General features: G+C 58.6%; 59 protein-coding genes and 1 tRNA gene (2 of these 60 running past the window's edge). 39 read left to right on the plus strand and 21 right to left on the minus strand.

The features are described from left to right. Positions 1-25, minus strand: partial view of a murein hydrolase activator EnvC family protein gene (locus ACIQWS_RS14265; protein WP_403180300.1) — the beginning only. The gene continues 1,313 nt to the left of window position 1, outside the view; only the first 25 of its 1,338 coding nucleotides appear in the window; its start codon is at positions 23-25; its stop codon lies beyond the left edge, outside the window. 374 nt (positions 26-399) lie between these two features. On the opposite strand from ACIQWS_RS14265, the gene ACIQWS_RS14270 reads away from it, so the two are divergent. Beyond that, entirely contained in the window at positions 400-1,119 is a 720-nt protein-coding gene (locus ACIQWS_RS14270) for a glycosyltransferase family 2 protein (protein ID WP_346306296.1), read from the plus strand. Here ACIQWS_RS14270 and ACIQWS_RS14275 read toward each other — a convergent pair. The 3 genes from ACIQWS_RS14275 to ACIQWS_RS14285 all read right to left on the minus strand — a co-directional run bounded on the left by ACIQWS_RS14275 (position 1,061) and on the right by ACIQWS_RS14285 (position 3,744). Beyond that, complete coding sequence (locus ACIQWS_RS14275; RefSeq protein ID WP_403180307.1) at positions 1,061-2,506, minus strand: ArnT family glycosyltransferase; 1,446 nt, start codon at positions 2,504-2,506, stop codon at positions 1,061-1,063. The two genes, ACIQWS_RS14270 and ACIQWS_RS14275, sit on opposite strands and share 59 nt — an antisense overlap. A 191-nt stretch (positions 2,507-2,697) precedes the next feature. Then, a complete protein-coding gene (locus ACIQWS_RS14280) occupies positions 2,698-2,862 on the minus strand; it encodes a DUF1328 domain-containing protein (protein WP_346306316.1) in 165 nt (54 codons plus the stop codon). An 87-nt stretch (positions 2,863-2,949) separates the two neighbouring features. Next, a complete protein-coding gene (locus ACIQWS_RS14285) occupies positions 2,950-3,744 on the minus strand; it encodes a response regulator (protein WP_346306298.1) in 795 nt (264 codons plus the stop codon). 166 nt (positions 3,745-3,910) lie between these two features. Here ACIQWS_RS14285 and ACIQWS_RS14290 point away from each other — a divergent pair, with 166 nt between their 5' ends. Both ACIQWS_RS14290 and ACIQWS_RS14295 read left to right on the plus strand, forming a co-directional pair. Beyond that, positions 3,911-4,114: a NepR family anti-sigma factor gene (locus ACIQWS_RS14290; protein ID WP_223613786.1), complete on the plus strand. Its 204-nt coding sequence runs from the start codon at positions 3,911-3,913 to the stop codon at positions 4,112-4,114. Between the two features lie 11 nt (positions 4,115-4,125). Further along, complete coding sequence (locus ACIQWS_RS14295) at positions 4,126-4,677, plus strand: RNA polymerase sigma factor (RefSeq protein ID WP_223613785.1); 552 nt, start codon at positions 4,126-4,128, stop codon at positions 4,675-4,677. On the opposite strand, the gene ACIQWS_RS14300 is transcribed toward ACIQWS_RS14295, so the two are convergent. After that, positions 4,660-5,079: a hypothetical protein gene (locus tag ACIQWS_RS14300; protein WP_346306299.1), complete on the minus strand. Its 420-nt coding sequence runs from the start codon at positions 5,077-5,079 to the stop codon at positions 4,660-4,662. The two genes, ACIQWS_RS14295 and ACIQWS_RS14300, sit on opposite strands and share 18 nt — an antisense overlap. Before the next feature lie 141 nt (positions 5,080-5,220). On the opposite strand from ACIQWS_RS14300, the gene ACIQWS_RS14305 reads away from it, so the two are divergent. Both ACIQWS_RS14305 and ACIQWS_RS14310 read left to right on the plus strand, forming a co-directional pair. After that, the gene (locus tag ACIQWS_RS14305; protein ID WP_346306300.1) at positions 5,221-5,976 is read left to right on the plus strand and encodes a Crp/Fnr family transcriptional regulator; all 756 of its coding nucleotides are present in this window, start codon (positions 5,221-5,223) and stop codon (positions 5,974-5,976) included. Positions 5,977-6,085: 109 nt separating this feature from the next. Then, positions 6,086-7,447 carry a sensor histidine kinase gene (locus tag ACIQWS_RS14310; protein ID WP_403180315.1) on the plus strand — a complete coding sequence of 454 codons (1,362 nt, stop codon included), beginning with the start codon at positions 6,086-6,088 and terminating at the stop codon, positions 7,445-7,447. Positions 7,448-7,454: 7 nt separating this feature from the next. Here the strand turns inward: ACIQWS_RS14310 and ACIQWS_RS14315 are convergent, their stop codons facing one another. After that, positions 7,455-7,676 (minus strand): hypothetical protein, encoded by a 222-nt coding sequence (locus tag ACIQWS_RS14315; protein ID WP_346306302.1) that lies wholly within the window; start codon positions 7,674-7,676, stop codon positions 7,455-7,457. Positions 7,677-7,898: 222 nt separating this feature from the next. Between ACIQWS_RS14315 and ACIQWS_RS14320 the strand changes: the two genes are divergently transcribed. Beyond that, positions 7,899-9,542, plus strand: a complete 1,644-nt coding sequence (locus ACIQWS_RS14320) for a sensor histidine kinase (protein ID WP_403180319.1) — start codon at positions 7,899-7,901, stop codon at positions 9,540-9,542. Between the two features lie 231 nt (positions 9,543-9,773). Here ACIQWS_RS14320 and ACIQWS_RS14325 read toward each other — a convergent pair whose 3' ends face one another. The 3 genes from ACIQWS_RS14325 to ACIQWS_RS14335 all read right to left on the minus strand — a co-directional run bounded on the left by ACIQWS_RS14325 (position 9,774) and on the right by ACIQWS_RS14335 (position 11,494). Continuing rightward, entirely contained in the window at positions 9,774-10,112 is a 339-nt protein-coding gene (locus ACIQWS_RS14325) for a YqjD family protein (RefSeq protein WP_223613778.1), read from the minus strand. Between the two features lie 126 nt (positions 10,113-10,238). Continuing rightward, positions 10,239-11,111 (minus strand): PRC-barrel domain-containing protein, encoded by an 873-nt coding sequence (locus ACIQWS_RS14330; RefSeq protein ID WP_346306305.1) that lies wholly within the window; start codon positions 11,109-11,111, stop codon positions 10,239-10,241. A 224-nt stretch (positions 11,112-11,335) separates the two neighbouring features. Continuing rightward, complete coding sequence (locus ACIQWS_RS14335; RefSeq protein WP_346306306.1) at positions 11,336-11,494, minus strand: DUF3309 family protein; 159 nt, start codon at positions 11,492-11,494, stop codon at positions 11,336-11,338. A 326-nt stretch (positions 11,495-11,820) separates the two neighbouring features. Here ACIQWS_RS14335 and ACIQWS_RS14340 point away from each other — a divergent pair, with 326 nt between their 5' ends. The 4 genes from ACIQWS_RS14340 (at position 11,821) to ACIQWS_RS14355 (ending at position 15,364) form a co-directional block, all read left to right on the plus strand. After that, the gene (locus ACIQWS_RS14340) at positions 11,821-13,677 is read left to right on the plus strand and encodes an AI-2E family transporter (RefSeq protein ID WP_403180325.1); all 1,857 of its coding nucleotides are present in this window, start codon (positions 11,821-11,823) and stop codon (positions 13,675-13,677) included. Between the two features lie 253 nt (positions 13,678-13,930). Beyond that, entirely contained in the window at positions 13,931-14,122 is a 192-nt protein-coding gene (locus ACIQWS_RS14345; protein WP_223613774.1) for a CsbD family protein, read from the plus strand. Between the two features lie 125 nt (positions 14,123-14,247). Further along, positions 14,248-15,054: a transglutaminase family protein gene (locus tag ACIQWS_RS14350; protein ID WP_403180328.1), complete on the plus strand. Its 807-nt coding sequence runs from the start codon at positions 14,248-14,250 to the stop codon at positions 15,052-15,054. Positions 15,055-15,121: 67 nt separating this feature from the next. Continuing rightward, complete coding sequence (locus ACIQWS_RS14355) at positions 15,122-15,364, plus strand: hypothetical protein (protein ID WP_346306309.1); 243 nt, start codon at positions 15,122-15,124, stop codon at positions 15,362-15,364. Between the two features lie 8 nt (positions 15,365-15,372). Here the strand turns inward: ACIQWS_RS14355 and ACIQWS_RS14360 are convergent, their stop codons facing one another. From ACIQWS_RS14360 to ACIQWS_RS14375, 4 genes are all read right to left on the minus strand, one after another. Then, positions 15,373-18,624 (minus strand): error-prone DNA polymerase, encoded by a 3,252-nt coding sequence (locus ACIQWS_RS14360; RefSeq protein ID WP_403180332.1) that lies wholly within the window; start codon positions 18,622-18,624, stop codon positions 15,373-15,375. Next, a complete protein-coding gene (locus tag ACIQWS_RS14365; RefSeq protein ID WP_403180335.1) occupies positions 18,624-20,180 on the minus strand; it encodes a Y-family DNA polymerase in 1,557 nt (518 codons plus the stop codon). Before ACIQWS_RS14365 ends, ACIQWS_RS14360 begins: the two co-directional genes overlap by 1 nt. Then, positions 20,089-20,874, minus strand: a complete 786-nt coding sequence (locus ACIQWS_RS14370) for an ImuA family protein (protein WP_403180338.1) — start codon at positions 20,872-20,874, stop codon at positions 20,089-20,091. Before ACIQWS_RS14370 ends, ACIQWS_RS14365 begins: the two co-directional genes overlap by 92 nt. A 94-nt stretch (positions 20,875-20,968) precedes the next feature. Then, positions 20,969-21,397, minus strand: a complete 429-nt coding sequence (locus ACIQWS_RS14375) for an Lrp/AsnC family transcriptional regulator (protein ID WP_223613768.1) — start codon at positions 21,395-21,397, stop codon at positions 20,969-20,971. Positions 21,398-21,519: 122 nt separating this feature from the next. Here ACIQWS_RS14375 and ACIQWS_RS14380 point away from each other — a divergent pair, with 122 nt between their 5' ends. From ACIQWS_RS14380 to ACIQWS_RS14395, 4 genes are all read left to right on the plus strand, one after another. Next, positions 21,520-22,623: a saccharopine dehydrogenase family protein gene (locus ACIQWS_RS14380; protein WP_223613767.1), complete on the plus strand. Its 1,104-nt coding sequence runs from the start codon at positions 21,520-21,522 to the stop codon at positions 22,621-22,623. A gap of 211 nt (positions 22,624-22,834) precedes the next feature. Beyond that, positions 22,835-23,854, plus strand: coding sequence for an ABC transporter substrate-binding protein (locus tag ACIQWS_RS14385; protein WP_403180344.1), 1,020 nt, complete (start codon positions 22,835-22,837; stop codon positions 23,852-23,854). 13 nt (positions 23,855-23,867) lie between these two features. Continuing rightward, positions 23,868-24,719 carry an ABC transporter ATP-binding protein gene (locus tag ACIQWS_RS14390; RefSeq protein WP_403180348.1) on the plus strand — a complete coding sequence of 284 codons (852 nt, stop codon included), beginning with the start codon at positions 23,868-23,870 and terminating at the stop codon, positions 24,717-24,719. Next, a complete protein-coding gene (locus ACIQWS_RS14395) occupies positions 24,716-25,507 on the plus strand; it encodes an ABC transporter permease (protein WP_403180351.1) in 792 nt (263 codons plus the stop codon). Before ACIQWS_RS14390 ends, ACIQWS_RS14395 begins: the two co-directional genes overlap by 4 nt. A 35-nt stretch (positions 25,508-25,542) precedes the next feature. On the opposite strand, the gene ACIQWS_RS14400 is transcribed toward ACIQWS_RS14395, so the two are convergent. The 3 genes from ACIQWS_RS14400 to ACIQWS_RS14410 form a co-directional block, all read right to left on the minus strand. After that, positions 25,543-26,832: an MFS transporter gene (locus ACIQWS_RS14400; RefSeq protein WP_403180356.1), complete on the minus strand. Its 1,290-nt coding sequence runs from the start codon at positions 26,830-26,832 to the stop codon at positions 25,543-25,545. Between the two features lie 88 nt (positions 26,833-26,920). Beyond that, positions 26,921-28,171, minus strand: a complete 1,251-nt coding sequence (locus tag ACIQWS_RS14405) for an aminopeptidase (protein WP_403180359.1) — start codon at positions 28,169-28,171, stop codon at positions 26,921-26,923. An 80-nt stretch (positions 28,172-28,251) separates the two neighbouring features. After that, on the minus strand, positions 28,252-29,565 hold the full coding sequence (locus ACIQWS_RS14410) for an MFS transporter (protein WP_346307713.1): 1,314 nt from the start codon (positions 29,563-29,565) through the stop codon (positions 28,252-28,254). A 328-nt stretch (positions 29,566-29,893) separates the two neighbouring features. Here ACIQWS_RS14410 and ACIQWS_RS14415 point away from each other — a divergent pair, with 328 nt between their 5' ends. After that, complete coding sequence (locus ACIQWS_RS14415; protein WP_403180363.1) at positions 29,894-30,574, plus strand: superoxide dismutase; 681 nt, start codon at positions 29,894-29,896, stop codon at positions 30,572-30,574. Between the two features lie 34 nt (positions 30,575-30,608). Here the strand turns inward: ACIQWS_RS14415 and ACIQWS_RS14420 are convergent, their stop codons facing one another. Further along, positions 30,609-31,055 (minus strand): hypothetical protein, encoded by a 447-nt coding sequence (locus tag ACIQWS_RS14420; protein WP_403180366.1) that lies wholly within the window; start codon positions 31,053-31,055, stop codon positions 30,609-30,611. 276 nt (positions 31,056-31,331) lie between these two features. Between ACIQWS_RS14420 and ACIQWS_RS14425 the strand changes: the two genes are divergently transcribed. The 5 genes from ACIQWS_RS14425 (at position 31,332) to ACIQWS_RS14445 (ending at position 34,632) form a co-directional block, all read left to right on the plus strand. Continuing rightward, entirely contained in the window at positions 31,332-32,318 is a 987-nt protein-coding gene (locus ACIQWS_RS14425) for an MlaD family protein (protein ID WP_288192943.1), read from the plus strand. 90 nt (positions 32,319-32,408) lie between these two features. Beyond that, positions 32,409-32,780 (plus strand): hypothetical protein, encoded by a 372-nt coding sequence (locus tag ACIQWS_RS14430; RefSeq protein WP_403180370.1) that lies wholly within the window; start codon positions 32,409-32,411, stop codon positions 32,778-32,780. Between the two features lie 3 nt (positions 32,781-32,783). Continuing rightward, positions 32,784-32,936 carry a hypothetical protein gene (locus ACIQWS_RS14435; RefSeq protein ID WP_346307708.1) on the plus strand — a complete coding sequence of 51 codons (153 nt, stop codon included), beginning with the start codon at positions 32,784-32,786 and terminating at the stop codon, positions 32,934-32,936. A gap of 88 nt (positions 32,937-33,024) precedes the next feature. Further along, a complete protein-coding gene (locus ACIQWS_RS14440) occupies positions 33,025-33,816 on the plus strand; it encodes a head GIN domain-containing protein (protein ID WP_403180375.1) in 792 nt (263 codons plus the stop codon). Positions 33,817-34,377: 561 nt separating this feature from the next. After that, positions 34,378-34,632, plus strand: a complete 255-nt coding sequence (locus tag ACIQWS_RS14445) for a helix-turn-helix transcriptional regulator (RefSeq protein WP_346307706.1) — start codon at positions 34,378-34,380, stop codon at positions 34,630-34,632. A gap of 28 nt (positions 34,633-34,660) precedes the next feature. Here the strand turns inward: ACIQWS_RS14445 and ACIQWS_RS14450 are convergent. Continuing rightward, positions 34,661-34,750: transfer RNA gene (locus tag ACIQWS_RS14450), tRNA-Ser, on the minus strand. Between the two features lie 352 nt (positions 34,751-35,102). Between ACIQWS_RS14450 and rplU the strand changes: the two genes are divergently transcribed. The 9 genes from rplU to rlmH all read left to right on the plus strand — a co-directional run bounded on the left by rplU (position 35,103) and on the right by rlmH (position 42,050). Next, a complete protein-coding gene (gene rplU, locus ACIQWS_RS14455; RefSeq protein ID WP_223613754.1) occupies positions 35,103-35,582 on the plus strand; it encodes a 50S ribosomal protein L21 in 480 nt (159 codons plus the stop codon). 24 nt (positions 35,583-35,606) lie between these two features. Beyond that, complete coding sequence (gene rpmA, locus ACIQWS_RS14460; protein WP_223613753.1) at positions 35,607-35,879, plus strand: 50S ribosomal protein L27; 273 nt, start codon at positions 35,607-35,609, stop codon at positions 35,877-35,879. A gap of 119 nt (positions 35,880-35,998) precedes the next feature. Then, positions 35,999-36,622, plus strand: coding sequence for a GNAT family N-acetyltransferase (locus ACIQWS_RS14465; RefSeq protein WP_223613752.1), 624 nt, complete (start codon positions 35,999-36,001; stop codon positions 36,620-36,622). A gap of 95 nt (positions 36,623-36,717) precedes the next feature. Next, positions 36,718-37,752: a GTPase ObgE gene (gene obgE / locus ACIQWS_RS14470; RefSeq protein WP_223613751.1), complete on the plus strand. Its 1,035-nt coding sequence runs from the start codon at positions 36,718-36,720 to the stop codon at positions 37,750-37,752. Between the two features lie 7 nt (positions 37,753-37,759). Next, entirely contained in the window at positions 37,760-38,926 is a 1,167-nt protein-coding gene (gene proB / locus ACIQWS_RS14475) for a glutamate 5-kinase (protein WP_403180387.1), read from the plus strand. 3 nt (positions 38,927-38,929) lie between these two features. Further along, a complete protein-coding gene (locus ACIQWS_RS14480; protein ID WP_346307702.1) occupies positions 38,930-40,213 on the plus strand; it encodes a glutamate-5-semialdehyde dehydrogenase in 1,284 nt (427 codons plus the stop codon). Between the two features lie 56 nt (positions 40,214-40,269). Further along, positions 40,270-40,866 (plus strand): nicotinate-nucleotide adenylyltransferase, encoded by a 597-nt coding sequence (locus ACIQWS_RS14485; protein ID WP_403181016.1) that lies wholly within the window; start codon positions 40,270-40,272, stop codon positions 40,864-40,866. A gap of 149 nt (positions 40,867-41,015) precedes the next feature. Further along, the gene (gene rsfS / locus ACIQWS_RS14490; RefSeq protein WP_223613748.1) at positions 41,016-41,399 is read left to right on the plus strand and encodes a ribosome silencing factor; all 384 of its coding nucleotides are present in this window, start codon (positions 41,016-41,018) and stop codon (positions 41,397-41,399) included. A gap of 168 nt (positions 41,400-41,567) precedes the next feature. After that, positions 41,568-42,050: a 23S rRNA (pseudouridine(1915)-N(3))-methyltransferase RlmH gene (rlmH, locus tag ACIQWS_RS14495; protein ID WP_223613747.1), complete on the plus strand. Its 483-nt coding sequence runs from the start codon at positions 41,568-41,570 to the stop codon at positions 42,048-42,050. A gap of 54 nt (positions 42,051-42,104) precedes the next feature. On the opposite strand, the gene ACIQWS_RS14500 is transcribed toward rlmH, so the two are convergent. Continuing rightward, positions 42,105-42,527: a DUF3011 domain-containing protein gene (locus ACIQWS_RS14500; RefSeq protein ID WP_403181019.1), complete on the minus strand. Its 423-nt coding sequence runs from the start codon at positions 42,525-42,527 to the stop codon at positions 42,105-42,107. Between the two features lie 73 nt (positions 42,528-42,600). Further along, complete coding sequence (locus ACIQWS_RS14505) at positions 42,601-43,482, minus strand: LysR family transcriptional regulator (RefSeq protein WP_403180396.1); 882 nt, start codon at positions 43,480-43,482, stop codon at positions 42,601-42,603. Positions 43,483-43,614: 132 nt separating this feature from the next. Here ACIQWS_RS14505 and ACIQWS_RS14510 point away from each other — a divergent pair, with 132 nt between their 5' ends. Further along, the gene (locus tag ACIQWS_RS14510) at positions 43,615-45,111 is read left to right on the plus strand and encodes a CoA-acylating methylmalonate-semialdehyde dehydrogenase (protein WP_223613744.1); all 1,497 of its coding nucleotides are present in this window, start codon (positions 43,615-43,617) and stop codon (positions 45,109-45,111) included. A gap of 71 nt (positions 45,112-45,182) precedes the next feature. On the opposite strand, the gene ACIQWS_RS14515 is transcribed toward ACIQWS_RS14510, so the two are convergent. Beyond that, positions 45,183-45,836, minus strand: coding sequence for a GntR family transcriptional regulator (locus ACIQWS_RS14515; RefSeq protein WP_346307700.1), 654 nt, complete (start codon positions 45,834-45,836; stop codon positions 45,183-45,185). Positions 45,837-45,917: 81 nt separating this feature from the next. Here ACIQWS_RS14515 and ACIQWS_RS14520 point away from each other — a divergent pair, with 81 nt between their 5' ends. The 9 genes from ACIQWS_RS14520 to ACIQWS_RS14560 form a co-directional block, all read left to right on the plus strand. Next, entirely contained in the window at positions 45,918-46,811 is an 894-nt protein-coding gene (locus tag ACIQWS_RS14520; protein ID WP_346307699.1) for a dihydrodipicolinate synthase family protein, read from the plus strand. A gap of 9 nt (positions 46,812-46,820) precedes the next feature. Next, positions 46,821-48,074, plus strand: coding sequence for an NAD(P)/FAD-dependent oxidoreductase (locus ACIQWS_RS14525; RefSeq protein ID WP_403180403.1), 1,254 nt, complete (start codon positions 46,821-46,823; stop codon positions 48,072-48,074). 13 nt (positions 48,075-48,087) lie between these two features. Beyond that, the gene (locus ACIQWS_RS14530) at positions 48,088-49,089 is read left to right on the plus strand and encodes a 4-hydroxyproline epimerase (protein ID WP_403180406.1); all 1,002 of its coding nucleotides are present in this window, start codon (positions 48,088-48,090) and stop codon (positions 49,087-49,089) included. A 269-nt stretch (positions 49,090-49,358) separates the two neighbouring features. Further along, entirely contained in the window at positions 49,359-50,267 is a 909-nt protein-coding gene (locus tag ACIQWS_RS14535) for a branched-chain amino acid ABC transporter permease (protein WP_105734358.1), read from the plus strand. A gap of 4 nt (positions 50,268-50,271) precedes the next feature. Beyond that, positions 50,272-51,696 carry a high-affinity branched-chain amino acid ABC transporter permease LivM gene (gene livM, locus ACIQWS_RS14540; protein ID WP_346307696.1) on the plus strand — a complete coding sequence of 475 codons (1,425 nt, stop codon included), beginning with the start codon at positions 50,272-50,274 and terminating at the stop codon, positions 51,694-51,696. Then, positions 51,696-52,970 carry an ATP-binding cassette domain-containing protein gene (locus tag ACIQWS_RS14545; RefSeq protein WP_403180411.1) on the plus strand — a complete coding sequence of 425 codons (1,275 nt, stop codon included), beginning with the start codon at positions 51,696-51,698 and terminating at the stop codon, positions 52,968-52,970. Before livM ends, ACIQWS_RS14545 begins: the two co-directional genes overlap by 1 nt. Next, positions 52,970-53,719 (plus strand): ABC transporter ATP-binding protein, encoded by a 750-nt coding sequence (locus ACIQWS_RS14550; protein ID WP_223613737.1) that lies wholly within the window; start codon positions 52,970-52,972, stop codon positions 53,717-53,719. The genes ACIQWS_RS14545 and ACIQWS_RS14550 overlap by 1 nt, the downstream gene beginning before the upstream one ends. Positions 53,720-53,781: 62 nt before the next feature. Further along, positions 53,782-54,135, plus strand: coding sequence for a DUF6867 family protein (locus ACIQWS_RS14555; protein ID WP_346307694.1), 354 nt, complete (start codon positions 53,782-53,784; stop codon positions 54,133-54,135). A 127-nt stretch (positions 54,136-54,262) separates the two neighbouring features. After that, on the plus strand, positions 54,263-54,961 hold the 5' portion of the coding sequence (locus tag ACIQWS_RS14560; protein WP_223613735.1) for a branched-chain amino acid ABC transporter substrate-binding protein. Its footprint extends 417 nt past the window's final position; the window shows 699 of its 1,116 coding nt (coding positions 1-699); its start codon is at positions 54,263-54,265; the stop codon falls past the right edge of the window.

Consider the following 54,961-nt stretch of genomic DNA (forward strand, 5'->3'; position numbering starts at 1 on the left):
TTGCATCTGTAACCCGAAAATGCATATGCGGACCGAAATGAATTAAGATTAGAGCCCGACAATAGGAAGACTTCGATTAATGAACTATTAACCATAGAGCATCCACACGGGATATTAGCGTGATGCTAGCATTTTAGTGCTGATCGGGATGGCGGAATTACGACGTCAGCTTCACTCTTGCGTGAAACCGCGGCGGGATCAGCCGGTATAAGGGGACGCGGTTTCCGTTCGTCGCGAACATTTGTTTTGCTTTCTCCTTTTGAGTGCTATGGGAACGGGCAAAGAACGTATCGAACATCCTGACGCATTGCGCCGATGCAATGATCTTTCGAAGCCGACCGGCATGACCGGATTTTGATCGTAGTGCGGAAGGTTCACCTTGGTTTCTGGATTTTTCAAATGACCGATCTGTCAGTCGTAATTCCTGCCTATAATGAATCCGGAAACATCGGCGCCCTTGTCACCGAGATCAATCAGGCTCTTTCAGGTGTGGTCAGCTATGAGATATTGATCATCGATGACGGCTCGAATGACGGCTCGGCGGAGGAAGCGTTGAATGCGGGTCGCCACGTTCGCGTGCTGCGCCATAAAAACCGCACGGGCAAATCCAGGGCTCTTGTCAGCGGTTTTCAGGCCGCAAGGGGGCAATGGATCGCGACGCTGGACGGTGACGGGCAGAACAATCCGCTGGATCTGGCGCGCCTCTGGCCGCGCATTGCGCAATCGCAGCCTGCGCTGTTTGCCGGGGTCAGAAAACGCCGCAATGACGGGGTCGTGAAGTTGCTGACATCGAAATCCGCCAATTTCATCCGCAAGCGCCTTCTCAGGGACAACTGCAGGGATGCAGGGTGCGGATTCAAGGTCCTGCCGGCGTCCGTGGCAAGAGGGCTACCCTACTTCGACAACATGCACCGTTTTCTCCCGGCCCTCTCGATCCGGGCCGGGCTGACTGTCGTCGAAGTCGACGTGGAAGACCGTCCCCGGCTGGCCGGTGTCTCCAAATACGGGTTCTTCGATCGCGCTGCGGTTGCGTTTCTCGACACTGTGGGTGTCTTCTGGCTTATCCGCCGATACTCTGATCCGGCAGGGGTAAGTGAGATGAATAACGCTGAAAGCTGAACGTCCTGATCTGGCCGTTGAAGTTTCTCAATGGGCTGTCAACGCGGGTCATGGGTCCGGCCGCGGCCGCATCGGCGGGCAGGAGTTCGAGCGTTTCTTTATCCGGTGCATCGCCGCCCTCCCAGACAAGGACGATATCGTCGGCCTTGCAGCTTGCCGGCGGCCAATGGAGCTGCACGGCGATGTTGGCGGCGTCATCCTGCCGCTTGGCTGCTATCCGCGCCGGAGTTGAGTTTTGCACGTGAATGGCATTGGCAACCGCATCGAATGGTATCGACAGGCGATCGTCACCGAACAGCAGCACAATGGCGAAGGCAATAGGCGCCAATGCGTAGAAACCGCCGGATATGATCAGCAGGTTTCGCGCGCCATGCTTTTGCGGAAAGGACAGCGCCAGCAAAATGGCTGTGGGTGCCAGAATGGGTGCCATATAGCGCTCCGCGACGGAATGGTAGTCGGCAAAAAAGACGATCAAAGCAAAGGCCGTCAAACCGAGCACGACGGTACGGAACAGGACTTTCCTGACATCAGTGTCTCCGTCCGGAGCGGGTTTTGGATCGTCCCGCCAGCGGCCAATCAAAAAGATCACAAGCGCCGGGCCTGACCAGAGGAAGGTCGAGATGAAGAGACTGAGAAGCCCGTCCACCCCAAACCCAGGAAGATCAAAAGGCTGGAGCATCGGGATCAGGTGGTTGAGCTTGACCATTCGACCGGCCGTCGCAGCCAGGGGTGCATTCAAGGAGGCCAAGGCCACAGGGCCCATGGCAAGCAGGAAAATGCCAAGGGATATCAATGCGGGTCTGCAGAAAATCTGACGGCGAATGGTCCTGTTGAGCGCGCAGGCGATCAGAAAGCTGAACAGGAACATGAAGAAGTTGTATTTTGCCAGCCCGCCAATGGCGGCCCATAGACCAAGCCAGACATAGGCGCTGTATCCACGCCCCGACCGGATCAGAGCCAGAGCATGGATCGTGCCGATGGACGCAACGATCACCAGAAGCGTATGCGCCGTTGTCTGGATCGACATCCAGACAATCTGCGGCAGGAGGGCGGATGCCGCCAGGGCCAATACTCCGGCACGGTCGCCGCCCAATCGGCGTGCGGTATCGAATGAAAGCCAGTGATAGAGGCCAAGCAGGCAAAGACGGACCAGAACCGTCGCAACAACCCAGTTCCAACCGGTGAGCTCAAGCGCCACCCGCACAAGCCAATTGTAAAGCGGCGGGTGCGAATTGCCGTAAATCCAGGAAAAATCCACGGAACCGACGAACTGTGCTTCATCGATGTCGAGGAATGACGACAGTGCCAGCCTGAGTGCGATCAGGGCCGCTGTGTAGCATAGTATTACAAGGGGGATTCGCCGGGCGAGGTAGGTCCAGTTGATCATCGGGCCGTCCAGTTTCAACGCTGCATAGACTCAAGATTGGATGCAGCCTGACGTCATTTCACATGTGTCGTATCCCACTACAACCAAGTTTCCATTGCCGCAATGCTACAAATTTCCAATGGAGAACCGTGCCAATGAATAAGGCCGCCGGCTTGATGCCGACGGCCTTTCACGCATTCAAATTGTTGTGACTACGCCCTGCGGAGCAGGCCTGCGATCAACGAGACGAGCAGCAACGCCAGGAACACAAAGAAAACAATCTTGGCTATCCCGACCGAAGCCCCGGCTATTCCGCCAAAGCCAAGTGCACCGGCCACGAGGGCAATAATAAGAAACACAACCGCATAATATAACATTATCAACTCCCTATCCTGTTGCATGCACAACGATCTAAGGGGTGCCTTTGTTCCATGCGGCAGCAGGTGCGGATGCTTTGCCGGCTCCTATGCCTTTGCCTTGCTGCTTTCCTTGAAGAACAACGCCTGTGTAATCAGGGCTTTGACCATGTCAGGGTTGAAGGGCTTGGTGACAAGGAAGGTCGGTTCCGGCCTTTCGCCGGTCAGGAGCCGCTCAGGAAACGCTGTGATGAAGATCACGGGAACCGCGTCCTGGCTCAGGATGTTGTTGACCGCATCGATGCCTGAACTGCCGTCGGCGAGCTGAATGTCGGCAAGAATCATGCTCGGATGTGTTTCCGCATAGAGTTTCACGGCCTCGTCGCGGGTACGGGCGATACCGACAACCCGATGACCCAGACTTTCCACCATATGTTCGATGTCCATGGCGATCAGCGGTTCGTCCTCGATGATCATGATATCGGTGGCGATCTGCCTGGAGATGCCGACGGAAGCCTCGTCGAGGAGAGCATAAAGCTCCTGCTCATCTATATCGAGAATATCGAGGGTTTCAGCCTGGCTGAAGCCTTCAAGGCTGATGAGAAGGAAAGCCTGACGCGCGCGCGGGGCGATGGCCGTCAGGTTAGCTGCCGCGTGCTTTTCCCAGCCGAATTCCGATTGCAACTCGAGCGGGCGGACATTGACGGAATTGAAGTGCTTGATCAGCAGCTTGTAGAGGCTGACCCGGTCGGAGGTAGCTTCAGGAAAAAGGGAGACATCGCTGATGAGGATTTCGAGCGTCGCCGCTACATAAGCATCGCCTGACGATTGCGACCCGGTAATGGCGCGGGCGAAGCGGCGAAGATAGGGCAGATGTGGAGCGATCCGAGTGGACAATGACATTATGGTGATTTCCCGTTCCCGTTTGGGCATTGAAGACTAGTACGAACCAAAACACATTGGCGAAAAAAAAGTTCCCTGGCATGGAACTTTTCCTTCTCCAGGGGATTATCGACATTAATGTGCCTGCCAAAAGCTTTTGCGACGAACGACCAGCAAAGATAGTAGAATGAACGCCAACAAAAGTATCTCAGACGGCTCCGAAAAGGGTCGTGTCCGCCGCCGCGACGTCAGAAACGCGGAATCAGAAATCGGTTTGAAGCTGCGTGCGCTTTATGCCTCCGTACAGGAGGAGGAAATACCGGCGCGTTTCCTCGACCTTCTGGAAAAGCTCGACGAAGCTGAACGCAACCATGCTCAGTCGTCAAAATAGCAGGCGGTCGAATGGTACATGAATCCCCTGATTTCAAGAGAAATCTGATTGCGTCCCTGCCGAAGCTGCGCGCATTCGCAGTATCGCTGATCGGCAATCCCGACCGCGCGGATGATCTCGTCCAGGACACGATCATGAAAGCGTGGGCCAAGCAGGATTCGTTCGAGCCCGGCACCAACATAAAGGCCTGGCTGTTTACGATCCTGCGCAATGAATTTTATAGCCAGATGCGCAAGCGCGGGCGCGAAGTGCAGGACTCGGATGGCATTTTCACCGAACAGCTTTCGGTGCATCCCTCCCAATACGGCGCGCTTGATCTGCAGGATTTCCGCAAGGCTTTGGAAAAGCTGCCCGACGATCAACGCGAGGCAATCATTCTTGTCGGAGCGTCCGGCTTTTCCTATGAAGAGGCGGCGGATATCTGTGCATGCGCCGTTGGGACAATCAAGAGCCGCGTCAGCCGTGCAAGAACACGCTTGCAGGAACTTCTCGATGTCCAGGGAGAGGTTGACTACGGCCCAGACTCCATTTCCACGCAGGTAACATCAAACAAGTTCGCCTGACGCGCCGTCTTCTTTTGCCGGCAGTGCTCTTAGAGCCATTCGGGCAAAAGCGGTGGTGACGGCTTGCAGGATCTGGGTCTTGCCATAGGGCTTCAAAACCACGGGAACATCGGCAAAACCGGCAATGCCGCTCCTTTGCTGATCATAGGCGGTGGCAAAGACAACGGGAACGCCCCGTTGCAGCATGAGGCTTGCGGCGTCCAGAGAGGAGGTGCCCCGCGCCTTGACTTCGAGAATGGCGATGTCGCATGGCGGCTGGCTCTCAATCCAGAATAGAAGCTCTGCAACGGTCGAGACGACATGAACGGATTTCGCGCCACATTCCTCCGCAATGCGCTCCAACTCGAGTGCGATCAGATATTCGTCCTCCAGAACCAGAAGTCGCTTGCCGGTCAATTCCATATCAACTGCTCCTAAAAGCAGTGCTTATGCGCTGAACGGAATAGGGTGTCATTTAACTATGACATGTCGAACGCGAAGAATTATCGGTCATTTCAATGGCAGCATGTTAGCGTGCTCAACAACTCTCGATTGAGAAATCAAATGAAAACAGCAACAGCTTCAGCAGTACGGCAATTCCCCTGCGAAAAATGCCCCTTGCAGGATTTCCCGCATTTCCAACCGCACGACAAGGACGAACTGGAGTTCCTGTCGGGCTTCAAGACGGGCGAGCTTGTTGCCGACGCCGGGACGACATTTCTGGTTGAAGGTGCCAACAGCGCGCACCTTTTCACGGTTCTGTCCGGTTGGGCGTTTCGCTACAAAACCCTGGAAGACGGCCGTCGGCAAATCCTCAACTACGTGCTGCCCGGCGATCTCATCGGGCTGCAGGGATCCCTGATGAAGGAGATGCAGCACTCCATCGAAGCCATGTCGCCGGTGATTTTGTGTGTTTTCCAGCGTGACAAACTCCCCAACCTTTTTCGCACCTTTCCAAGCCTTGCCTACGATATTACCTGGCTGGCGTCCCGCGAAGAGCAGATGCTGGATGAAATCCTGCTCAGTGTCGGGCGTCGCACCGCATTGGAGCGCGCGGCCTATCTGTTTGCCTTCATTTTTCAGCGTGCCAAGTCGGTCGGCATGGTCAAGAACAACAAGTTGTTTGTGCCGCTGAAACAACAGCACGTTGCCGATACGCTCGGATTGTCCATCGTGCATACGAACAAGACGCTCAAGAAACTAGCGGCGCGCGGTGCATTGCGCTGGGTTGACCGGGGCTGTGAAGTCCTCAATGAAACGACCCTTCTGGATATATCGGGATGGCAAGGTTTGCCGAAGCTGCCAAGACCCTTTATCTAGTTCGTGTATATGGCGGGCCGAGCATACGAGGCCTGTTTTGGCAGGAGCAGTGCAGTTGGTGCAGTGGCGCAGAGTTTTGGCAGGCTTTTCGGAGAGACCCCGGCGCGGGTTGGCCATCATCATCTCGCTTGCCCTGATCATCACCGCTGCGACGTCGACCGTCATCCTGACCCGCGGCTTCAACAACCAGATGGACGACGTCATTGCCACCTACCGGGTCCGGGAGCAGGCGGATGGCGCACTCGCCCTCTTGAACGAAGCGCATACCAGTCAACGCGGTTATCTCCTGACCCAAAACCCCGCCTTCCTCGATCTCTATCGTGCGGCCGCGTCCCACCTTGCCGAATCGCTGAATACGCTGAACGAGATGACAAGAGGCAATCCCCGGCAACAGGCCATTGTCAGCCAAATTCAGGATCTGGCGAAGCAGAAGCAGCAAAAGGTCGAAGCGGCCATATCGATGTCTCTTGCGGGGAACAACAGCGAAGCTCTGGCTTCACTCGGCTCCGATTTCGGCATCGGCCAGATGGATGAAGTCAGGAAAACCATCAACAGTTTCCTGGGTGAAGAAGATCGTCGGCTGATTGCCCGCAACATAGCCATGGACAAGTTGCGCTTCTGGCTGACCATTGCCTCGATCCTGGCCCTCGCAGGTGCACTGATACTCGCCTATATCCTTGCCAGCCGCACCAAGCGCTATGTGCGCAAGCTGACCGAAGGTCAATCGACGCTGCTTTCTGAAAAATCGCAACTGGAAGAAATGGTTCAACTGCGCACCGCCGAGCTCGAAAAGGCCATGCTGATTGCCAAGCGGGAGCGCGCGCGCGTGGAAACGCTCCTGCAGGATTCCGATCATCGCATCGGCAATTCGCTGGCGACCGTGTCATCGCTTCTTGGCATCCAGATGCACGGCGTTTCGTCAGACGAAATCCGCGTGGCCCTCGGCGCGGCGCGTGATCGAATCCAGACGATTTCTTCGGCACACCGCCGGCTCCGGCTGGGAAAGGATCACGAAACCGTTCGGGCCGATGAGTATTTGCCGGAGATTATGGCCGACATCAGGGAAGCGCATTTTCACGACCGGGATATCCGGATCGAAGCCCATTTCGAACCGATTGATCTGAGCTCCCGGGATGCCACAACCCTCGGTATCATTATCGGTGAGCTGACGATGAACGCGATCAAACACGCATTTCCGCATAATCGCGCGGGGTTGATCGAAATCAGCCTGCAGCGTGATGCCCACGGCATTATAGCCCTCACCATTGCTGATGATGGCATCGGCATCCAGAAAAAACTCCACAAGCGGGCGACAGGTTTGGGCTCCGTGATCGTCGCACAGCTCTGCCAGCAATTTGGCGGTGCGGTGACCTATGGCGCCAAAGATGGTGGCGGCACGATCGTGACGGTCACGTTCCCCTCCCTTCGCAGTGCAGCTGCGCCGGAAAACGCGAAGGCGGAAGACGAATGAGTGGCAGTCAGAGGGTTGCCGCCCCGGTTTCCGGCATGTCGGCTTTCAGCTGTTCCAGCGCAAGTTCGATGTCGCGCAAGGTCCGGGTAGCGCCGTCCTCATTGTCCATTCCACCTTCCGTCGCTGCCCGCTGCAATCCTCTGGCTTCGCTGAGCAGTTCCCGCAGCTTTTCGATTTTCACGATCCTGTCCAGACTATTGTCCGATAGAATGTCCTTCGCTTCGCGCATAGATTTCTCCTTTGCATTCCTCACGCAACAGAAACGACGGGCGCTATTAAATGTTCCGGGCGGGGAACAAAGGGGTATGCGTTGCGTTGATAATCGAAGCTGTTTCAATGTTAAGAGTAAGGACGGCTCGATGAGGGGCGTCATGTGACTATGAAGTCAGACCAAATTTCAGAAAACATGTCAGGATTTCTGTCAGAGCCCGCTCGTCTGGACGCTGTTTCCATGCTGAGCGGCCTTGAATTTCAGCCTGAAAGCGAGCTTCACGGACTAGCCTCTCTGGCCTTGTCATTCTCGAATGCCGATGTTGCGCTGATCGTGGCGGTCGGTGAGACGCAAACCCGGATACTGGCGCAGGCCGGAAACGCGCCGGCGGGACGCACCGATTTCTGGGTGTTCGGCGCAAATGCGCTGGTCCTGCCAGAGGGAGAATCGCTGGTCGTTCCCGATGTGACGGCAGACAAGCGATTTTCCGGGGGTGTGGCGGGCTCAGCCGGCAATGATGTGCGGTTTGTTGCAGCAACGCCCGTCGAGGTTGGTGGCGCGCGGGTAGCTGCGCTTATCATCGCCTCGGCGCAGCCCGGACAAACGGCAACCACGCTGCTGCAATCCCAGTTGAAACAGGTGGCCAGGCTTGCCGGTTCCTTTCTCAAAATGAAGTGCGATGCACAAAGCAATGTCCGGTCCATCGAAACCCTGAACAGGGATGAACTGCGCCATGATATGGCACTGGAGGTTGGAAATGTCGGCAGCTGGGTTTGGGACCTGAAGACCGGAAAATTCACCGGCAACAAGATGGCGTATTCCATGCTCGGCCTTAGCGGCGACAAGCCGATAAGCGGCGAAGATGTTTTCCGCGCCATGCATCCGGATGATTTTCCATTGATGAAATCGGCGTTCACCCGCGCAATGGCACATAACCAGGATTACATCGGCGAATTTCGCGCCGCATCCTCCGGCCAGTGGCTGCTCGGACGCGGCCGTGTCTTTGAACGGGATGCCGCCGGCAGGCCGCTTGTAGCCGTTGGCGTTAATATCGATATCACCAGCACGCGAAATGCCGCCGAGAAAACCCGGCTGCTGTTGCGGGAATTGAATCACCGGGTCAAGAATACGCTGGCCATGCTGCAATCGCTGGCGCGGCAGACATTGAACCGGACCTCGGATCCGGCGGAATTCATGGAGGCTTTCTCCGGTCGGCTGCGGGCGATCTCCGAGGCACACACGCTTTTGTCGGATCGTGAATGGAGCGGCATCAGTCTCGTTGACCTCATCACCAAGCAGGTCGAACCCTATGCGATTTATGATCCGGCCCAGGTCGTGCTGGAAGGCGAGGACATGATTCTCCCGCCCGATCATGCCTTGGGACTTGGCATCGCGTTGCACGAACTTGCCACCAATGCGGCCAAGCATGGTGCTCTGTCCTCCGCACGGGGGAGGGTGCGTGTGTCATGGCAGACGGAAACCGGGCTCGATGAATCCAGGGTTGTGATTCACTGGGTCGAATCCGATGGGCCCCGTGTCATACCTCCTGCCGCCCGAGGACTTGGCGAGCGGCTGATTGAACGCAGCCTGGACAAAGTTCTGTCGAGCAGCGTCCGGTTGAGTTACCCCGAAACCGGCATGGAAGTTCTGATTTCGATGCCGATAAAGGAAGGATCAGCCGCTGTCGTTGGATGCTTCTTGGTGAGAAGCGAAAGTCCGGCAAAGGCGATGACCGGTACGGCGAGCATCAGCAGTCCCCGCGATTTCAAGATGGTTGGCGCGGCGGCAAGTGCAGCGACGGTCAGCAGGGTTGAGGTATCGACCTTTGACCGCTCGCGCTGCCGCTTGCGTGCAACCGTTTCAGCAACTTTCATGATGATGTAGGCCAGAAGCGCAAGGACGATCGCGCCGCCGGCCAGGATTAGGGCGGCGTACAAATCGCCGAAATGCCGAGAAAGCGCGATATAGCCCGCGACGAGCAGGAAGACGCCGGCAATCGCCAGCAGAATGCCGATCAGCGCGAGGAAGACCGCACGGCGCTTTGCCCGGCTCACAGCGGAACCGAGCTCTCCAGAAACCGCACTGGACAGAAGGGGGGCCAGCAGTTTCAGCATGTCAGCGGCGGGCGATCAGAGCCAGAAGAAATCCCACGCCCGCAGCGACGGCAACGGTTGTCAGGGGGTTCTCGCGCACAGTCTCTGTCAATTGATCCTCGAGCGCCTTGGCCTGAGACCGTATTTCATCCAGTGCGTCTTCGCCGCGTGCCCTGGCGTTCTCGAAGGTCGAGGATGCATTACTGCTCGCCTCTTTTGCGGAGGTCTTGCCAATTTTGGCGAGTGTTGCCGCAATGTTCGCGATGTCCTCTTTCAACGCGGCAACCTGAGCTTGCAGATCCGGGTTGGACTCCGTTGCATCGTCCACGGCTTTGCGAACTTTCGAAGAAACTGACGCCATTAAAGGAACTCCTTGAGAAATATAAGTTTCATGGGGATTGAAACGCCCCGCTTGCGGTTTGGTTCCATGCGGAAGCGGAGACCGCTGCTCATGCAGCGGTCTCCCTGCATTGGGCTGCAAACACTGTTATTCGGCGCTGCCGCGCAGCAGGATTTTCTCGCTGTCGGCCTTGTAGGCTTCCTCGCTATAGGCGGGATGGGCCTGTAGCTGCTGCTTCGTGAAGGGCGTGTAGACGGCGATCTTGCCGTCCTTGTCCGACAGTAGGTCGAGATTCTCGATGGAAATGGCGATGGGTTTCTTGCCCAGGCCAAGGAAACCGCCGACGTCCACGACGAAGGCTTCGACCTGACCGTCGGGGGTCATCAACGCGTCGCCCACGGAACCAAGCGTCTCATCATCCGAGCCATAGACGGTCGTGCCGATCAATTTTTCCGCGCTGACGGCGGTTGCCGGTACAGCTTTCAACCCGTCACGCGTCGCCATTGTGGCTTGCGGGGCCGGCTTGGCAGGCGCAAGAGACGGCTTCAGAACATCGGCCGCGGGGTGCCCGTCGAGCAAAGCCGCCTTGTCAAAGGCAGGCGCCTTTTCCAGCTCCTCCTTGCTGGTGGCGATGACGAGCCAACGCGTACCGTCCGCCCGGTCAGCCCAGGCCAGACCATCCAGTCCAACGGCCACATCCTTCTCGCCGATGCCGATAAATCCGCCAACGCCGATGATTGCCGCCTCAGCCGTGCCATTGGCGTCAAGCACCAGATCTTTGACCGCGCCGATCGAGACGGAATCATCCTTGGCGCCGTTATAGACTTTCTGCCCGATCAAGCCGGAAGCCAGGATTTGCCCGGCTGCAGATTCGACATAGCGCCCGGCATTTTGCGCAGGCTTGCTTTTGTCGTGGAAAATGCCGTGCGTTGCCGCTGAACCCGGTTCCTGGGCCTGGGCGAAACCGGATGTTGCCAGGACTGTGATCAAGGCAGTGGTCATCAAGAGACGTTTGGTCATGCGAATATGATTCCTGTATAATATCGTGATGTGAAGAAGCGCCGGGACAATGGCCGGCATGAAGGCAGCGCCGCGCAACGTTCCTACGAGAGATAGCCGAGGAACCAGAGAATAAGGATGATCGGTATTGGCAGGCCGATGAGCCAAAGTAAAACTCCACGCAGCATAGTGTGTCGATCCTTTCGTCAGGTCTGATCCGGGCAATCAGAGTTCAAACAGTTCCGTTAGATGCGGCCCAAAAGCAGCAGGATGAGCAGAATCACCAGGACAATCCCAAGCAAACCGGAAGGGCCGTAACCCCATGCCCGCGCGTGGGGCCAGCTTGGAAACACGCCGATCAGCGCCAGTATCAGAATGATGATCAGGATCGTTGTCACCGGCATTCTCTGCTTCTCTCCTTTGAGCGGCCCGATGCATTGAAAACTTCCGATATCGATTTTTGTTCCGGCCGCTGCAGCGTTTCGATGCTGCTCCATGCAGTGCGAAAGAACGGGTTGGTGTCGTTTTCGTAGGTCTTGGCGGGGGCCATGCAACCAAATTCAGCCGGCTTCGTTTCAGAGTGTTATCGAACGGAGAGGGATTTTCATGAATTCGGAGAAGCGGGCTGGCTATGCCGTCTGAGAATGTAAGGGAGGCGTCCCCGCGCGCCGTTGAGCGCGTCAGTCAAAGGTCAATTTATGCGCCTGCTCCTCCCGATGCCGACGGGCGAATGCAGTTCCCGCCCATCATTGTGGCCATTGCGGTGGTCGCTGCGCTGTATTTTGCCCGGGATATTTTTGTTCCGCTGGCGCTGGCGCTGCTCTTGACCTTTGCCTTGTCGCCGCTGGTCACTCAGCTTCACCGCTTCGGTGTGCCGAAGATTCTTTCGGTTATCGCCGTGGTGCTGACCGCGTTTATCGCCATATTCCTGTTTGCCACGATTGTGGTCGGGCAGCTCACGGTTCTGGCGCAAAATCTGCCAAGCTACCAGTACAACATTGAGGCAAAGATCAGGACCATCAAGGACGCGCAGTCCGGTAACGGTGTTTTTGACCGCGGTGCGCGCATGTTCAAACGGCTCAATGAAGAAATTGGCCGCTCCGATGAAGTGGAGCGGTTTCCCGCGCAAAACGGCGCAGGCACACAGGCACAACAACCTCCTGAGAATGTGACGCCGAACAATCAGGCAGAAAACAAGTCTCCCCTCGCAAAAGGTGATCCGGATAAACCCGTTCCGGTCGAAATCCGTTATCCGGCCCCGGATCCCCTGCAATTGCTGCAAACCGTCGCCGTGCCCTTGATTCAGCCGCTGGCAACGGTCGGCATTGTCGTGGTCTTTGTCATCTTCATGCTGCTGCGGCGGGAAGATTTGCGTGACCGCTTCATCCGGCTTGTGGGAGCCAGCGACATTCACCGCACGACCACGGCATTGCATGATGCGGGCAAGCGGGTCGGGCAATATCTCCTGATGCAGCTTGTGATCAATATCTGCTTTGGTGTCCCGATCGGCATCGGCCTCTGGCTGATTGGTATCCCCAATCCGATGCTGTGGGGCCTTCTCGCCATCGCCCTGCGTTTCGTGCCCTATATCGGACCATTCATTGCCGCATCTTTCCCGCTCATGCTTGCGTTGGCGGTCGATCCCGGCTGGATGCTCCTGTTGTGGACCGCCGCCTTGTTCATCGTTCTCGAGTTGATCAGCAACAATGTCATGGAGCCGGTGCTCTATGGTTCGAGGACCGGGCTCTCGCCGGTTGCCATCCTGCTTGCGGCGATTGTCTGGACATGGATATGGGGCCCGATCGGGCTCCTGCTTTCCACCCCGCTGACGGTCTGTCTCGTGGTGCTCGGGCGTCACGTGCCGCGCTTCGAGTTCCTGGATGTGCTGCTTGGCAACGAACCCGTATTGTCGCCGCCGCAACAGCTTTATCAGCGGTTGTTGTCCGGCGATCCCGACGAGGCGACGGAAAAAGCGGAAGACTATCTGCAGTCATCGGCGATTGCGGATTACTACGCATCCGTTGCTGTCCCTGCGCTGTTTCTCGCCGAGCATGACCGGGGACGGGGCGTGCTGGATGCTGCGCGCCGCAGTCGCGTGGCACAAAGCATGATACGCCTTGTGGAAAATCTCTCGGAACATCAGGACGTGCAAGGCGAGGACGATGAAGATCATGTCGAACCGGCCAAGAGCGGGCGCAGCAAGAGCGAAGAGCCAAGGACGATCATTTCAGCGGGTGGGCGAGGCGATCTCGACGACGCGGCAGCGGTGATCATTGGCGATATCCTGGAGCGGGGTGACTTCGAGGTTCGCGACATCACGCATGACGAGCTTGAAGCCGTGAATATCGGCAAGCTCGACCTTGCCGATGCGAGTGCGATCTATATCAGCTATCTCAACATGTCTTCGGTGGCCCATGCCCGTTATCTCGTCCGTCGTATTCGCAGGCGGAATGGGCGTATCAAAATCATTGTCGGCTTCTGGGCCGAGGATGCAGGCACTGTTGACGGTGACAAGATCGTTGGATCAAGCCGAAATTGCTATTTTGCCTCGAACATCGAAGCGGCAATCAAACAGGTTGCCGGGTGATATCCGGGATATTCGGGAAAGCCTTCCCGCGGATGGGAACCAAGATGACTCTGTGACGTTTCGCAGAAGCTGGTTACACGTTGACCGGCACGTTCAGAACCCGGTGCCTGTTCCCCCGTGGGCACCGGGTTTTTGCTTTGATCCGAAAAAATTATCCTTTAAATTCAATATTTTAAGTATTTTTGATTTCGCGGGAACCGGAAGCGCCACCGCCCGTTTACCTCTGGTGAGTGAACATTCAAGGAGTGTACCGATGGGTAGCACAGGTGACAAGATTTCCGGACTTGCCAACAAAGCCGCTGGCAACATCAAACAGGCAGCGGGCAAGGTAACAGGCTCCAAGAAGCTGCAGGCCGAAGGCAAGGCTCAGGAACTGAAGGGCGATGCCCAAGAGATGAAGGGCAAGGCCAAGGATGCCGTGAAGAAGGTCGTTGACCGCGCTTGACTGTTCCTATGGCTGAAGTTTGAACCGGCTCGCAATCGAGCCGGTTGCTTTTTGCGCAATAGTCTGTCGTGCTGAGCTGCGATTTTCAAAAAGCGATATTCTTACAGGTTGATGGGGATGTGTTCATGAGACTGAATGTCGGGTGTGAATTGCGTTTTGACTTTGTTCAGGAAACACCCTTGATTGCCATCTTGAACGTGCACCATTCGCGCGTCGAGGACATTGAAGGCATCGAGACATTCCAGTCGACATTCGGTTCGAGCGTCGACGGTTATCACGACCAGTTCGGCAACTGGTGCAACCGCATCCTGGCTGCGCCCGGCCCGTTCATCTGTTCGACCAATGCGATTGTCCGCGATAGCGGTATGCCGGATCCTGTTGTGCTGGAGGCTGTCCAGCACCGCGTGCAGGACTTGCCTGCGGAGACACTGGTCTATCTCCTGGGCAGCCGCTATTGCGAGACGGATGTCTTGAGCGAAGAAGCATGGCGGCTGTTCGGCAATACGCCAGAGGGTTGGCAACGGGTGCAAGCCGTTTGCGACTATGTCCATAATCACATCACATTCGGCTATGCGTTTTCCAATCCGACACGGACCGCCGCATCGGGCTATGCGGAAGGCCGAGGCGTTTGCCGGGATTTTACCCATCTGGCCGTGGCTTTTTGCCGGTGTCTCAATATTCCGACGCGCTACAGCACGGGCTATATCACTGATATCGGCGTGCCGCCGCCCCATTCGGCGATGGATTTCTGCGCCTGGATGGAAGTCTATCTGGGTGGACAGTGGCATGCGTTCGATCCGCGCAACAACAAGCCCCGTATCGGGCGGATCAAGGTGGCGCACGGAAGAGATGCGGCGGATGTTCCATTGACCAATATTTTTGGTCCCAATGTGCTGACAAAATTCACGGTTTGGGCTGAAGAGGCGGTGTGATATCCTGCTTTTTTCGCAACCTTCTCCGCTGCCAGCAGTTTTGACTGGTGATATACAGGAGGAAAGCATGAGCCAACGTGCGATCGATTTCGTCAATAGCTGGATAGAAGCCAATGTTCATGCCACGCGTCCGGCGGATATGGCGCATCATGATCCAAGGCCCAAACAACTGGTCGCAAAATGCACCGCCGCCGCGGAGGCTATCGGCATCTCGAAGGAAGAGATTCTGGATGGCTTGGGGGATCTGGAAATTTGCATGATCGCCGCCATTGACCGGGCTGCATTTGCCAAGGATATCAAGCGGGCCTAGGCTGCGACTCAATGAAAATCCCGGGATTTTGGCAGAATCCGGACCTTGCGCGGATGACGGGCTCTCGGTTGATCGGGAACCGGATGAACCACTTCATCGGCATGCGATACCGGCAAGGGCGGCAGTTGTTCCGAAAGCCGATACAGATCCGCCGTCCGGTCAATCAGTTTCCGGGCAACGATATGCGTGACATTATCGCTGCTCTGGACCGTTCCCTCGATCAGGATGAGGCGGGAACTCATCACTTCCTTGCGATAGGTGGCCATTGTCTTCGCCCAGACAATGATGTTGGCAATGCCGGTTTCATCCTCGATCGTCATGAAGACAACACCTTTGGCGCTGCCCGGTCTTTGGCGGACGGTGACCACGCCGGCAAGCTTGACGCGCCTGTTGCTGGCCAGAGACGTGGCCTGTCTGCAGGTCACGACACCTTCACTGCCAAGCATGTCCCGCAGAAACTGCATGGGGTGTCCCTTGAGGGATAGCCGGAAGGATTCATAGTCGGCAATGACATGCTCAGCCATCTGCATAGGCGGCAACCGTGTCTGCGCTTCCACGGCAAGTTCGTTGGTTTCAGCAATCTGGAAGAGTGGCAGGGTTATATTGTCGGGAAATCTGCGCACGGCCCAGAGTGCTTCACGCCGGTCGATGGCCAGTGAGCGGAACGCATCCGCATCGGCGAGCAGGACAAAGGCGCGGCGCTCCAGTCGCGTCAGACGGCGAACCTCTTCAATGTCCGCATAGGGTTTTTTCCGCTTTGCGCAAATTTCGTCGGCCCAGGCTTTCGAGAAGCCGTCGACCTGCCGAAAGCCCATGCGCATGGCAGGATTTCCACGGCTTTTCTTTTCCAGCGTGTTGTCCCATTCGCTGAAATTGACATCGACAGGACGCACTTCGACATCGTGTTCCCGTGCGTCGCGGATGATCTGGGCCGGGGCATAGAAACCCATGGGCTGCGAATTCAGGAGAGCGGCGGCAAACACTTCCGGATGGTGGTATTTGATCCAGGAAGAAATGTAGACGAGAATGGCAAAACTTGCCGCATGGCTTTCCGGGAAACCATATTCACCGAAACCCTTGATCTGGTTGAAGCAGTTTTCGGCAAAGCTGCGCTCATAGCCGCGGCGTACCATGCCCTCAACCATCTGCTCCTGCATCTTGTGAATGGTGCCGCGATTGCGGAATGTTGCCATGGCGCTGCGGAGCTTGTTGGCCTCATCGGGGGTGAACCCTGCCGCTTCAATGGCGATGCGCATGGCCTGCTCCTGAAACAGGGGAACACCAAGGGTTTTTTCAAGAACCTTTTTCAGCTCGTCCTTGTCGCCATGTTCGGGAGAAGGCGATGGAAAATGAACCTTTTCTATGCCTTTGCGGCGCCGCAGATAGGGATGAACCATGTCGCCTTGAATCGGACCCGGGCGCACGATGGCGACCTCGATGACCAGATCATAAAATTTCCTCGGGCGCAGGCGCGGCAGCATGTTCATCTGAGCGCGGCTTTCCACCTGAAACACCCCAAGGGAGTCCGCCTCGCACAGCATATCGTAGACCTTCAGATCGCCTTGCGGGACAGTCGCAAGTTCTAAGCGCTCGCCCCCCTTATGCAGATGAATGAGATCGAAAGCCTTGCGGATACATGTCAGCATGCCGAGTGACAGCACATCGACCTTCATGATCCGGAGCGTGTCGATATCGTCCTTGTCCCACTCAATGAAGGAACGGTCCTCCATGGCTGCAGGGCCGATGGGAACGGTTTCATCAAGCCGCTCCCGTGTCAGGACGAAGCCGCCGACATGCTGCGAGAGGTGGCGCGGAAAACCGAGCAGCTCCGTTGCCAGTTTGACGGCACGGCGGATCATGATGTTGTCGGGGTCAAGACCCGCCTGCCGCACATGCTGCCGGTCCACGGTGGAGCCCCAGCTGCCCCAGACCGTATTGGCAAGCGCCGCCGTCACATCTTCAGTCAGCCCCAGGGCCTTGCCGACATCGCGGATGGCGCTGCGCGGGCGGTAGCTGATAACCGTCGCGACAATGGCTGCACGGTCCCGGCCGTAGCGCTTGTAAACCCATTGCATGATTTCCTCGCGGCGCTCGTGTTCGAAATCGACATCGATATCGGGCGGTTCCTTGCGCTCGGCCGAGAGAAAGCGCTCGAACAGCGCATTGCCGTTCGTCGGATCGACAGCCGTGATGTGCAGGCAAAAACAGACGGCTGAATTGGCTGACGAACCCCGGCCCTGGCACAGGATGTTCTCCGACCGCGCATAGGTAACAATGTCGTGGACCGTCAGGAAATACGGCGCATATCCCAATGTTGCGATCAGCGTCAGTTCCTTGTTCAGGAGGTCGCGAACCATTTCCGGAATGCCGTCGGGATAACGTTTCGCCGCGCCCTTCCATGTCTCGTCAGCCAGATGTTGCTGCGGGGTTTTGCCCGGCGGCACGGGTTCATCGGGATAATGGTATTGCAGTTCACCAAGGGAGAAGGTGACCGGCGCGGTGAAACGGCGGATTTCCGCTAAGGCTAAGGGAAAATGCCGGAAGAGATGCTGCATTTCTTCCGGTGATTTCAGATGCCTTTCTGCGTTCTTCTCCAGCCTTCGCCCGGCCGTATCAATGGTGACATGGTCCCGGATGCAGGTCAGCACATCCTGCAGGGGGCGGCGGGAAGGGGTGTGGTAAAGCACATTGTTGACCGCCAGCAGCGGAACACCGGCTGTAGTGGCGATACGCTCCAGCTTTTCGCCATGACGCTGGTCAGCGCCTTCGTAAGACATGGCAAGACCAAGCCAGACACATCCCGGTGCAACGACGCTTAGTTTTTTCAGTACAGGTCCGAGATCTTCATCCGGCTGTCCTGATGGCATGACCACCGTCTGGAAATCCTTGGCGCGGAAAAGGAAGTCTTCGAGCACCAGATGGCACTCGCCCTTGATCTCAGCTCGCGTCTTCCCCTCGCTCAAAAGGCGGCACAGCTGCCCATAGGCCGGGCGGTCACGCGGATAGACGACCAGATCGGGCGTGCCATCGATGAACATCAGCCGGCAGCCGATAAAGAGGTTGAGCTTTATTCCCTGCTCCTGCGTCAGTTCCTGATGCGCCTTGTAGGCCCGGACAACCCCGGCAAGCGTGTTGCGGTCGGCGATGCCTATGCCTTCAAGGCCGAGCAATGCTGCTGCCTGCACCAATTCCTCCGGCTGCGAGGCGCCTTCGAGAAAGGAGAAATTGCTGGTGACGGCAAGTTCCGTGTAGCTGGGCATCAGGCAAAAAGCCCATGCAGATACCAGCGCGGAGTGGTCTGGCCGCGCTCGTACAGGCCTTCACGGAAGACCCAGAAACGATGCCCCTGATTGTCTTCGAGACGATAATAATCCCGCGTCAGGGCGCCGGCATGTTCCCGCCACCATTCCGGCGCGATGCGCTCCGGCCCTTCGGCCAGGACGATATTGTGCCGGACCCGCCGCCAGACGAATTGTGCCGGGGCGCCATCGGGAATTCCTGCCGTGGTTTCAATCTGTTCCGGCGGCTGGAACAGCCGAACCGGGCGCTCGGGTGGCTCGCCCGGGTGCTGAACGGGCGCCCATTCGACCTGCAGATTTGCGGTGGTGTGAACAGCCGGTTCCAGTGAAACGGCGCGTTCGGGAATATGCGTATCGACGGGATGCGGGCGCAGAACCCGGCTGGTGCCGAGACGAATGGACAGGCGGTCGATCAGCCCGCCAATCTCTTCGGTTTCCTGAACAGTGCTGTCGAGGCTTTTTTGCATGGTTTGGGTTCGCTCGGCCCGCACCGCCGCAAGACGGATGATGTCAAAGCCATAACCGGCATCGAGCGGTTCTGCGAGGGTGGTGAGCCGCTCCTTCAGCAGCCTGAACAGGGTTTTGGTGTCGGTCAGCGGCCGGCCGGCCTGAATGCCGATCCGCCTGACTTCACCATCGACGCGGAAAAACGCAGCCTCGACTTCCCGCGCGCCCTCGACACGCCGCTGCAGCTGCCGGAAAAGTTCGTCGCCAAGTGCATGCAGCACCAGCTCAACACTGTCCATGACAATCAGAGGCTCGGCCATGCGCCGCTCAACCATGCAGGCGGGTACAATGCGTCGGGGCGAGATCGGATGGTGCGCATATCCGAAAAGCGCATCGAGGCGATCGACCAGCCCGGCGCCGAAACGCGCGGCAAGGGCAGCACGGGGAAGCACTTCGACATCGCCGACAGTGCGCAGTCCGGCCCTCTTCAGACCGGCCAGATGAACATCCTCGATCTCAAGGCTGACGAGTCGCAACCGCCGCAATTTTTCCTTGAGCGCGGAATGCCCGATCACATCTCCCGGCGAATGACGGGCAAATGCGTGGGCCGCCGCCGCATTGCCTGTAATGGCCGAGCGGACCACAACGCCATGCTGACTCAGGCGCTGGTGGATATCCCGGCGCAATTGATGCTCGTCACCGAAGAGATGCGCGCAGCCGGTGATGTCGAGCATAAGACCGTCGGCACCGTCGAGCGCGACCAGCGGCGTGTAGCGGTCGCACCAGTCAGCGAGTTTCTCCAAGAGGGCGGCGTCCTTGCGCGGTGAAGCGAAGGCAATATCGAGGTTTTCAAACTGCGCCCGGGCGTCGGTCAAAGCCATGGTCTTGAACAGGCCTGCCTTGGCGGCACGTTCGTCAAGGGCTGTCAGGCGCAAGGCATTGGCGACCTTGTCGACGACAATCAGGAACTGTCCGGACTCAGCCCGTTGCGGATTTTCGCGTTTGAGGCGGTCGGTGGGCAGGTGTGGAAACCACAGTGCCAGAAACCGGTTCGATCTGTCTGAAAACATGATTGTCACTCTCCCATTGCAGGATCCAATGGCCTGTCATGCCCTGCCTGTTGCGTATAAGGGTGGCGTCAAACACCGGGTGACCCGGCGCATTGGCGCCGCTTGACCGTGACGCGTTCGAGCGGATCATCCAGCGCGTCACAGCGGAATTGTCGATTGGAACGGCGCCGAGCCGCAGCAGGAAGGCGGGCACGCCCGTCTGCTGGGCGGTCAGCAGCAATTTGCGCGTGGCTGTCAGGTCGAGGCATTTCGGATTGCTCCACGGCGCTATGATGACCGCGCCCGTTCCGCGGATGCCAAGGCTGTCCGATGCGGCTTTCAGCACATCCTGCGGCGACGAACAGCGCACGATGACGAGCCGCTGCGGATCAAGCCCGAGATGCTTCAACCCTGGCGCATAGGGAAAACCGTGTTCCTGCGCGGCAAAATCCTCTTCCAGCCAGATAAGAGGGCTCCGGGCGCTGGACGAACGCAGGGCAAGGGCGATGACGAAGCCCGTTGCTGCGCCCGCATCGTGCATTTCCGCCGAAAAAACTTCATGCAGCGCGCCGCGTTGCAATCCCTTGCCAAGCACCCTGTCGATGCTTCTGTCGCCAAAACCAAAGGCACTGCGCGGCGCCTGCGCTTCCAGCGCATTCCGCTCGCTTAAAGACGCGATGTCGCGCCGCAACGCCGTAAGGTCGACGGTTGTCACCACGGTTTCCCCTGAATGTTCATGATATGTTCTATTATGGAATCCATTCGACCAAAGAGTCAAGCGGAGTCCATGGAGGGACGGATTATATGACTCAGCGGTCGATGCGCGTGGAAAGGATGATAGACGAAATGGTGCGTTCCACGCCTTCCAATGCGCCGATCCGATCCAGCAATGTATCGAGCTCGCTGATGGAGGGCGCTTCCAGGATGACGATCATGTCGTACTGTCCGCTGACCGAATGCAGGGTCCGCACCCAGGCAATCTCGCGCAATGCCGCTTCGACCCGCTTGGCAAATTTCGGCAGGGCCGTGACCAGCACATGCGCCTTGACCAGATCCCGCTCATATTCGGGGGAAAGCAGCACGCTGTAGCCGCGAATCATGCCGCGCTTTTCCAGCCGTTCGATGCGGCTTTGTACCGTAGTGCGCGATACGCCGAGCTTGCGGGCAAGGTCGGCGGTCGAGGCGCGGGCGTTCTCGCGCAGCAGGGAAAGCAGGGCGTGGTCGGCATCTGTCAGCATAATGTCAAACTCATACGGCGTATTGCCAAAAAATAGGGTGTTATATCGTCAGTTTACACACTTCATTTCGACGAACAAGGGTGAGAAAATAATGAAAGTTCTGAAATCCTGAGGGGAATCACATGAAAGAGATCGTCATCGTCGGTGCAGGCAAAATCGGCGGAACAATCGCCAACCTGCTCGCAAACACCGGAGACTACCGCGTAACGGTCGTCGACCGGGCCCAGGCACAGCTTGATGCCCTGGATGTTTCCCCGCTTGTCGTTACCCGTTGCATCGAGATTGCTGAAGAGGGTGCGCTTGAAAAGGTTCTCGCCGGCAAATTCGCCGTGCTCAGCGCCGCTCCCTTCCACCTAACCACGCGGATTGCACAAGCCGCTGCGTCGTCGGACGTGCATTATCTCGACCTGACCGAGGATGTTGCCAGCACCCGCATCGTCAAGCAGCTTTCGGCGACGGCAAAGACAGCCTTCATTCCCCAGTGCGGTCTGGCTCCGGGCTTCATTTCGATTGTCGCCAATGATCTGGCCAAGCGCTTCGATACGCTGGAAAGCGTGCGCATGCGCGTCGGTGCGCTGCCGCAGTACCCGTCGAATGCGCTCAACTACAACCTGACCTGGAGCACGGACGGCGTCATCAACGAATATTGCGAGCCATGCGAAGCCATCGTCGACGGTGAGCTGACCGAAGTGCCGCCGCTGGAAGAGCGCGAGGAATTCTCGCTCGACGGCGTAACCTACGAGGCTTTCAACACGTCGGGTGGTCTTGGCACCCTGTGCGAAACGCTGCTCGGCAAGGTCCGTACGCTGAACTACCGCACGATCCGTTATCCCGGCCATGCCGCCATCATGAAGGCCCTGCTCAACGATCTTGGCTTGCGGGACCGCCGCGACGTGTTCAAGGACATCCTGGAAAACGCCCTGCCTTCGACCATGCAGGACGTCGTGGTGATTTTCGTCACGGTCAGTGGCCGCAAGAAGGGCCGTCTCCTGCAGGAAACCTATGCCAACAAGGTTTATAGCGGCCATATCGGCAACGTGCTGTACAGCGGCATCCAGATCACCACGGCGTCAGCCATCTGCGCCGTTCTCGACATGCTGGCCAATGGCGACCTGCCGCAGCAGGGCTTCCTCAAGCAGGAGGATATCGCGCTTGATGCCTTCCTCGCCAACCGTTTCGGCAAGGCCTATGCCCAGACCGAAACAGCAGGACGCCTCGTCGCCTGATTGTTCCGCTTGTCGGCTAACCTTTAAAACAACGCGCTGGATTCCGCATCCGGCGCGTTTTTTGTTGTGGTGTTTCGTCCATTTCCTTGCCTTGCGCTTCCGGAATCCGGGTGGTAGCGTTTTGAAAACATGTGAAAACAGTAAACATCACGCGGCTCACCAAGGCGTTCCTATGTCTTGCTGAACGGCAGGTGATGCCGGGAGGAAGACAATGGAACGGCGTGAATTTCTTGTGGGCGCAGCGGCCCTGTCCATGCTGGCTGCATCGAACACAGGACTGATGGCACAGACAGGCGGAGCGCTGGAAAAGACCAGCCTGACGCTGGGTGTCGGCGGAAAGCCGCTCCTCTATTATCTCCCGCTGACCATTGCCGAGCGCCGCGGCTTTTTCAAGGATGCCGGTCTCGATGTGACGATCAACGATTTCGGCGGCGGGGCAAAATCCCTGCAGGCGCTGGTGGGCGGCTCTGTCGATGTGGTGACGGGTGCTTACGAGCACACGATCCGCATGCAGGCGAAGGGACAGGATGTCCGTGCACTGTGCGAGCTTGGGCGGTTCCCGGCCATCGTCATTGCCGTGCGCAAGGAACTGGCCGACAAGGTCAAATCTCCCGCCGACTTTGCCGGCCTGAAGCTTGCTGTCACCGCCCCCGGTTCGTCGACGGCCCTGACCGTCCAGTATGCCATGGTAAAGGCGGGCTTGAAGGCCAACGATGCGCCGCTGATCGGCATTGGTGGTGGTGCCAGCGCTGTCGCTGCAATCAAACAGGGCCAGGTGGATGTGATTGCGCATCTGGATCCCGTCATTGCCAAGCTTGAAGCGGACGGCGATATCAAAATCCTCATTGATACGCGTACGGAAGAAGGCACGCGCGCCCTGTTCGGCGGCTCCAATCCGGCGGCGGTTCTCTATGTGAAAAAGGACTTCGCCGATGCGAACCCCAACACGTCGAAGGCGCTGGTGGGTGTTTTCGTCAAGACGCTGAAATGGCTGCACAGCGCTACACCGGAAGAGATCGCCGACAGCGTTCCCGCCGAATACCAGCTGGGTGACAAGCCGCTTTATCTCAAAGCCATTGCCAATTCGCTGCCGACCTACTCGCTGGATGGGGTTCTTCCCATGGAGGGCATGCAGTCGGTTCTCAATACGCTGAAAATCCTCGATCCCGAATTCGCCAATGCGACGATTGACCTTGCCGCGACCTATGATGACCGTTTCATCAAGGGGTGAGGCATAAGCATCAATGATCATTGCACGGAAGACCACGCGGGACCTGAACCAGGCCCAGGATGTCAATGCCGTTGAGCTCAACGGCATCCATATTGCGTTTCCCCTGCAGGGCGGTGGCATCTATGAGGCTGTCGGTGAGACAAACCTCGTGGTCAGCGACCGGGAGTTCGTGGCGATCGTTGGTCCCACCGGCTGCGGAAAATCGACACTGCTCAATGCCACGGCGGGTCTTCTCAAGCCGGCGCAGGGACAGGTCCGCACGTTTGCCAAGCCGCTGTCGGGCTTGAACAAACATGCAGGCTATCTCTTCCAGCAGGATTCGCTGATGCCCTGGAAGACCGCGATCGACAACGTGGCCATCGGGCTGGAGGTGGCGGGCACACCGCGCCGCGACGCCCTGGAGCAGGCACGGGTCTGGCTCGGTAAAGTGGGTCTCGCGGCCTTCGCCGATCGCTATCCGCACATGTTGTCGGGCGGCCAGCGCAAGCGGGTGGGGCTGGCGCAGGTGCTGATCCGTCACCCCAAGATATTGCTGATGGATGAGCCGTTCGGACCGCTCGACGCCCAGACACGGCTGATCATGGGTGATCTCCTGCTTGATCTGTGGTCGGCCGACCGCAAGGCGGTGATGTTCGTCACCCACGACCTTGATGAGGCCATCGGTCTTGCCGACCGGGTGATCATCATGTCGGCGGGACCCTCATCCCGTGTCATCGGCAATTACACGATCCCGCTGGCCCGACCGCGCAACATGGCCGACATCAAGTCCGAGCCGCAATTCCACGAGGTGCACCGGGAAATCTGGAATGCCTTGAAAGAGGAAGTTCTGAAGGGTTATCGGCAGACGGAAGAGGTCCGGCCATGAACAGGCTTACACTGATCAGCCTGCAGGTGCTCGTGGCGGTTGTCACCTTGGTGTTCTGGCACATCGCCTCGACGACAACCCTTATCGGCAATCCGAAAACCATCAGCTTTTTCTTTGCCGAACCGCTCGCCGTCGGCAAGCGCATGGTCCAGTGGTTCATGGAGGGATCGATCTGGTATCACCTCGGCATCACGCTGACCGAGGCAGCGCTTGCCTTCATCATCGGTTCGCTCGGCGGGGTCATCATCGGGTTCTGGTTTGCCCGCAAGCCCTTGCTCGCTGCGGTGTTCGATCCTTATGTCAAGGCGGCCAATGCCCTGCCGCGCGTCGTGCTCGCGCCGATCTTTGCGTTGTGGCTGGGGCTCGGCATCTGGTCCAAGGTGGCGCTGGGCGTGACGCTGGTGTTCTTCATCGTCTTCTTCAATGTCTATCAGGGCGTCAAGGAAGTCAGCCCCGCGGTTCTTTCCAACGCCCGCATGCTTGGAATGAACGAGCGCCAGTTGCTGCGGCATGTCTACATGCCGTCGGCTCTCTCATGGATGTTCTCGTCGCTGCACACATCGGTGGGTTTTGCCGTGGTCGGTGCGGTGGTGGGAGAGTATCTGGGATCCGCTGCCGGTCTCGGCTACCTCATCCACGAGGCCGAAAGCGTGTTCGATGTCACCGGCGTTTTCGCGGGGATGTTCGTGCTGATGGGCTTTGTCATACTGGTGGACTGGCTGGTGACGCTGGTCGAAAACAGGCTGCTCGTCTGGCGGCCCAAGACCTCGGTCATTACCAGCAGATAGGCGACCGCCACCGGCATTCCGGTGGCGGTCTTTGCTCAGATGGCCGTCAGATCCGCTCCGCGCGTTTCCTTCGACAGAAGCACGCAGATAATGCCCGGTATGACCATGACCGCCGCGTAAATGATGACCGCATGCGGCGTGCCGGTTGCGTTGAGGAGTAGCGTTGCAATCAGCGGTGCAACAGAGCCGCCGACCACCGAGGCGACCTGATAGCTGATCGACATGGCGGAATAGCGCACATGGGTCGGAAACAGCTCCGTGAAGAACGGAGCCATGCTGCCGACGATAATGCCGTGGAATGTCAGGGTGAGCAGGGTTGCCTGCAGGACCAGACGCGGATCGGCCCCGTGCGGCAGGCTGAAGAGATAGGCACCCGCAGCAAGGCCGCCAACCAGTCCCAGCAGCATCAATGGCTTGCGGCCAAAACGATCCGAGGCATAGGCTGCGGCCATGATGACGATGACTTCAAGGATCGAGCCCCAGAACAGGGCGCCCACGCCGACGGACCGCGCCAGCCCGAGGAACTGGACGGTGAGAACGAGAAAGAAGGTCGTGAACAGATAGAACAGGGTGTTTTCGGCTGTTTTGACCAGAAACACCTGGCCCATAGGCTTGCTGAAATGCTTGAAGGCTTCCGACAGAGGGGCGGGCGGTATGGATTTGCGCTTTTCGACCAGCTCGATGAAGGCAGGGGATTCCTCCACCTTGCGGCGCATCCAGAAACCAAGGACAACCAGAACGATCGAGAACAGGAACGGCAGGCGCCATGCCCAATCGACAAAGGCCTGTTCGCCGAAGCGCAGGGTCAGGAAGCTGATCGTGGCTGCGGCGAGCACGTTGGCCGCGGGGCCGCCGATCATCGGGAAACTGGTCCAGAAGCCGCGCTGCTTGCCCGGCATGGATTCGGCGACGATGAGCAGCGCTCCGGTGGCTTCGCCGCCCACGGCAATCCCCTGGAAAATGCGCAGCAGCACCAGCAAAGCGGGTGCCAGAACGCCAACCGAGGCATAGGTCGGCAACAGGCCCATGGCAAAGGTTGAACCGCCCATCATGGCGAGGCTGACCACAAGCGCATTCTTGCGGCCGATACGGTCACCCAGCACGCCGAAGATGATGCCGCCGAGCGGGCGGGCAATAAAACCAATGGCAAAGGTGCTCAGGCCGAGCAGAATGCCGATTGCCGGGTCGGCGGTCGGAAAAAACGCCTTGTCGAAAACCAGCACCGCGCAGGTGGCAAAAACAAAGAAGTCATACCATTCGATAATGGTGCCCACCGCGCTGGCAAAAAGCAGCCGCGCGCGTTTTCCGAATCCGTCCTGAGCCATGAATTTTCCTCCCAATGGCATGGTTGACCCCGGGAGGCGTTCTACTGGCTCATTTTGTAACCATCAACGCATGCGCTTCAGGTGTTTTTCAGGCCCATTCTCCCCGGCGCATGACGGGGACTGTGCTGCCGTCCGCATTGACGCCATCCACATCGATCTCACCCGATCCGATCATCCAGTCGATGTGAATGAGGCTCTTGTTGCCGCCGCGTGCCGCAACCTCTTCGGGTGACAGCCTGTCGCCGTTGACGAAGCACTTGGAATAGCACTGGCCGAGCGCGATATGGCTCGCGGCATTTTCATCAAACAGGGTGTTGAAGAAGAGAAGGCCGGAAGCGGAGATCGGCGAGGAATGCGGCACCAGCGCCACTTCGCCCAGACGCCGCGCCCCGTCATCGGTGTTCAGCACCTTGTTGAACACCTCTTCGCCGCGCGAAGCCTTCGCCTCGACGATCCTGCCGCCTTCGAAACGCACCGAGATATCCTCGATCAACGTGCCCTGATGGGACAAAGGCTTTGTGCTGGAGACATGGCCGTCCACGCGCAGGGCATGCGGCGTGGTGAAAACCTCTTCCGTTGGGATGTTCGGGTTGCAGGTGATGCCGTTCTTGGCGGTCGAGGCGCCGCCCTGCCACCGGTGCTCGTCGGCAAGACCGACAACCAGATTGGTACCAGGGCCCTTGAAGTGCAGGGAGGCGAAATTGAGCCCGTCCAGCCATTCGCGGCGCTTGGCAAGCACGGCATTGTGCTCCCGCCATGCGCTGACGGGATCGTCAATGTCAACGCGCGATGCGGCAAAGATGGCGTCGGCCAATTTGGCAACCGCTGCATCCTCGGAAAGATCCGGGAAAACCTGCTTTGCCCAGGATGGATTCGGATACGAAACGATGTTCCAGTTGACGTCGAAACCGGCAATTTTCTCCAGTGCCGGCTGATAGGCCTTGGAGGTTGCCCGGTTGGCGCGGGCGACCTTTTCCGGGTCTTCCGCCGAAAGCAGCATCGGATTGTCACCGGCAATGGCAAGCCGCGCTGTGTTCGCTGAAAAGGCCTTGGCCATTCCCTCGAAGAGCCATGTGGCGGCGTGGTCGAAACTCTCCGCCGGCGCATGGCGATAGCGCATCAGCGTCGCTTCTTCGTCCGCATAGAAGGAGGTGACCAGACCGGCGCCCGCCCTGTAGGCGTGCTCGGTGATGCGGCGCACCAGCGGCAGTGCGGCCAGCGGCGCTGTTATCAAGAGGTCCTGACCCGCTTGCAGTTGCAGGCCGATTTTGACGGCAACTTCGGCCAGGCGGTCGAGCTTAACGGGATCAACGATATTGGTCTTTGCGGATGTAGTCATGGCGGTTCCAGAGTGAAAACGGAATGAAGAACGGGAGACAAGGCGGGGGTGCGAGACAGTCTGCTTCCCCGCCTGTCTGATCAATCCTCGTGGATCAGGCTGTGGTCACGGCTGTCGCGCATCTTGATATAGACGATGAGGGACAGGCCGATCATGATGGTCACGTACCAGAAGAACCATGTCTCGTGGCCCATCTGCTTGAACTTCAGCGCCACCCATTCGGCGGTGCCGCCGAAGATCGTGTTGGCCAGGGCATAGGGCAGGGCAACGCCAAGCGCCCGGATATGCGCGGGGAAAAGCTCAGCCTTCACCACGGCGTTGATGGAGGTGTAGCCGGTGACGATCAGGAGACCGGCCAGCGACAGGGCAAAGGCGACGTAGGGACTGGTGGTGACGGCCAGCGTGGAGAAGATGAGGTAGGTGAAGAGAACGCCGAGAATACCGAAGCCGACCATCAGCGGCTTGCGGCCGATCCTGTCCGAAAGAGCCCCGGCGATGGGCTGGCACAGCATGAAGATCAGCAGGGCAAGCGCTGTGATTTCGCTCGACGATTCCTTGCTGAAGCCGGAGGTGTTGACGAGGAATTTCTGCAGGTATGTGGTGTAGGCATAGAAGGCGAGCGTACCGCCGGATGTCAGTGCCAGAACGGTGAAGGCTTCTTTCGGATAGTGCCGGAACAGGGCAAAGCCGCTGGATTTCGGCTTGTCATCGTTCTTGGCATTGTGAAAGGACTGGGTTTCGGCAAGGCCGCGACGAATGTAGAAAACCGCGATGGCCAGGAAGCCGCCAATGGCGAAGGGAATGCGCCAGCCCCACGCACCGAGCTGTTCCGGCGTCAGGATGCGCTGCAGGATAAGCAGAACCACGAGGGCCACGAGCTGTCCGGAAATCAGCGTCACGTACTGGAAGCTTGAATAGAAGCCGCGGCGGTTCTTGCCGGCCATTTCGCTGAGATAGGTTGCGCTGGCGCCATATTCGCCGCCGACGCTCAGGCCCTGCAGCAGGCGTGCCAGGACCAGAAGGGTCGGAGCCAGAAGACCGATCGATTCGTAACCCGGCGTGATGGCAATCAGCAGCGAGCCCAGGCACATCAGCGTCACGGACAGGGTAAGGCCGGCCTTGCGGCCCTTGCGGTCGGCATAGATGCCCATGACCCAGGCACCGATCGGACGCATCAGGAAGCCGACGGCGAAGACAGCTGCGGCGCTCAGAAGCTCGGCGGTCTGGTTGCCGGAAGGGAAAAAGACGGGGGCAAAATAGAGCGTGAAAGCGGCATAGACATACCAGTCATACCATTCGACAAGATTACCCGCCGAACCGCCGATGATGGATTTCAGTCGGGTTTTAACGTCGGGTGCAACGGCAATGGGTGCGGTTTCGGCAATATCGCTCATGAAAATTCCTACCTTTGATTGTGGCTGACCGTCTGCGCGGCGCTGATTTCCGGCATGGCGTTTCTTCGGTGTGAAACAGGGACTCCCTGCCTCCAAGTCTTAGGGCAGCCCCCGCCAGAATTCAAATCCTTATCTGCCCGGCCGGTTTTGACGCGATCCGCTGACGTGCAACTGCACCAAAGCGTGATCGCAAAGATCAGAAAATTGCCATGATCCGGGAACTCCCTCTGGCCGGTGCCGTTTTTCACAATGGGAAGGATGCGAGACAAGACACGTTGCACTCGAACACCCCTGTCATTTTGCCCGCAACAATCCTCAGGAGAAGAAGATGGATCTCAACAGACGCGATATGCTCGTCCTCTCGGGCGCCGTGGCAGCCACAACGCTCTTTGCTCCAAACATCCAGGCGCATGCAGCCGCCCCTTTCAAGCAGCCGGAACTGCCCTATGCCGAAGACGCTCTGGCGCCCATTATCTCCGCGCGCACGATCGGCCTGCATTATGGCAAGCACCATGCGGGCTATTTCAAGAAGCTGAACACCCTGGTGGAAAAGACGCCCTATGCCGATCTTTCGCTCGAAGAGGTGGTGGTGCGGGCGAAGAAGGAAGGTAATGCGCCAGTCTTCAACAATGCGGCGCAGGCCTGGAACCATAACCTGTACTGGCAGCAATTCCAGGGCGGGTCCGCGCCCGCCAGGGGTGCCTTTGCAGCGGCGGCAGAAAGCGGCTTTGGCGGGCTTGATGGCCTGAAGAAGAAGATCGTTGCCGAATCAGACAATGTTTTCGGGACAGGCTGGGTCTGGCTGGTCAGGGATGGCGACAAGCTTGCCGTGGCGGGCATGAAAGACGCTGGCGATCCGTTGGCTGAAGGCGGCAAGGCCGTGCTTGGCATCGACGTCTGGGAGCACGCCTATTATCTCGACTATGAAAACCGCCGTGCTGAGCATGTGGCAGCGGTTCTCGACAAGCTGGTTAACTGGCAGTTCGTTTCCGACCGGTTTGACGCCTGATCCGGCTCATTGCTGCGATGGTTCAGAAAATATCCTAGCCGAAATTCGGGACGCGGATGTAGTGTTCGAGCGGGCTGACGTGTCCTTGCGGTTCATCATCCTGCTCGTCATGCGCCGCTTCCTGCGCCAGCGCTGCATCCTTCTCCAGGCGCGCCTCGCGGATTTCCTTTTCCGAACTTTCCCCCATGCACAGGGCGCCAAGCAGGATCATGCGCGCCTTGCCGGCAAGGCCGGAATGATCTTCATCCAGGGCGATATCGAGAATGACCCGGCTGAAATCGGTTGGCTCCGACGCAGCTCCAGCGGTGTGGCGGAGCCGGTCGCGGCGCATATTCTCGGCATTGATCAGGCTGTAGAGCTTTTCGCGCAGGTCCGCGCCGACGTTTTCGTATTGAGCTGCAAGGCTCGGTGCAGCCGCGGCGAGCTTCTGCTTTTGCCGCTCCCGGTGCCGTTTCTGTCTCTCTGCGTTGGATAGTGCCATGGGTATGTCTGTGCCGTAACGAACGCGAATCACTTGCATGAACTTGATAGGGGTGCGTGCCCTAACGGGCAACATTATGGTCACGTAACACACAGACTGTGGATAACAATCGTTACGATTGCGTGCGTTACGTAACGCGAGCCGTTATGGCATTGGGCCTCGCCGTAACGCCTGTGACGGAACCATAAGAACGTGGTGGCGTTCTTTGACGCGCAGGGTTAGGGATATTGCACGATAAGGTTGCAAATCTGTCGGCCGGAATGAATGGAATCGTGAATGGAAACCAAGGCCAATTATCTTGTGGTCAGTATTTTCACCCTGCTGGTGAGCGCGCTGGCCCTTGGTTTCGTCTACTGGATCGAGCGTTTGGGCGACACGCGCCCCACGGCAATGCTTGAAATCCGCATTCCGGGCTCTGTTACGGGACTGGCCGTGAAAAGCCAGGTTCTGTTCAACGGTCTGAAGGTCGGCGATGTGACCCGGCTTTTCGTCGATGCCAGCAATCCCGATGTGGTGATCGCCCAGACGCAGATCGATGCAACCACGCCAATCACGCGGTCGACCCAGGCGCAGCTGGCCTTCGTCCTGTTGACCGGGCAGGCCTATATCGAGCTGAAGGGCGGCAAGAGTTATGAACCGAAGCTCCTTGAAGAAGCGGAAAAGGAAGATACGGTCGCGCGTATCGATATCGACCCGTCATCCCTGAAAACCCTTGTCCAGACGGTGCAGGATGTGCTGCAGCGCGTGGATCGTGCCATGGATGCCACCGAAAACTATCTGGACGAGATGAAAGGGCCGGCGCTCGACCGGGCGCACGAAGCCAAGGCGTTTACCCAGCAGCTTGCCGACAGCACGGATATGATCAACCGTTACGGACAGCGGGCGCAGGATGTGCAGGCGGTGATACAGGATGCGCGTGAAACCATGTCGCGGATCAACCAGGCTTCTGTCAAAGTCGACGATGCGCTGACGAAGCTGGACAAGGAACTCTCCGAAGACAAGGGCAGCACGGTCGCCAATATCCGCGAACAGCTGCAATCCTATCGCGATACGGCTGACAGCCTGCAGGCCCGGCTGGCGCCAATCCTGAAAACACTGGGAACCTATACCGGTGAAAAGCTGCGCAACGCGCAAAAGTTCATTTCCGACAGTCGGCGCTCGGTCGAGTCAATCGAACGGGCGATTTCGAACTTTGACAGCAATCCGCGGGACGTTCTGTTCGGCGGAGACAGCAAGGTTCCGGAGTATAACGGGCGGCGCTGAATCCGGGATCGCCGCCGCATAGGCGCTCAAGGTAGTGCTCGACACACCGGCATTCGATGGATAGCGTTGCAACCCTGTATGGGGGATATGATGCGGTTCAATGTGATCGGAACGGGACTTTTGATTGCGGCACTTGCGGGCTGCACAACGCCATCCGGCGGCAGGAGCGGCGAAGCCGCGCTTGTGGCGGATGTCAAACAACTGGTGACCACATCCTATCAGTGCCAGAGCGCGCTTGGCCGCGAGCCGCATTACTCCGCCATTGAAAGCAGCGAGACCATCCTCAAGGCGCTCGGCCGCTCACCTGAGGAGGCTGACCGGACCGTTCGCGGCTGGCTGAAAGGCCTGATTGCGTCACCGAGGCAGCCAACGGATATGGACCGCAAGTCGTGCAAGGATACGCTGCTGAAACTGGCGGAGAAAGTCAGGGTCGAATTCGAGGCGCGCAAAACCAGGGGATGATGCATGGCTGAGCCGGAGCCCCCGCAATCTGCCTCCCTGTCACCGGTATTGTTTGTTCTGGTGCTTGTGTTCGCTGCCGGTGTGAGTTCGGTTTTGTTCTATCCGGCGATGTCTCTGCTGGGCGGTATTGTCGGGCTGTTCCGGGCGACGGGTTAGCCTCCACATTTCAAACGGTCTTGACGCGTTGCGGACATGTAGCCGTAATCCGTGCGATGTATATTGCCGCGCCTATGGAGGCTTCGTAATGGCTCGCATGTCTGGCATGTTTCTGGTTGTTTTGTTTTTTATTGCTCTGGTTTCCTTCGAGATTCTCAAGAAAGAACAGATCGCCGGTTCGGGACATGTCATTGCCAAGACGATCGATATCGAGACATTCGATGGGATTACGCTGGAAGGTATCGGCAATATCCAGATGAAGCAGGGCGACGGCGAGAGTCTCGTCGTCACCACGGACGACAATATCCTACCGCTGCTGGATATCGGTGTTCGCGGCGGCGATCTCGTGCTTGGTACCCGGGGCAGGATCGAAATCGTGCCGTCGAAAACGGTTGCATATGACATTACGGTCAAGGATCTCAGCCGGGTCACATTGTCCGGTTCCGGCAGCATCCGCGCCGGCGCATTCAAAGGCAGCACGGTGAAGATCGATTTGTCCGGCTCCGGCGATATCCAATTCGACGCGCTGAGCGCTGAGCAGATCCTGCCCCGGGTGACCGGCTCGGGCAGCGTAAAGCTGGACAATATAGCGGCCGGCGACGTCGCTGCCGCGATCACCGGATCGGGGCAGATCAGCCTTGGCGGCAAGGCGCAGACGCAGGAACTCGATCTGGATGGTTCGGGCGCCTATAACAATGGCGACCTGGCCACCGATGCCACGAAGGTGGATATTTCGGGCAGCGGCAGCGCCTTGGTCCAGGCAAAGAACACGCTGGATATCTTGGTGAACGGCAGCGGCAGGGTGGAATATTACGGCCAGCCGGCCGTCGAACAGCGTGGCCATGGCTCGATGCGCATCACGCCGCTCGGGGAGAGGTAGCTGTTTTCCCTTTTATGCAAAGGGAGATTAGAACATTTGGAGCGACACACTGCGATCGCAGATATCAAATGGTGTCTTCTATTCTGGATACGGGGCCATCATAACTGTTCAAGACTGTTTGGATTGCAGAAATTCTTAGAATTAGAGCGCCTTCAGAGTGGTCCTAGCTACGCCATGCCCAAGCCGCTTTCAAAACTCGCTGGTTTGATGTTGAATTGCTAGTCGAATGCGCTTCCACTTTTTTTGTGTAAACGAGTCACAGCGCCGCCATGCTTCGACTTCCCTGTTGAATGCTATTTCCCCAGCCCGTTGGCCGTGTCGCGCAATCTGCTCAGCAGCGAGTGCTCTGATTTCTGCTTTGGGGATCAGTCGAGGTCTGATCTCGCCTTCCCATGTCTCCCAAATGAACGCGCCCCATATCGGTGATGTAGCCAGCAATATAGCTAGCCATTTAAGTGAAAATACAAAAAACAAAGCTGCCCCCAGATGAGACGAATTATCTGAATTTAAGATAACTGATTTTCAGATTTACTGGAAGTCCCGTTAAAGACGGGAACACTGATGGGAAAAACGCTTGGAACAGAAAAACACAAGGCGCTGATCGCTTTGCTGATCGCCAGGCGGGAAGCTGCCGGCCTCACGCAGACGCAGCTTGCCGATGCACTGGGCGAATATCAGTCCTTTGTCGCCCGGCTCGAAAGCGGTCAGCGTCGCGTGGATGTGGTCGAGCTGATCGAGCTTGCGGGCATTCTCGGATTTGATGCGGCGCAGATGGTGAAGGCGGTTGAACTGTCCGGCGAAGCGGACCGGGCTTAAGTCTGGAGACGCATCTTCAGGAAAGTAATGGCGGAGAGGGAGGGATTTGAACCCCCGATGGAGTTGCCCCCATGCCGCATTTCGAGTGCGGTGCTTTCAACCACTCAGCCACCTCTCCGCGTAAAAGCGCCTGTCGTGGACAGACGCCTGATAAAGCCGGGATGTTCTCCCTGCCGGTGCCGCGATGTCCCGAAGGACTTGGCTTGAGCGTGCGACGCGCTAGATAGCGGGCAAAGCGCAAGGATACAAGAGCAATTTTGCGTTAAATTTCTTGACTCTCGCATAATCCTCACCTTATAAGCGCCCGACGACTGGCGTGGGGGATTCTCCGCGCCGTTTGTTTTTGAGTCCGGATGCCCGGATCCCTAGGGGTTGCAGGCATCTTTCGATTAATATGTCACGACTGACAAAAAGACGGTTAGCGCCCTTCAAACGGCAAAAAACCGAACCGAACGCCGAAAGGGCATAAAATGTTCGCAGTCATCAAGACCGGTGGTAAGCAGTATCGCGTTGCCGCCAATGACCTTCTGAAGGTCGAGAAAGTTGCCGGCAATGCCGGTGATATCGTTGAATTTGCCGAAGTTCTGATGGTTGGCGTCGGTGCAGACGCCACGATCGGTGCTCCGACCGTTGGCGGCGCGCTGGTCACAGCCGAAGTCGTCGAGCAGGGCCGGGCACGCAAGGTCATCGCTTTCAAGAAGCGTCGCCGCCAGAACTCCAAGCGTACACGCGGTCATCGTCAGGAACTGACGACGATCCGGATCGCCGAGATCCTGACGGGTGGTGCCAAGCCTTCGAAGACTGCCGCTGACAAGCCGGTCAACAAGAAGCCTGCTCCGAAGGTGGAAGCTGCCGCTGCGGAAGCAACCGAGACGAAAGCCGCCCCGAAAGCCAAAGCTGCGCCGAAGAAGGCTGCTGCCAAGGCCGAAAAGCCCGCTTCGGGCGAGTAAGAACAGGTTTAAAGGAGCAATCCCATGGCACACAAAAAAGCTGGTGGTTCGTCGCGCAACGGTCGTGATTCCGAATCAAAGCGTCTTGGCGTGAAGAAGTTTGGCGGCGAGCGCGTGCTTGCCGGCAACATCCTCGTTCGTCAACGCGGCACCAAATGGCATGCGGGCGTCAATGTTGGCATTGGCAAGGATCATACACTCTTCGCACTTGAAGCCGGTGTTGTATCTTTCCGTACCAAAGCCAATGGCCGTAGTTTCGTGTCGATCGTGAACCCGATCGCCGAAGCAGCAGAATAGCTGGTCCTGCTTGAAGCACCGGCGTCCCCATCGGACCCGGTGACTGGCATCCAAGCCAAGAGATCAAAGGGGAGATGGGGTTTCACCCATCTCCCTTTTCGCATCTGGAGGATAGCAAAATGGTTGCCGAATTACTGGAAGACGATGAAGACAGGCTGGACCTGATAGACTGTCCGGTCCTCGTGACCGAACGCCTGGTCCTGCGCGCGCCGCACACCGAGGACGTTGACGCAATTGCCCGTCTCGCCGACAATCCCCGTGTGGCGGAAATGCTTTCCCGCATGCCCCATCCCTACACGCAGGATCATGCGGTGGACTTCGTGCGCCGCGCCAATGCGGGCGAGATCGGCAAATGCGTCTACGCGATTACCCTTGCGCAATCCGGCACCTTCATCGGCTGCTGCGGCATCAATTACCGCCGCAGCAAGGACTTGCGGATGAGCGAGCCTCGCCGGGATGAGCTGGAGATCGGCTATTGGCTGGGCGAGCCTTACTGGGGCAAGGGCTATGCCACGGAAACCGCGCATGCGCTGGTGGATCTCGTGTTCCGCGCCACGCAGGTGGAAAAGCTGCATGCGTCGTGCCGGGTCTCCAACATCGGTTCGCGGCGCGTGCTCTACAAGAGCGGGTTCCAGTATGCCAATACCGGCATGATGGATTCGCTCGCTGCAGGCAATGTGCCTGTCGAACGCTATATGCTGGATCGCCGGACATGGATCGGGCTTCGCAGCTGGAACGCATAAATTACAATTGGCCGCCGCGATCTCTTGCGACGGCCAGTTTTCTTCCCGCGCATTTTCCTGTAATGGCTCGGGACATCAAAAAGGACTGAACTTCCATGAAATTTCTCGATCAGGCGAAAGTCTATATCCGCTCCGGCGATGGTGGTGCCGGCTCGGTATCGTTCCGCCGTGAAAAATTTCTGGAATTCGGCGGTCCCGATGGCGGCGATGGCGGGCGCGGCGGTGACGTCTGGGCCGAGGCCGTGGACGGTCTCAACACGCTGATCGACTATCGCTACCAGCAGCATTTCAAGGCCAAGACCGGCATGCACGGCATGGGCCGCAACATGACGGGCGGCAAGGGTGCCGATGTGGTGCTCAAGGTTCCCGTGGGAACGCAGATTTTTGAAGACGACAATGAAACCCTGATCTACGATTTTACCGCCGTGGGGCAGCGCTACCGGCTTGCCAAGGGCGGCAATGGCGGCTTCGGCAATCTGCACTTCAAGACATCGACCAACCAGGCGCCGCGGCGCGCCAATCCGGGACTCGAAGGCGAAGAGCGCAATCTGTGGCTGCGGCTGAAGCTGATCGCCGATGCCGGTCTTCTCGGCAAGCCGAATGCCGGCAAGTCGACGTTTCTCGCCAGCGTGACGGCAGCCAAGCCGAAAATCGCCGACTATCCCTTCACCACCCTGCATCCGAACCTGGGCGTTGCCCGCGTCGACGCCCGCGAATTCGTCATTGCCGATATTCCGGGATTGATCGAAGGCGCGCATGAGGGCGTCGGTATCGGTGACCGGTTCCTTGGCCATGTCGAGCGCACGCGGGTTCTCCTGCATCTCGTTTCCGCACAGGAAGAGAATGTGGCCGAGGCCTACAAGACCGTGCGCACCGAGCTTGAAGCGTATGGTCATGGGCTCGCCGACAAGCTGGAGATCGTGGCGCTGAGCCAGATCGATACGCTGGATGCCGCGGCGCGCAAAAAGAAGGTGGCCGCGCTGAAAAAGGCCGCGGGCCGCGAGCCGATGCTCCTGTCTTCGGTCAGCCGCGAGGGTGTCGAGCAGGTGCTTCGTGCCTTGTCTGCGATCATTCTTGAATCGCGTCAGTCAGAGGCCCCGGCAGAGGTCGATACCCGCTTCAAATATTGAGTGCATCATGTCTGTGCAGAACGAGCTCGCTTCTCCCGCCACCATCAAGCTTTCCGCCTATCGGCGGATCGTGGTCAAGATCGGTTCGGCATTGCTGGTGGACCGCGCCAAAGGACTGAAGCGCGACTGGCTGGAAAGCCTTGGCGCCGATGTGGCAAAGCTGGTGCAGGCCGGTGTCGAGGTGATGATCGTCTCCTCCGGCGCCATCGCCCTCGGGCGGATGGTGCTCGGACTGCCGAAGGGCGCGCTGCGGCTCGAGGAAAGCCAGGCTGCGGCTGCGGCGGGTCAGATCGAACTTGCCAAAGCCTATTCCGAGGTGCTGGGCGGGCATCAGCTGCGCGCTGGCCAGATCCTGCTTACGCTTTCCGACACGGAAGAGCGCCGCCGTTATCTCAACGCCCGCGCCACCGTCGGCACCCTGCTGCGGCTCAAGGCCGTGCCCGTCATCAATGAGAATGACACGGTAGCGACCACGGAAATCCGTTATGGCGACAATGACCGTCTTGCCGCGCGGGTGGCGACGATGATGGGGGCGGACCTCCTGATTCTCCTGTCCGACATTGACGGGCTCTATACCGCGCCGCCGCATCAGAATCCCGATGCGCAGTTCCTGCCGGTTGTCGATGCCATTACGCCAGAGATTGAGGCCATGGCTGGTGCCGCTGCGTCGGAATATTCGCGGGGCGGCATGAAGACCAAGCTCGATGCCGGCAAGATTGCCAATGCGGCGGGCACGGCAATGATCATTGCCTCCGGCACCCGCATGCATCCGCTGGGTGCCATCGATGCGGGCGAGCGGTCAACACTGTTCAAGCCGAGCCTCAATCCGGTGAATGCATGGAAGACGTGGATATCGGGCAATCTCGAGCCGGCCGGGCGGCTGGTGATCGACGAGGGTGCGCTGACGGCGCTCAAATCCGGCAAATCGCTTCTGGCTGCCGGTGTCCGTGACGTTGCCGGTCAGTTCACCCGCGGCGATACGGTTGCGGTTGTCGGTCCGGATGGACGCGAAGCCGCGCGCGGCCTTATTGCCTATGATGCCGCAGATGCCGTAAGGATTGCAGGGCGCAAGACCAATGAGATTGCCGCGATCCTCGGTTACGATGCCCGGTCGGCGATGATACACCGGGATGATCTGGTTGTACGCGCAGCAAAACGTGCTGCGAAGGAGTGAGAAATGCTGGGACGGGTCGAACCGATTGACGACGTTGCTGAATTGATGGCCGGAATCGGCCGCAAGGCCCGTGCCGCTGCCCAGCCGCTGTCCATCGCTTCGCCGGAACAGAAGATGATTGCCCTGATCGCCATGGCGGATGCGGTGGATCGCCGTGCCCCGGAGATTCTGGACGCCAACCGGCAGGATATGGCCGATGGTGAAAAGGCCGGGATGGCCGCCTCGCTGCTCGACCGGCTGAAACTGGATGCAGGCCGTATCGCTGCGATCTCGGAAAGCATCCGCACCATTGCCGCCCTCAAGGACCCCGTTGGGGACATCATTGCCGAATGGGACCGTCCCAATGGCCTGCACATCGAGCGCGTGCGCACGCCGCTCGGTGTTATTGGCGTGATTTACGAAAGCCGCCCGAATGTAACAGCCGATGCGGGTGCCCTTTGCCTGAAGTCGGGCAATGCCGTCATCCTGCGCGGCGGGTCGGATTCCGCCCATTCCTCCCGCGCCATTCATGCGGCGCTGACCGAAGGGCTCGAAGCGGCAGGTTTGCCCAGGGATGCCATCCAGCTCATCCCGGTGACGGACCGTGCCGCGGTTGGTGAAATGCTGAAGGGGCTGGACGGCAATCTCGACGTTATTATTCCGCGTGGCGGCAAGAGTCTCGTGGCCCGGGTGCAGGCGGAAGCGCGCGTGCCGGTCTTTGCCCATCTGGAAGGGCTCTGCCATGTCTATGTCGACGCCTCTGCCGATCTAGACATGGCGCGCCGGATTATCGTCAATGCCAAGATGCGCCGGACCGGCGTCTGCGGTTCCGCCGAGACACTGCTGCTCGACCGGCTGATCGCCCCCGCCCGTCTTTTGCCACTGCTTGAGGATTTGCAGGCAGCAGGCTGCGAAATTCGTGGTGACGCCGCAGTGGTCCAGCTATTATCAGCGGCAAAACCGGCGACGGAGGAGGACTGGTCGACGGAATATCTCGATGCCATCATATCCGTGAAGCTGGTTGACGGTATTGGCGACGCGATCGCGCATATCAATCACTATTCGTCCCACCATACGGAAGCGGTGATTGCTGAGGACATGCATGTGGTCGAGCGGTTCTTCAACGAGATCGACTCTGCCATCCTGCTGCACAACGCCTCGACACAGTTCGCCGACGGCGGTGAATTCGGCATGGGCGCGGAAATCGGCATCGCGACGGGCAAGATGCACGCACGGGGCCCCGTGGGTGTGGAGCAATTGACATCCTTCAAATACCGCGTGCGCGGCAATGGCCAGACCCGCCCGTGACATCCATCGATGCGTTACGTCACGATTTTCCCGGCGTGAGCGATGCGCATCTGCGCATGCCGTTCGTTGAAAAGGGCATGACCGTCGGGTTGTTTGGCGGATCATTCAATCCGCCCCATGCGGGCCACGCGCTGGTGGCGGAAATCTCGCTGCGCCGGCTGCAGCTCGACCAGCTCTGGTGGATCGTTACGCCGGGCAATCCGCTGAAGGACACGCGCCATCTGGCCCCTCTGGCGGAACGGCTGAAATTGTGCGAGCAGCAGGTGCATGACCCGCGCATCAAGGTGACGGCGTTTGAAGCGGCCTATAATGTGCGCTACACGGCCGACACGCTGGCTTTGATCAAGGCGCGCAATCCGGGTGTGCATTTTGTCTGGATCATGGGAGCGGACAATCTTGCCGATTTTCACCGCTGGCAGCGCTGGCAGAAGATTGCCATGACGTTTCCCATCGCCGTGATCGACCGTCCGGGTTCGACCCTGGCTTTTCTCTCGTCGCGCATGGCCAAGACGTTTGACTACGCCCGCTTCGATGAGGATGACGCCCCGCTGCTGGCACGGGCACCCGCGCCGGCATGGACTTTCATCCACGGGCCGCGTTCATCGCTGTCATCGACGGCGATACGCAACGGAGCCGTAAAACGGCAGGAATGAAAACGTGAACAAAGGCCGTGTCGCGACGTCTTGAAAGTGTCATGCGACTCTGCCTATCTTAATAACGTGCAGCAAGATTAAAGGCTGCGGCGCGTTGTTCTTATTGGAAAGGAAATACACTGAGAACAGCAATTCAGAAGAAGGATGCCTTGGCACCTTCAACGGCGGAGATGAACGGTGCAACTTCCGTTTCTCTTGCCCTCCAGACGGTCCTTGCCAGTCTCGATGACTCCAAGGCTGAAAAAATTGTCCCCATCGATCTTCGCGGAAAATCTGTCATCGGCGACCACATGGTCATCGCATCGGGCCGTTCGCACCGTCACGTAACGGCGGTGGCTGATCAGCTCCTGCGTGCGCTGAAGGAAAGCGGTCACGGAAACAATGCGAAGGTTGAAGGTCTTTCCAGCGGTGACTGGGTGCTGATCGACACGGGCGATATCATCATCCATATTTTCCGTCCTGAAGTGCGCGAGTTCTACAACATCGAAAAGATGTGGCAGGCTCCTGAACTTGACGGGGAAACCGTACATTAGAGCAAGGTGTGCCGTTACGGCACACGGAGCCTTGTGTGAGAAAGTTCTGACGGATCGGGGTATCCCGGCATAACGCCAGCGGGATGCTTCGGGCGGCTTACTGGATGTGGACCGGTCATGCGCCGGAGAGTTATTCTTCGCGCCAAATGACAAAGGACTGGACGTGCCATGCGCATCACCGTTTTTGCCGTGGGCCGGATGAAGTCTGGCCCCGAACGGGAACTGGCAGACCGCTATTTCGACCGGTTGAAGAAAACCGGTTCACCGCTTGGTCTCGAATTCAACTCCGTCACCGAAATCACCGAAAGCCGCGCCCAGCAGCCGGACCTGCGCAAACAGGAAGAGTCCGCCAAAGTGCTGGAAGCGCTGGATCAGGGCGGTGTACTCGTTCTTCTCGACGAGCGCGGCAAGACCATGCCATCGGAAGACTTTGCCAATGCAATCGCCCGGTTTCGCGATGACGGTAAACGCCAGCTGCTCCTGGCGATAGGCGGGCCTGACGGCCACGATGCGGATTTAAGGAAGCGTGCCGATCTTGTGCTGGCGCTGGGCGCCATGACCTGGCCGCATCAGATTGTCCGGATTCTCGTGGCGGAACAGCTCTACCGCGCGACCACGATCCTTTCCGGGCACCCATATCACCGGGTGTGAAGTGCTTTCGCCACCTCCGGCCGGAGATGGCGAAAAGCGGGCACTTGATGCCGATCAATAATCGTCCGGCTGGTAGTAACGGTCATCGCGGTATTCACGCCGGTAGTCGCGGCGGGGATAACGATCATCCCGCCAACGCGGACGGTCGTCGCGGTCCCGCCAGCGCGGACGCTCGGCACTGTCGGCAAAGACCGCCGAGCAGCCCTTGTCCACCCAGATGGTGCCGCGGCTGAAGCCCCAGCTCTGGCCGGGAATGCAGGCCGAACCCGAAAGCTGCCGGATGATCCGTGGCCGGCGCATGTCGGTCTCGCACTCATTGTAGCGGAAGCTGCGTGATTCGCATCTGATGGGCCGTTCCTGCGCCTGTGCGGCTGGAACCGTTACGAACTGCATACCCCCCAGGGTCACAGCCAAAGCTAGTATATATCGGTACATTTTCCCTCTCCGATATGATGACAACACACGCTGAAAGCGCATGTGTTCAAGGCGCAATTGTGGTGTTTGTTCCGTGCTCGTCAATCACATTTCCACCGCTGCCTGTTATGCTTTGTCAGGTGAATCGTCCAGTCTCGCCGTTCACGAGATCGGAGATGAAGCTGGAGACCGCCGTGATGCGGCGCAGGGTGCGCACGGATTCGTGGTAGGCAAGCCAATAGGATCGGTGAATCGTCCGTTCCGGCAGGACCGGCACGAGGTCGGGATATTCCCGTGCGATGAATGTATGCAGGATACCGATGCCCGCCCCGGCCTTCACCGCTTCCACCTGTCCGATGGCACTGGAAATCTCGAAAGCGGGGCGCCATTCGCGGGTGATTTCAGGCGCATAGTTCAGCGAAGGGCTGATGACCAGGTCGTCGACATAACCGACCAGCCGGTGCGCCGCGAGATCTTCGATGCTGCGGGGTGCCGGGTGCGCAGCCAGATAGGACCGGCTGGCATAGAGGCAGAGCGTGTAGTCAACGAGCTTTTTCGCCACGAGGCGTCCCTGATCGGGTCGGTCGACCGTAATGGCTATGTCAGCCTCGCGCCGCGACAGCGAGAAGGAACGGGGAACCGGAACAAGCTGGATCTTGAGATCGGGATAGCGGGCGGTGAGGGTGGCAAGGCGCGGCGCGAGGAAGGAGACACCGAAGCCATCCGGCGCGCCAATGCGCACTGATCCGGAAATGGACACATCGGCATCGCCAAGCGAGGAGCGGATCGACAGCATTTCCGCTTCCATGCGCTCAGCTGACAGGAGGAATTCTTCGCCGGCATGGGTCAGCTCGCAGCCGTTGGTGCGGCGGGTCAGCAGCTTGGTGTTGATATCATTCTCCAGCGCAGTGAGACGGCGCGCCACGGTCGCATGGTTGACGCCAAGCCGTTTGGCCGCGCCGAGTATTTGGCCCGAACGCGCGACAGCCAGAAAAATCCGCACATCGTCCCAGCTCATCGTTTGACCTCCTGTGCTATTCGTACTTCAATTTTTGCACAACGGATACGCTTTCGCTCGGCTTGCAATAAAAAATTTGAAGCGCGATGATAGGGTAACGAAATTCAGTCAATCCCAGGGAGGTTGCTCGCAATGCGTGAAGTCGGACATTTTATCGGTGGCAAGCATGTCGCCGGAACAAGCGGTCGTACGACCGAAATTTTCCAGCCCATGGACGGCACCGTTCAGGGCCGCGTGGCGCTCGCAACCCCCAATGAAGTGCGCGCTGCCATTGCCAATGCCAAGGCGGCTCAGCCGGCATGGGCCGCAACCAACCCGCAGCGCCGTGCGCGCGTGTTGCGTAAGTTCCTTGATCTCGTCGAAGCCGAATACGACTCGCTTGCCGAACTTCTGGCGCGCGAGCATGGCAAGACCATTCCCGATGCCAAGGGCGATATCCAGCGCGGTCTGGAAGTGGTCGAAGTTTGCCTCGGCTCAGCTCACATGCTCAAGGGTGAGTTCACCGACAATGCCGGCACGGGCATCGATGTTTATTCCATGCGCCAGCCGCTCGGCGTCGTTGCCGGTATCACCCCATTCAATTTCCCGGCAATGATTCCGCTGTGGAAGGCTGGTCCGGCGATTGCATCGGGCAATGCCTTCATTCTGAAGCCTTCCGAGCGCGATCCGGGCGTGCCGATGCGTCTGGCCGAACTCTTCATCGAGGCCGGTTTGCCGGCGGGCATCTTCAATGTCGTCAATGGCGACAAGGAAGCTGTCGACACCATTCTCGATGATCCGGATATCAAGGCTGTCGGCTTCGTCGGCTCGACGCCGATTGCCCAGTACATCTATTCGCGCGCCACGGCCAACGGCAAGCGTGCCCAGTGCTTCGGCGGTGCCAAGAACCACATGATCATCATGCCCGATGCGGACATGGACCAGACGGTTGATGCCCTTATCGGTGCCGGTTACGGTTCCGCGGGCGAGCGCTGCATGGCGATCTCCGTTGCCGTTCCTGTCGGCAAGGATACCGCAGATCGTCTCGTCGAGCGCCTGATCCCCCGGGTTGAAAGCCTGAAGGTCGGACCCTCCACCGACGCGTCGGCGGATTACGGCCCGGTTGTGACCCGGCAGGCGCTGGATCGCATCAAAGGCTATGTCGATCTGGGTATCCAGGAAGGTGCGAAGCTCGTCGTCGATGGCCGCGGCTTCAAGATGCAGGGTTATGAGAACGGCTTCTACATGGGTGGTTGTCTGTTCGATCACGTCACGCCCGACATGCGCATCTACAAGGAAGAAATTTTTGGTCCGGTTCTGGGCATTGTCCGCGCCGATACCTATGAGGATGCGATCCGTCTGCCGAATGAACACGAATACGGCAATGGCGTTGCGATCTTCACCCGTGACGGCGATGCTGCCCGGGATTTTGCCTCGCGCGTTCAGGTCGGCATGGTCGGCATCAATGTGCCAATTCCGGTTCCGATCGCCTATTACACCTTCGGCGGCTGGAAGGGTTCCGGTTTCGGCGATCTGAACCAGCATGGCCCGGATGCATTCCGCTTCTACACCAAGACCAAGACCGTGACGTCGCGCTGGCCGTCGGGCGTCAAGGACGGGGCCGAGTTCGTCATTCCGACGATGAAGTAACTCGCTTTGAGCTTTGAAATCGCCGTCCGGTTCCGCACCGGGCGGCGATTTTCTTTTGAGCCAAACCCGGTTTACGGGGCCATTGTCCGGAGATAGCCGATCAGCCGGGTCGCCTCGTCGGCGGCCTTGTCCGGTTCGCGGGCGATGATCGCCTTGATCAGCGCGGTGTGCGCCCCGGCGGATTGTTCGAGGCTGCCGGGCCGCTGCAGGCGGAACCAGAACCGGCGGCTGTGGGTTTGCAGCGGGGACGCGAGACGGGCCGCATAGGGGTTTTCCGCCGCCTGTCCGAGCACCGTATCGAAAATCTTGTCGGCGTTGAGAAAGCTGATCACATCGTTGCCTGAGCGTGCAGCCATCATTGCATCGGATGCCGCCTTCAGCCTTTCATGATGCAGCGATGCGCCATAGAGCGCCGCATCGCGTGCAAGAACCCGCTCGACACCCTCGCGCGCATCGAGAACCTTGGTAAAGTCCTGCGGATTGAGCGCGGCAATGGCAATGCCCGAGCGGGGGCGAATTTCCATCAAGCCTTCCCAGGCCAGCTTCTGCACCGCTTCGCGCACCGGCGTGCGGCCCATATTGGTAACATCCGTGAGGGTGCGCTCGTTGACGACCGCGCCAGGCTCAAGCTTCAGCGTGACGATCATCTCTTCGATCTGGCGATAGGCCAGTTCAGCAAGACTTTCGCCCGTCTGGGCCATGGTGTGGACTGCGGTTTGATCCATCAGATAAACTTTCTGTTCAAGGCAATTGACAGCCACACGCCTTACAGATATATTTCTGATATATCAAGAAGGAGAAGAGACATGTGGTCAGGCGTTTTCCCTGCGGTTACAACCAAATTCACTGAAGATGATAAACTCGATCACAAGGAAATGGAACGTTGCTTCTCGCTCCTGATGGATGCGGGTTGCGATGGTTTGATTGTTGCGGGTTCGCTCGGCGAAGGCCCGATGCTCAGCCACGAGGAAAAACTCGCGGTGCTGAAAACGGCGCAGGGTGTTGCCAAGGGCAAGCCGGTGCTTCTCACCATCAATGAAGCGGCAACCCGTGATGGCGCCGCGCTTGCCAAGCAGGCAGCCAAGGCCGGTGCCGACGGCCTCATGCTGGTTCCAAGCCCGATCTATCATACGGACCCGGAAGAAACGGTCACCACCCTGAAGGCCGTTGCAGCTGCCGGCGATCTGCCCGTCATGATCTATTCCAACCGCATTGCCTATCGCGTCGATGTGACCAGCGAAATCCTGGCGGAACTTGCGTCCGACAAGCACTTCGTGGCCATCAAGGAATCCTCCGACGACGTGCGCCGCACCACCGATATCATCAATACGTTCGGCAAGCGTTACGACCTCTTCACCGGCGTCGACAACCTTGCCTTCGAAGCGCTGACTGCAGGCGCCATCGGTTGGGTCGCCGGGCTGGTCACGGCCTTCCCGAAAGAGACCGTTGCGATCTACAAGCTCGTCGGTGCCGGCCGCTATGCCGAGGCACTGGATATCTATCGCTGGTTCCGCCCCTTGCTTGACCTCGATGTCTCCACCTATCTTGTGCAGAACATCAAACTGGCGGAAGTCCATGAAATCGGAACCAATGATCGCGTGCGTCTGCCGCGCCAGCCTTTGCGCGGTGCGCGCCGGGCGGCTGTCGACAAGATCGTCAGGGATGCAATGGCATCGCGGCCGAAGCTGCCTGTTCTCTGAGGCTGCGCGATGAGCGCCGCTCCGGAAAAGCATGATGTTGTCATTGTCGGCGCCGGTATCATCGGCGTCGCCATCGCGGCTTTTCTGGGCGAAGCCGGGCGCAGGGTTCTGGTGATCGATCACCAGGGCATCTGCGAAGGGACGAGCTCCGGCAATGCCGGGGCCCTGGCTTTTTCCGACATACTGCCGATGGCCTCGAAAGGGGTCATGGCCAAGGTTCCGGGCTGGCTGATGGACCCGCTCGGGCCGTTCACCATCCGGCCGTCCTACCTCCCCAGGCTGGCGCCATGGCTCTACCGGTTCTGGCGCGCCAGCCGGCCGGACGTATTGGAGCACACCATAGTGGCGCAAGGCGCGATGATGCGCCTCGCCGAGCCGGAAATGCTGGATCTGATGCAGCGCGCCGGTATACGCCACATGGTGCGCGAGGATGGTTCGCTTGAGCTTTACGAGAGCGAGCACGAGCTCAATCTCTGTCTGCCCGGCTGGGCGGCACGGGAGAGGGCGGGCATCGCCTTTGAACATTTGCGCGGCGAAGCGCTGGCTGCATGCCAGCCAGGTCTGGCACGGCGCTTTGTCGCCGGAACGTTCGTTCCGGGATGGAAGACAGTCAGCGATCCCAAACATGTCGGCAAAGGGCTGTGGGCCCATGCGGAAAAACTGGGCGCCCGCTTCGAGCGTGCGGACGTCGTTTCCGTCAGCGCGAACGATACGGGTGCTACAGTCACGCTTGCCGATGGGCGGACGGTCGAAACAGGCAAGCTCATCCTTGCTGCGGGCGCCTGGTCACACCGGCTGGCGCGGCATCTCGGCGACCATATTCCGCTGGATACGGAGCGCGGCTACAACACCACATTGCCTGTCGGGGCCTTTGATCTGAAACGCCAGTTGATATTCTCCGGTCACGGATTCGTCGTAACACCGCTCGAAACCGGCGTGCGCGTCGGCGGAGCCGTCGAATTGGGCGGTCTCGACTTGCCCCCCAATTACAAGCGCTCGGACGTCATGCTGCAGAAAGCCAAGACCTTTCTGCCGGATCTCGATGTATCCGGCGGACGGCAATGGATGGGGTATCGTCCGTCGATGCCCGATTCCCTGCCGGTTATCGGCTATTCCAGGCAAAGCAAGAATGTTCTCTATGCCTTTGGTCACGGACATCTGGGCTTGACCCAGTCCGCTGCCACGGGACGACTGATCTGCGATCTCATCGAGGGCCGGCGGCCGTCGATCCCGATCGATCCCTTTAATCCGCAACGCTTTTAGGACCCTGTACATCATGGCGCGTCATTCCTTCTTCTGTGTCGACGGTCACACCTGTGGTAACCCGGTACGTCTCGTGGCAGGGGGAGGGCCAAACCTCACCGGCTCGACCATGATGGAAAAGCGCGCGCATTTCCTGCGCGAATTCGACTGGATCCGCACCGGTCTGATGTTCGAGCCGCGCGGCCACGACATGATGTCCGGTTCCATTCTCTATCCGCCGACCCGCGAGGATTGCGATGTGGCGGTGCTGTTCATCGAGACGTCGGGCTGTCTGCCCATGTGCGGCCACGGCACCATCGGCACAGTGACGATGGCGATCGAACACGGCCTGATTACTCCGAAGACACCGGGCATTCTGAAGCTGGATACCCCGGCCGGTCTGGTGGTCGCCGAATACACGCAGGAAGGCCAGTATGTCACCAGCGTGCGCATCACCAACGTTCCGGCCTTTCTCTACGCGGAAGGGCTGGAAGTGGAATGTCCGGATCTCGGGACATTGCGTGTGGATGTTGCCTATGGCGGCAATTTCTATGCAATCGTCGATCCGCAGAAAAACTTCCGGGACATGGCGGATTACCGGGCGCTCGATCTTATCGGCTGGAGCCCGGTTTTGCGCGAGCGTCTGAACGAGCGATATACGTTCCAGCACCCGGAAAAGCCCGATATCAACACACTCAGCCATATCCTGTGGACCGGGGCGCCGACCAAGCCGGAAGCGCATGCGCGCAATGCCGTGTTCTACGGTGACAAGGCGATTGACCGCTCCCCCTGCGGCACGGGTACATCGGCTCGCATGGCGCAACTGACGGCGAAGGGAAAATTGAAGCCTGGAGACGACTTCGTGCATGAATCGATCATCGGCTCGCTGTTTCATGGACGGGTGGAATCGGCCACCCATGTTGGCGATCGCGATGCAATCATACCCTCGGTCGCGGGGTGGGCGCGGATGACCGGTTACAGCACGATCTTTATCGATGACCGCGATCCCTTCGCTCACGGCTTTGTGGTCAAGTGAGCCTCGCCCGGCTCGTTCCGACAATAAGGCGGGGATAGGTAATTCAGTTAAATCAGAGGCATTTGCTGTAAATTTCGTCAACAAATGACGAAAATTTGGTGAAAAATTTCGCACGGAGTATGCAAGCAAATGTGATGCCGCTGTTTGTGCTAAAAAAGCTGTTGCTTTCTTTAACGCAGACGTTACGTGTAAAGAGGTTGGGGTAAACGGGAACCGGATAAAAAAACCGGATAAGAAACTTCCCAATGAAAATGAGGGGTATCGTTGCGATGGAGTACTTCATCCAGCAATCGATCAACGGTCTGACACTCGGTTCAATCTACGGACTGATCGCAATCGGCTATACGATGGTCTACGGGATCATCGGCATGATCAACTTCGCCCATGGCGATGTTTTCATGCTTGGCGCGTTCATGGCGATGATCGTTTTTCTTGCTTTAACCACGTTTATCGGCGGCGTCCCTGTTGTGCTGGCGCTGCTCCTTATGATGCTTGTCGCCATGCTGCTGACAGGGTTGTGGAGCTGGACAATCGAGCGTCTTGCCTACCGGCCGCTACGCGGATCGTTCCGCCTCGCGCCGTTGATCACGGCGATCGGCATGTCGATCGCGCTGTCCAATTTCGTGCAGGTCACACAGGGCCCGCGCAACAAGCCGATCCCGCCGCTCGTCAATGGCGGTGTGACAATCTACGGCACGGGCATCACCATTGCCTACAAGCAGATGGTGATCGTTATCGTCACCGCGATCCTGCTTGCCGCATTCTGGTATCTGGTCAACCGGACCACGCTCGGGCGGGCCCAGCGTTCCTGCGAGCAGGACCGCAAGATGGCCGCACTCCTCGGTATCGACGTGGACAAGACGATTTCCATGACCTTCGTCATGGGCGCCATGCTCGCTGCGGTCGCCGGAACGCTCTACCTCATGTTCTACGGTGTCATCTCCTTCACCGATGGTTTCACACCCGGCGTCAAGGCGTTTACGGCCGCGGTGCTCGGCGGTATCGGCTCATTGCCCGGTGCGGTGGTCGGCGGCCTGCTGATCGGGCTGATCGAAGCGTTGTGGTCTGCCTATTTTTCCATCGATTACAAGGATGTGGCTGCATTTTCGATCCTTGCAATCGTCCTGATCTTCCTGCCCTCCGGCATTCTTGGTCGGCCCGAAGTCGAAAAGGTCTGAGCTTATGGCTGATATCCAATCTTCAGGACAGGATTCCGTCTACGTGAAAGCCGCCAGGGAAGCGGTGATTGCCGGAATCATCGCGTTCGGCCTGTTCTTCCTTGTCATTGGTTTCCGCACCGACCAGAACATCAACAATGAACTGGTTCTCGCCCAGCGCTGGGGCTTGCTGGCGATCTTCGTGGCCGTGGCTGCCATTGGGCGCTTCATCTTCGCAGCGTTCATTACGCCGTCGCGGGAACAGGCGAAGCTGGCCAAAAGCAAGGTGCCAGTCGCTGCCAAGATCGACCGCCGCTCGCTCAAGGCGACGGTGTCGCGGTTTGGCCTTGCCCTGCTTTTCACCTACCCCTTCGTCGTCATCCTGATCCTGGCGCTGATTCAGTTCGCGGTGACCGGACAATGGTCGTTCCAGAGCGGTGTGCAGGGCTCGCTCAAATATGTCGACAATTTCGGTATCCAGATCCTGATCTACGTCATGCTGGCATGGGGTCTGAACATCGTTGTGGGTCTCGCTGGCCTGCTCGATCTTGGGTATGTCGCCTTCTACGCGGTCGGCGCCTATTCCTACGCCCTGCTCTCCGCGCATTTCGGCCTGTCCTTCTGGCTGCTCCTGCCGATGGCCGGTATCTTTGCCGCCACGTGGGGCGTTGTGCTCGGCTTTCCGGTGCTACGGCTGCGGGGTGACTATCTTGCCATTGTCACGCTGGCCTTTGGTGAGATCATCCGTCTTGTGCTGATCAACTGGACTGTTGTGACCAAAGGCACATTCGGTATCTCCGGCATTGCCAAGGCCACCATGTTCGGCATTCCCTTCACGCCGGGCCCCACCGGTTTTGCCGCCATGTTCGGCCTGCCGAACTCCGGCGTCTACTACAAGATTTTCCTCTATTATCTCATTCTGTTCCTTGCTCTCCTGACCGCCTGGGTGACGATCCGCCTGCGCCGCATGCCGATTGGCCGTGCCTGGGAAGCGTTGCGCGAGGACGAGATCGCCTGCCGGTCCCTCGGCATCAACACGACGACCACCAAGCTGACGGCTTTTGCCACCGGCGCGATGTTCGGCGGGTTTGCCGGGTCATTCTTCGCAGCCCGCCAGGGGTTCGTCAGTCCTGAATCCTTCGTGTTCCTCGAATCGGCGATCATTCTTGCCATCGTCGTGCTCGGCGGCATGGGATCGCTCATCGGTATCGCCATCGCGGCGGCGGTGATGATCGGCGGCACGGAACTCCTGCGCGAACTGGAATTCCTCAAGCTGATCTTCGGCAACGATTTTACGCCGGAACTCTATCGTATGCTGCTGTTCGGTCTCGCCATGATTGTCGTCATGGTGTGGAAGCCGCGCGGATTTGTCGGTAACCGGGAACCGAGTGCCTTCCTGCACGAGCGCAAGATGATCTCCAGCGAGTTTACGAAAGAAGGGCACGGCTGATGGTTTCGGAAGTGCGTAACAATCCCAGCGCCGTGCTGCGCGTTGAACATCTCTCGATGAAGTTTGGCGGGCTTATCGCCATCAACGACCTGAACTTCGAAGCCAAGCGCGGGGACATCACCGCTCTGATCGGCCCGAACGGTGCAGGCAAGACCACGGTGTTCAATTGCATCACCGGATTCTACAAGCCGACCGAAGGCATGCTGACCATGACCCGCCAGAATGGCGAGGAATATCTTCTGGAGCGTATGGCCGACTTCGTCATCACCAAGAAGGCGAAAGTGGCACGCACGTTCCAGAACATCCGGCTGTTCTCGGGGCTTACAGTTCTGGAGAACCTGCTGGTCGCCCAGCATAATCCCCTGATGCTGTCGTCGGGTTATACGATCCTCGGTCTTCTCGGCTTTCCCACTTACAAGAAAGCCGCCGCCGATGCGGTTGAGAAAGCCCGTTTCTGGCTGCAGAAGATCAACCTCATCGACCGTGCCGACGATCCGGCAGGCGATCTGCCCTATGGCGCCCAGCGGCGTCTCGAGATCGCCCGTGCCATGTGCACCGATCCGGAGCTTCTCTGCCTGGACGAACCCGCCGCTGGTCTCAACGCGCGTGAATCGGCGGAGCTGAACCAGCTGCTGCTGAGCATCCGCGATGAAACCGGGACCTCGATCATCCTGATCGAGCATGACATGTCCGTGGTGATGGAAATCTCCGATCACGTCGTTGTTCTGGAATACGGCACGAAGATTTCCGACGGAACGCCGGCGAGCGTGAAGAATGACCCGAAGGTCATTGCCGCCTATCTCGGCGTCGAGGATGAAGAGGTGGTCGAGCTGATCGAGCACGCAGCGGCGACCGGCGCTGATGATATCACGGCGGCCGTTGATCTTTTGTCCACGGAGGCCATCCAGGAAATCACGGAGACGCACCCGGAAGCGCCGGCTGCTGCAACCGCTGAAGCCGCGGCAAAGCCCGCCGGTCCGGCCATCAAGGCGGGAGCAACCGCCAATGCGCTCGCCGCACCGCGCGGCGGCACGCCCGATAATCTGACCCTGATCAAGGGGATTGGCCCGGTCAACGAGCGCCGGCTCAACGAACATGGCATTTTCCATTTCGACCAGATCGCGGCCTGGAAGAAGGCCGATGTGATCGCCGCCGAAGCCTATCTGGCGTTTGACGGGCGCATCGCGCGGGAAGACTGGATCGGCCAGGCCAAAAAGCTGGCGAAAGAGAGCCAGGGCAAGCCGGCTGCTAAGAAGACCGGAGGGGCTAAGTAATGTCGGAAACACAAACTCTTCCGAGGACCGGGGCCCTTCTCAGCGTCGAGAACGTTGAAACCTATTACGGCAATATCCGCGCGCTCAGCGGTGTCAGCGTTCATGCGGATGCCGGTGAAATCGTCACGCTGATCGGCGCCAACGGCGCCGGAAAATCAACGCTGATGATGACCATTTTCGGCATGCCTCGGGCCCGCAAGGGCCGGGTGATGTTTGCCGGCCAGGACATCACGCAATTGCCGACCCATGAGATCGCGCGCCTGCGCATCGCCCAGTCGCCGGAAGGCCGCCGCATATTCCCGCGCATGACTGTGCAGGAAAACCTGCAGATGGGCGCCAGCCTCGACAATCTGGAGTTTTATGACGAGGACGTGCGCAAGGTTTTCGACCTGTTTCCGCGCCTGAAGGAACGCATCAACCAGCGCGGCGGTACCCTGTCGGGCGGTGAGCAGCAAATGCTGGCCATCGGCCGCGCATTGATGGCGCGTCCGCGTCTGCTGCTTCTGGACGAGCCGTCGCTGGGTCTTGCTCCGTTGATCATCAAGCACATTTTCGAGGCGATCAAGGAACTGAACAAGTCCACGGGCCTGACGGTGTTTCTGGTTGAACAGAATGCCTTCGGCGCGCTGAAACTGGCGGATCGCGGCTACGTGATGGTCAATGGTATCGTGACGATGAGCGGATCGAGCAAGGATCTTCTCGCCAATCCGGAAGTGCGCGCCGCCTATCTCGAGGGCGGGCGTCACTGACAAAAATAGGACCGGCTTTCCAGCGGGTCTGGAAAATCCGGTGCTGCAAGGGGAATACTGCCATGCAAGGCATTTTGTACGAAGAACCCTCATTCTGGCTGTTTGTGCTGGTAACCTGCGTCATGGGTGGCTGGGCCGCATGGATGGCGGGCCGCGCCTGCGCCAAGACATGGCGTTCCTATACAATCCTGATCTTCTACATGCTGCTTCTCGGCATCGGCGTCCGCTTCATCCACTTCGCCCTGTTTGAGGGCACGATGGTGACGCTGCACTACTATGTCGTCGACACGATCGTACTGATCATCATCGGTACATTGGGCTATCGTTACACCCGGACAAACCAGATGGTTCAGCAATATCACTGGCTCTATGAAAAAGTTTCCCCCTTCTCGTTCAAGGAAAGAAAAGGGGCCTAAGCAATCTCGCTGACGCGAAATGAATCAGCGTGACAACCGCCGGAAAATCGGCAAATGTGGTCTTCAAGCGATGGGAAGATTTCATCGTTAGGGGTTTCGTAAGTACCTAGAAAATGGGAGTTTTCAAATGAAGAAGTCACTGTTCTCGGGTGTTGCTGTTGCAGCAATGCTCGCTTTGGGCGGTCACGCCTATGCTGATCTTCTGGTCGGTATTGGTGCTCCGTTGACCGGCCCCAATGCCGCTTACGGCGCGCAGATCCAGAAGGGTGCCGAAGCGGCCGCAGAGGTGGTCAATGCGGCTGGCGGCGTGAATGGCGAAAAGATCAAATTCGTTCTGGGCGATGACGTTTCCGACGCCAAGCAGGGCGTTTCGGTTGCCAACAAGTTCGTTGCCGATGGCGTGAAGTTCGTTGTCGGTCACTTCAATTCCGGCGTATCCATTCCGGCATCCGAAGTCTATGCGGAAAACGGCATTGTTGAAGTAACACCAGCCGCGACAAACCCTGTATTCACTGAACGCGGCCTGTGGAACACATTCCGCACATGCGGTCGCGATGACCAGCAGGGTGCCATTGCCGGTGCCTATATCGCCGAGCATTACAAGGATGCAAAGATCGCGGTCATCCATGACAAGACGCCTTATGGTCAGGGCCTTGCCGATGAAACCAAGAAGACGATCGAAGCAAAGGGCTTGAAGCCTGTTCTTTATGAAGGCGTCAACGTTGGCGACAAGGACTTCTCCGCACTGATCGCCAAGGCAAAGCAGGCCGGCGTTACCGTCCTTTATTGGGGTGGTCTGCATACCGAAGCTGGTCTGATCATCCGC

The sequence above is a fragment of the Phyllobacterium sp. NPDC097923 genome (assembly GCF_044760925.1).
In the GTDB taxonomy this organism is placed as follows: domain Bacteria; phylum Pseudomonadota; class Alphaproteobacteria; order Rhizobiales; family Rhizobiaceae; genus Phyllobacterium; species Phyllobacterium calauticae.

Bases quoted from the DNA above. Each gene is read 5' to 3' on its own strand.
- ACIQWS_RS14300 (WP_346306299.1), bottom strand. From the start codon at position 5,079: ATGGAATTGACCGGCAAGCGACTTCTGGTTCTGGAGGACGAATATCTG.
- ACIQWS_RS14280 (WP_346306316.1), bottom strand. From the start codon at position 2,862: ATGTTATATTATGCGGTTGTGTTTCTTATTATTGCCCTCGTGGCCGGT.
- ACIQWS_RS14405 (WP_403180359.1), bottom strand. From the start codon at position 28,171: ATGACTACATCCGCAAAGACCAATATCGTTGATCCCGTTAAGCTCGAC.
- ACIQWS_RS14325 (WP_223613778.1), bottom strand. From the start codon at position 10,112: ATGGCGTCAGTTTCTTCGAAAGTTCGCAAAGCCGTGGACGATGCAACG.
- ACIQWS_RS14275 (WP_403180307.1), bottom strand. From the start codon at position 2,506: ATGATCAACTGGACCTACCTCGCCCGGCGAATCCCCCTTGTAATACTA.
- ACIQWS_RS14525 (WP_403180403.1), top strand. From the start codon at position 46,821: ATGAGCGCCGCTCCGGAAAAGCATGATGTTGTCATTGTCGGCGCCGGT.
- ACIQWS_RS14515 (WP_346307700.1), bottom strand. From the start codon at position 45,836: ATGGATCAAACCGCAGTCCACACCATGGCCCAGACGGGCGAAAGTCTT.
- ACIQWS_RS14270 (WP_346306296.1), top strand. From the start codon at position 400: ATGACCGATCTGTCAGTCGTAATTCCTGCCTATAATGAATCCGGAAAC.
- rlmH (WP_223613747.1), top strand. From the start codon at position 41,568: ATGCGCATCACCGTTTTTGCCGTGGGCCGGATGAAGTCTGGCCCCGAA.
- ACIQWS_RS14385 (WP_403180344.1), top strand. From the start codon at position 22,835: ATGGAACGGCGTGAATTTCTTGTGGGCGCAGCGGCCCTGTCCATGCTG.
- rplU (WP_223613754.1), top strand. From the start codon at position 35,103: ATGTTCGCAGTCATCAAGACCGGTGGTAAGCAGTATCGCGTTGCCGCC.
- ACIQWS_RS14395 (WP_403180351.1), top strand. From the start codon at position 24,716: ATGAACAGGCTTACACTGATCAGCCTGCAGGTGCTCGTGGCGGTTGTC.
- ACIQWS_RS14445 (WP_346307706.1), top strand. From the start codon at position 34,378: ATGGGAAAAACGCTTGGAACAGAAAAACACAAGGCGCTGATCGCTTTG.
- ACIQWS_RS14465 (WP_223613752.1), top strand. From the start codon at position 35,999: ATGGTTGCCGAATTACTGGAAGACGATGAAGACAGGCTGGACCTGATA.
- ACIQWS_RS14305 (WP_346306300.1), top strand. From the start codon at position 5,221: ATGAAAACAGCAACAGCTTCAGCAGTACGGCAATTCCCCTGCGAAAAA.
- ACIQWS_RS14335 (WP_346306306.1), bottom strand. From the start codon at position 11,494: ATGCCGGTGACAACGATCCTGATCATCATTCTGATACTGGCGCTGATC.
- ACIQWS_RS14345 (WP_223613774.1), top strand. From the start codon at position 13,931: ATGGGTAGCACAGGTGACAAGATTTCCGGACTTGCCAACAAAGCCGCT.
- ACIQWS_RS14330 (WP_346306305.1), bottom strand. From the start codon at position 11,111: ATGACCAAACGTCTCTTGATGACCACTGCCTTGATCACAGTCCTGGCA.
- rpmA (WP_223613753.1), top strand. From the start codon at position 35,607: ATGGCACACAAAAAAGCTGGTGGTTCGTCGCGCAACGGTCGTGATTCC.
- ACIQWS_RS14520 (WP_346307699.1), top strand. From the start codon at position 45,918: ATGTGGTCAGGCGTTTTCCCTGCGGTTACAACCAAATTCACTGAAGAT.
- ACIQWS_RS14355 (WP_346306309.1), top strand. From the start codon at position 15,122: ATGAGCCAACGTGCGATCGATTTCGTCAATAGCTGGATAGAAGCCAAT.
- ACIQWS_RS14435 (WP_346307708.1), top strand. From the start codon at position 32,784: ATGGCTGAGCCGGAGCCCCCGCAATCTGCCTCCCTGTCACCGGTATTG.
- ACIQWS_RS14510 (WP_223613744.1), top strand. From the start codon at position 43,615: ATGCGTGAAGTCGGACATTTTATCGGTGGCAAGCATGTCGCCGGAACA.
- ACIQWS_RS14430 (WP_403180370.1), top strand. From the start codon at position 32,409: ATGCGGTTCAATGTGATCGGAACGGGACTTTTGATTGCGGCACTTGCG.
- ACIQWS_RS14320 (WP_403180319.1), top strand. From the start codon at position 7,899: ATGCTGAGCGGCCTTGAATTTCAGCCTGAAAGCGAGCTTCACGGACTA.
- ACIQWS_RS14290 (WP_223613786.1), top strand. From the start codon at position 3,911: ATGAACGCCAACAAAAGTATCTCAGACGGCTCCGAAAAGGGTCGTGTC.
- ACIQWS_RS14380 (WP_223613767.1), top strand. From the start codon at position 21,520: ATGAAAGAGATCGTCATCGTCGGTGCAGGCAAAATCGGCGGAACAATC.
- ACIQWS_RS14365 (WP_403180335.1), bottom strand. From the start codon at position 20,180: ATGTTTTCAGACAGATCGAACCGGTTTCTGGCACTGTGGTTTCCACAC.
- proB (WP_403180387.1), top strand. From the start codon at position 37,760: ATGTCTGTGCAGAACGAGCTCGCTTCTCCCGCCACCATCAAGCTTTCC.
- ACIQWS_RS14410 (WP_346307713.1), bottom strand. From the start codon at position 29,565: ATGAGCGATATTGCCGAAACCGCACCCATTGCCGTTGCACCCGACGTT.
- ACIQWS_RS14550 (WP_223613737.1), top strand. From the start codon at position 52,970: ATGTCGGAAACACAAACTCTTCCGAGGACCGGGGCCCTTCTCAGCGTC.
- ACIQWS_RS14390 (WP_403180348.1), top strand. From the start codon at position 23,868: ATGATCATTGCACGGAAGACCACGCGGGACCTGAACCAGGCCCAGGAT.
- ACIQWS_RS14295 (WP_223613785.1), top strand. From the start codon at position 4,126: ATGGTACATGAATCCCCTGATTTCAAGAGAAATCTGATTGCGTCCCTG.
- ACIQWS_RS14400 (WP_403180356.1), bottom strand. From the start codon at position 26,832: ATGGCTCAGGACGGATTCGGAAAACGCGCGCGGCTGCTTTTTGCCAGC.
- ACIQWS_RS14420 (WP_403180366.1), bottom strand. From the start codon at position 31,055: ATGGCACTATCCAACGCAGAGAGACAGAAACGGCACCGGGAGCGGCAA.
- ACIQWS_RS14500 (WP_403181019.1), bottom strand. From the start codon at position 42,527: ATGCGCTTTCAGCGTGTGTTGTCATCATATCGGAGAGGGAAAATGTAC.
- ACIQWS_RS14545 (WP_403180411.1), top strand. From the start codon at position 51,696: ATGGTTTCGGAAGTGCGTAACAATCCCAGCGCCGTGCTGCGCGTTGAA.
- ACIQWS_RS14340 (WP_403180325.1), top strand. From the start codon at position 11,821: ATGCAGTTCCCGCCCATCATTGTGGCCATTGCGGTGGTCGCTGCGCTG.
- ACIQWS_RS14315 (WP_346306302.1), bottom strand. From the start codon at position 7,676: ATGCGCGAAGCGAAGGACATTCTATCGGACAATAGTCTGGACAGGATC.
- ACIQWS_RS14485 (WP_403181016.1), top strand. From the start codon at position 40,270: ATGCCGTTCGTTGAAAAGGGCATGACCGTCGGGTTGTTTGGCGGATCA.
- ACIQWS_RS14425 (WP_288192943.1), top strand. From the start codon at position 31,332: ATGGAAACCAAGGCCAATTATCTTGTGGTCAGTATTTTCACCCTGCTG.
- ACIQWS_RS14535 (WP_105734358.1), top strand. From the start codon at position 49,359: ATGGAGTACTTCATCCAGCAATCGATCAACGGTCTGACACTCGGTTCA.
- ACIQWS_RS14530 (WP_403180406.1), top strand. From the start codon at position 48,088: ATGGCGCGTCATTCCTTCTTCTGTGTCGACGGTCACACCTGTGGTAAC.
- ACIQWS_RS14415 (WP_403180363.1), top strand. From the start codon at position 29,894: ATGGATCTCAACAGACGCGATATGCTCGTCCTCTCGGGCGCCGTGGCA.
- ACIQWS_RS14285 (WP_346306298.1), bottom strand. From the start codon at position 3,744: ATGTCATTGTCCACTCGGATCGCTCCACATCTGCCCTATCTTCGCCGC.
- ACIQWS_RS14555 (WP_346307694.1), top strand. From the start codon at position 53,782: ATGCAAGGCATTTTGTACGAAGAACCCTCATTCTGGCTGTTTGTGCTG.
- livM (WP_346307696.1), top strand. From the start codon at position 50,272: ATGGCTGATATCCAATCTTCAGGACAGGATTCCGTCTACGTGAAAGCC.
- ACIQWS_RS14480 (WP_346307702.1), top strand. From the start codon at position 38,930: ATGCTGGGACGGGTCGAACCGATTGACGACGTTGCTGAATTGATGGCC.
- ACIQWS_RS14360 (WP_403180332.1), bottom strand. From the start codon at position 18,624: ATGCCCAGCTACACGGAACTTGCCGTCACCAGCAATTTCTCCTTTCTC.
- ACIQWS_RS14350 (WP_403180328.1), top strand. From the start codon at position 14,248: ATGAGACTGAATGTCGGGTGTGAATTGCGTTTTGACTTTGTTCAGGAA.
- ACIQWS_RS14505 (WP_403180396.1), bottom strand. From the start codon at position 43,482: ATGAGCTGGGACGATGTGCGGATTTTTCTGGCTGTCGCGCGTTCGGGC.
- ACIQWS_RS14375 (WP_223613768.1), bottom strand. From the start codon at position 21,397: ATGCTGACAGATGCCGACCACGCCCTGCTTTCCCTGCTGCGCGAGAAC.
- obgE (WP_223613751.1), top strand. From the start codon at position 36,718: ATGAAATTTCTCGATCAGGCGAAAGTCTATATCCGCTCCGGCGATGGT.
- ACIQWS_RS14440 (WP_403180375.1), top strand. From the start codon at position 33,025: ATGGCTCGCATGTCTGGCATGTTTCTGGTTGTTTTGTTTTTTATTGCT.